The sequence below is a fragment of the Crateriforma conspicua genome, assembly GCF_007752935.1.
Lineage (GTDB): Bacteria > Planctomycetota > Planctomycetia > Pirellulales > Pirellulaceae > Crateriforma > Crateriforma conspicua.
The window spans coordinates 519,041-576,711 of the sequence record NZ_CP036319.1 but is presented as its reverse complement, the minus strand read 5'-3'; the positions used below and the strand labels follow the sequence as shown (position 1 = coordinate 576,711).

At 58.2% G+C, this 57,671-nt stretch carries 37 protein-coding genes (1 of these 37 cut by a window edge); 14 read left to right on the top strand and 23 right to left on the bottom strand.

Features of this window, described 5'->3' with window-relative positions; translation table 11 throughout:
* The 8 genes from Mal65_RS02195 to Mal65_RS02160 form a co-directional block, all read right to left on the bottom strand.
* A protein-coding gene (locus Mal65_RS02195) for a sulfatase (protein ID WP_145293239.1) crosses the window boundary here: on the bottom strand, nucleotides 1-450 show its 5' portion. Its footprint begins 1,188 nt before the window's first position; 450 of the gene's 1,638 nt are visible here — the first part of the coding sequence; it begins with the start codon at nucleotides 448-450; the stop codon falls past the left edge of the window.
* 2 nt (nucleotides 451-452) lie between these two features.
* Nucleotides 453-3,068: a glycoside hydrolase family 27 protein gene (locus tag Mal65_RS02190; protein ID WP_196784504.1), complete on the bottom strand. Its 2,616-nt coding sequence runs from the start codon at nucleotides 3,066-3,068 to the stop codon at nucleotides 453-455.
* Nucleotides 3,069-3,162: 94 nt separating this feature from the next.
* Nucleotides 3,163-4,467, bottom strand: a complete 1,305-nt coding sequence (locus Mal65_RS02185; protein ID WP_196784503.1) for a glycoside hydrolase family 27 protein — start codon at nucleotides 4,465-4,467, stop codon at nucleotides 3,163-3,165.
* Nucleotides 4,468-4,500: 33 nt separating this feature from the next.
* Nucleotides 4,501-6,339: an SLC5 family protein gene (locus tag Mal65_RS02180; protein ID WP_165701010.1), complete on the bottom strand. Its 1,839-nt coding sequence runs from the start codon at nucleotides 6,337-6,339 to the stop codon at nucleotides 4,501-4,503.
* A 6-nt stretch (nucleotides 6,340-6,345) separates the two neighbouring features.
* On the bottom strand, nucleotides 6,346-8,091 hold the full coding sequence (locus Mal65_RS02175) for a sodium:solute symporter (protein ID WP_145293236.1): 1,746 nt from the start codon (nucleotides 8,089-8,091) through the stop codon (nucleotides 6,346-6,348).
* Nucleotides 8,092-8,113: 22 nt separating this feature from the next.
* On the bottom strand, nucleotides 8,114-9,583 hold the full coding sequence (araA, locus tag Mal65_RS02170; RefSeq protein ID WP_145293234.1) for an L-arabinose isomerase: 1,470 nt from the start codon (nucleotides 9,581-9,583) through the stop codon (nucleotides 8,114-8,116).
* An 18-nt stretch (nucleotides 9,584-9,601) separates the two neighbouring features.
* Nucleotides 9,602-10,318 carry an L-ribulose-5-phosphate 4-epimerase AraD gene (gene araD, locus Mal65_RS02165; RefSeq protein WP_145293232.1) on the bottom strand — a complete coding sequence of 239 codons (717 nt, stop codon included), beginning with the start codon at nucleotides 10,316-10,318 and terminating at the stop codon, nucleotides 9,602-9,604.
* A 5-nt stretch (nucleotides 10,319-10,323) separates the two neighbouring features.
* Nucleotides 10,324-12,009: a ribulokinase gene (locus tag Mal65_RS02160; RefSeq protein WP_145304559.1), complete on the bottom strand. Its 1,686-nt coding sequence runs from the start codon at nucleotides 12,007-12,009 to the stop codon at nucleotides 10,324-10,326.
* A gap of 302 nt (nucleotides 12,010-12,311) precedes the next feature.
* On the opposite strand from Mal65_RS02160, the gene Mal65_RS02155 reads away from it, so the two are divergent.
* A complete protein-coding gene (locus Mal65_RS02155) occupies nucleotides 12,312-13,499 on the top strand; it encodes an AraC family transcriptional regulator (RefSeq protein WP_145293230.1) in 1,188 nt (395 codons plus the stop codon).
* Between the two features lie 181 nt (nucleotides 13,500-13,680).
* A complete protein-coding gene (locus tag Mal65_RS02150; protein ID WP_145293228.1) occupies nucleotides 13,681-14,901 on the top strand; it encodes an MFS transporter in 1,221 nt (406 codons plus the stop codon).
* Between the two features lie 156 nt (nucleotides 14,902-15,057).
* On the opposite strand, the gene Mal65_RS02145 is transcribed toward Mal65_RS02150, so the two are convergent.
* Nucleotides 15,058-16,533, bottom strand: a complete 1,476-nt coding sequence (locus Mal65_RS02145) for an ammonium transporter (protein WP_145293226.1) — start codon at nucleotides 16,531-16,533, stop codon at nucleotides 15,058-15,060.
* Nucleotides 16,534-16,909: 376 nt separating this feature from the next.
* Between Mal65_RS02145 and Mal65_RS02140 the strand changes: the two genes are divergently transcribed.
* A complete protein-coding gene (locus tag Mal65_RS02140) occupies nucleotides 16,910-18,439 on the top strand; it encodes a sulfatase family protein (RefSeq protein WP_145293224.1) in 1,530 nt (509 codons plus the stop codon).
* Between the two features lie 27 nt (nucleotides 18,440-18,466).
* Here Mal65_RS02140 and Mal65_RS02135 read toward each other — a convergent pair whose 3' ends face one another.
* The 3 genes from Mal65_RS02135 to Mal65_RS02125 all read right to left on the bottom strand — a co-directional run bounded on the left by Mal65_RS02135 (nucleotide 18,467) and on the right by Mal65_RS02125 (nucleotide 21,437).
* A complete protein-coding gene (locus Mal65_RS02135; protein ID WP_145293222.1) occupies nucleotides 18,467-19,309 on the bottom strand; it encodes a sugar phosphate isomerase/epimerase family protein in 843 nt (280 codons plus the stop codon).
* Nucleotides 19,310-19,567: 258 nt separating this feature from the next.
* Nucleotides 19,568-20,299 (bottom strand): hypothetical protein, encoded by a 732-nt coding sequence (locus tag Mal65_RS26885; RefSeq protein ID WP_196784501.1) that lies wholly within the window; start codon nucleotides 20,297-20,299, stop codon nucleotides 19,568-19,570.
* 517 nt (nucleotides 20,300-20,816) lie between these two features.
* On the bottom strand, nucleotides 20,817-21,437 hold the full coding sequence (locus tag Mal65_RS02125) for a hypothetical protein (RefSeq protein ID WP_145293220.1): 621 nt from the start codon (nucleotides 21,435-21,437) through the stop codon (nucleotides 20,817-20,819).
* A 271-nt stretch (nucleotides 21,438-21,708) separates the two neighbouring features.
* Here Mal65_RS02125 and Mal65_RS02120 point away from each other — a divergent pair, with 271 nt between their 5' ends.
* Both Mal65_RS02120 and nth read left to right on the top strand, forming a co-directional pair.
* Nucleotides 21,709-22,752, top strand: a complete 1,044-nt coding sequence (locus tag Mal65_RS02120) for a hypothetical protein (protein ID WP_145293218.1) — start codon at nucleotides 21,709-21,711, stop codon at nucleotides 22,750-22,752.
* Between the two features lie 66 nt (nucleotides 22,753-22,818).
* The gene (gene nth, locus Mal65_RS02115; protein WP_145293216.1) at nucleotides 22,819-23,472 is read left to right on the top strand and encodes an endonuclease III; all 654 of its coding nucleotides are present in this window, start codon (nucleotides 22,819-22,821) and stop codon (nucleotides 23,470-23,472) included.
* Between the two features lie 25 nt (nucleotides 23,473-23,497).
* Here the strand turns inward: nth and Mal65_RS02110 are convergent, their stop codons facing one another.
* Both Mal65_RS02110 and Mal65_RS02105 read right to left on the bottom strand, forming a co-directional pair.
* Entirely contained in the window at nucleotides 23,498-25,831 is a 2,334-nt protein-coding gene (locus tag Mal65_RS02110) for an AMP-binding protein (RefSeq protein ID WP_196784500.1), read from the bottom strand.
* A 195-nt stretch (nucleotides 25,832-26,026) separates the two neighbouring features.
* The gene (locus Mal65_RS02105) at nucleotides 26,027-27,499 is read right to left on the bottom strand and encodes a cryptochrome/DNA photolyase family protein (RefSeq protein WP_196784499.1); all 1,473 of its coding nucleotides are present in this window, start codon (nucleotides 27,497-27,499) and stop codon (nucleotides 26,027-26,029) included.
* A 203-nt stretch (nucleotides 27,500-27,702) separates the two neighbouring features.
* Here Mal65_RS02105 and Mal65_RS02100 point away from each other — a divergent pair, with 203 nt between their 5' ends.
* Nucleotides 27,703-28,992 carry a prepilin peptidase gene (locus Mal65_RS02100; protein ID WP_196784498.1) on the top strand — a complete coding sequence of 430 codons (1,290 nt, stop codon included), beginning with the start codon at nucleotides 27,703-27,705 and terminating at the stop codon, nucleotides 28,990-28,992.
* Here Mal65_RS02100 and Mal65_RS02095 read toward each other — a convergent pair.
* The 5 genes from Mal65_RS02095 to Mal65_RS02075 form a co-directional block, all read right to left on the bottom strand.
* Nucleotides 28,977-29,804 (bottom strand): CheR family methyltransferase, encoded by an 828-nt coding sequence (locus tag Mal65_RS02095; RefSeq protein ID WP_145293214.1) that lies wholly within the window; start codon nucleotides 29,802-29,804, stop codon nucleotides 28,977-28,979. The genes Mal65_RS02100 and Mal65_RS02095 overlap by 16 nt on opposite strands.
* A gap of 103 nt (nucleotides 29,805-29,907) precedes the next feature.
* A complete protein-coding gene (cheB, locus tag Mal65_RS02090; protein WP_165701009.1) occupies nucleotides 29,908-31,005 on the bottom strand; it encodes a protein-glutamate methylesterase/protein-glutamine glutaminase in 1,098 nt (365 codons plus the stop codon).
* Nucleotides 31,006-31,036: 31 nt separating this feature from the next.
* Nucleotides 31,037-33,442 (bottom strand): methyl-accepting chemotaxis protein, encoded by a 2,406-nt coding sequence (locus Mal65_RS02085; protein ID WP_145293210.1) that lies wholly within the window; start codon nucleotides 33,440-33,442, stop codon nucleotides 31,037-31,039.
* 136 nt (nucleotides 33,443-33,578) lie between these two features.
* A complete protein-coding gene (locus tag Mal65_RS02080; protein ID WP_145293207.1) occupies nucleotides 33,579-34,073 on the bottom strand; it encodes a chemotaxis protein CheW in 495 nt (164 codons plus the stop codon).
* The gene (locus Mal65_RS02075; RefSeq protein WP_145293205.1) at nucleotides 34,070-36,928 is read right to left on the bottom strand and encodes a hybrid sensor histidine kinase/response regulator; all 2,859 of its coding nucleotides are present in this window, start codon (nucleotides 36,926-36,928) and stop codon (nucleotides 34,070-34,072) included. Before Mal65_RS02075 ends, Mal65_RS02080 begins: the two co-directional genes overlap by 4 nt.
* A gap of 642 nt (nucleotides 36,929-37,570) precedes the next feature.
* Here Mal65_RS02075 and Mal65_RS27410 point away from each other — a divergent pair.
* The 3 genes from Mal65_RS27410 (at nucleotide 37,571) to Mal65_RS02060 (ending at nucleotide 39,743) form a co-directional block, all read left to right on the top strand.
* Nucleotides 37,571-37,945 (top strand): response regulator, encoded by a 375-nt coding sequence (locus Mal65_RS27410; protein ID WP_145304550.1) that lies wholly within the window; start codon nucleotides 37,571-37,573, stop codon nucleotides 37,943-37,945.
* 140 nt (nucleotides 37,946-38,085) lie between these two features.
* Nucleotides 38,086-38,589, top strand: coding sequence for a chemotaxis protein CheX (locus tag Mal65_RS02065; RefSeq protein ID WP_145293203.1), 504 nt, complete (start codon nucleotides 38,086-38,088; stop codon nucleotides 38,587-38,589).
* Nucleotides 38,590-38,699: 110 nt separating this feature from the next.
* Nucleotides 38,700-39,743 (top strand): ferrochelatase, encoded by a 1,044-nt coding sequence (locus Mal65_RS02060; RefSeq protein WP_145293201.1) that lies wholly within the window; start codon nucleotides 38,700-38,702, stop codon nucleotides 39,741-39,743.
* Between the two features lie 19 nt (nucleotides 39,744-39,762).
* Here the strand turns inward: Mal65_RS02060 and Mal65_RS02055 are convergent, their stop codons facing one another.
* On the bottom strand, nucleotides 39,763-41,067 hold the full coding sequence (locus tag Mal65_RS02055) for a S1C family serine protease (RefSeq protein ID WP_196784497.1): 1,305 nt from the start codon (nucleotides 41,065-41,067) through the stop codon (nucleotides 39,763-39,765).
* A gap of 516 nt (nucleotides 41,068-41,583) precedes the next feature.
* Nucleotides 41,584-41,997: a TraR/DksA family transcriptional regulator gene (locus Mal65_RS02050; protein WP_145293199.1), complete on the bottom strand. Its 414-nt coding sequence runs from the start codon at nucleotides 41,995-41,997 to the stop codon at nucleotides 41,584-41,586.
* A gap of 650 nt (nucleotides 41,998-42,647) precedes the next feature.
* On the opposite strand from Mal65_RS02050, the gene Mal65_RS02045 reads away from it, so the two are divergent.
* Entirely contained in the window at nucleotides 42,648-46,571 is a 3,924-nt protein-coding gene (locus Mal65_RS02045) for an FHA domain-containing protein (RefSeq protein WP_145293197.1), read from the top strand.
* 16 nt (nucleotides 46,572-46,587) lie between these two features.
* Here Mal65_RS02045 and Mal65_RS02040 read toward each other — a convergent pair whose 3' ends face one another.
* Entirely contained in the window at nucleotides 46,588-47,727 is a 1,140-nt protein-coding gene (locus Mal65_RS02040; protein ID WP_145293195.1) for a fatty acid desaturase family protein, read from the bottom strand.
* Between the two features lie 104 nt (nucleotides 47,728-47,831).
* On the opposite strand from Mal65_RS02040, the gene Mal65_RS02035 reads away from it, so the two are divergent.
* From Mal65_RS02035 to Mal65_RS02020, 4 genes are all read left to right on the top strand, one after another.
* Nucleotides 47,832-49,121 (top strand): BaiN/RdsA family NAD(P)/FAD-dependent oxidoreductase, encoded by a 1,290-nt coding sequence (locus tag Mal65_RS02035; protein WP_145293193.1) that lies wholly within the window; start codon nucleotides 47,832-47,834, stop codon nucleotides 49,119-49,121.
* A 72-nt stretch (nucleotides 49,122-49,193) separates the two neighbouring features.
* Nucleotides 49,194-51,089: an adenylate/guanylate cyclase domain-containing protein gene (locus Mal65_RS02030; RefSeq protein WP_145293191.1), complete on the top strand. Its 1,896-nt coding sequence runs from the start codon at nucleotides 49,194-49,196 to the stop codon at nucleotides 51,087-51,089.
* Between the two features lie 261 nt (nucleotides 51,090-51,350).
* Nucleotides 51,351-53,255 (top strand): hypothetical protein, encoded by a 1,905-nt coding sequence (locus Mal65_RS02025; protein ID WP_145293189.1) that lies wholly within the window; start codon nucleotides 51,351-51,353, stop codon nucleotides 53,253-53,255.
* Between the two features lie 60 nt (nucleotides 53,256-53,315).
* Nucleotides 53,316-54,752, top strand: a complete 1,437-nt coding sequence (locus Mal65_RS02020) for a redoxin family protein (protein ID WP_145293187.1) — start codon at nucleotides 53,316-53,318, stop codon at nucleotides 54,750-54,752.
* 102 nt (nucleotides 54,753-54,854) lie between these two features.
* Here the strand turns inward: Mal65_RS02020 and Mal65_RS02015 are convergent, their stop codons facing one another.
* On the bottom strand, nucleotides 54,855-57,317 hold the full coding sequence (locus Mal65_RS02015; RefSeq protein WP_145293185.1) for a glycogen/starch/alpha-glucan phosphorylase: 2,463 nt from the start codon (nucleotides 57,315-57,317) through the stop codon (nucleotides 54,855-54,857).
* Nucleotides 57,318-57,671: the final 354 nt, after the last annotated feature.

Below are 57,671 nucleotides of genomic sequence, written 5' to 3'. Positions count from 1 at the left end.
GGCGAACCGACCGGCGTCATCCCACTTGTGGACCAGCTTTCCAAACTGTGCGGTGAAGACGTCATCTTGATCCAGGATCCGGGCCATCGATGGCGCATCGACTGGCACCAGAGCATCCATGCTGTCGCTATTGCGAAACACCTGGGTGTAATCGGGGCGCATACCCGTGACGAACGAGGCTCGCGATGGATTACAAACCGTCGCCTGGCAATACGCACGATCGAAAATCACGCCTCGCTTCGCCAGCGAATCCACGCTGGGTGTTTGCGCAACAGGGTTGCCGTAGGCACCGATGGCATTGGCCGCCCAGTCTTCCACCGTGATCATCAAAAGATTCATGTCGCGCGTCGGCGGAAGGTTGGGTTCCGCGATCGACAATGCCGGGGCAAAGAAGGCCGGGACCACCAACGTCAAAACTCCCGCCCAACGCATAATCATTTCAACGGCCATCGCTACCTAACCTCCGATTCAACCGGAACAAAGATCTCACCATCCGCATCCGCTAACTGGAACGTGGTCGCAACGGATTGATCAGAGACCCGACGGTGGGGCGAGTCGAACTGGACGTCGACGGTGCCGTTTTGCCAAGGGTTGTAGACCACCACGCCGCCTTCGAATGGTCGCCAAACCGATCCATCGGGCTTCTCCTGGCCGACGCCGCGGGGACGCCCCAGCGGCACATCCCAGAAGTCATACCAATCGTGAAGGTGGTCGGGCGTCTTCAGTGGATTCGGATCCGCAAACAAAACGCTGCCGTTGGACAACGTCAGCCCCAGCGTTGTGGTCGCCCGCATTCGTCGCAGATCGCCGCGGTCCCCCCATACCTCCAAGCAATTCAGTTGAGGCGAACGCAATTCACGTTCAAAAAACTCCAGCCCATCCCGAAGCTTGGCCCAAGTCGTTCTGAAACTCGCCCCTCCGGTTCCCGGTCCGGCGGGATTGCATTCCATGAACGAACCATTGATAAGCTTTCCGTATCGTCGCCCGTCTTCGATATCATCATGAATATTGACGATGATCACGCCGTCATCGCCGATTGCTTCACGCACCAATCGAACAATGTCGATTTGCCCGCTCCAATCCAACATGATTCCGTCATACACGCCGGATTCGATACAGGCTTTGCATTGTCGAGCGATATTGGATTGAAACTTTCGATTCTGGTAGTCCAGCATGTAATAGGGCTCTGGACCGCCATCCCAACCGGCCTCTCGCGTCCCGTCAGGATTTCGCTTCCAAAAACTACTGTCTTCGGGGAGATAGCTGCCCGGAGCGTCGCGCCATCGCACTTCCATCAGAAAGACCATGTCCGGGTTCTTCTGTAGCATCTTGGCTCGATTTTCTAACGCCCGCTTTCGAGACTGTGCCGTAAAGCCTTCGGCCAAACCGGCGTGCTGCCCGTCCCAAATTGCCCCCAAGGCAAGCTGGACTCCATAACCAAGTTGACTGACCGGTTCTTCCCAAATCACATCGTGCTTGGCGGCCGCAATTAGACGCCCTTCCAACGTGTCGGTCGGATACCGGGATGGCATATCAATCGGATTCCAGGCTTGGAACACCGACGGATAGGAACGAGTCTTGATCCGACGATTCAATGAATCGGAAACCGAAGCGTTCGGCCCGGCGACCGGTCCCGCAGGCGGCGGTAACAATACAGGTTGGACCACCACGTCACTTTCTGGGGCCAAGCGAAGCATGGCCGATGCGTGCGGACGCAAGCGTCGGTTAATTTGACCGGTGACGTTCTGCTGCGTGCCACCGGTCCAAAGATCAGTCGTCTTGAAACGACCGCGCAATCCGATGTCTTCGAACCGGACAGCCACGTCGCGAATCTGATCCGACAGATTGAACAAAGCGACAAATCGATCCTTTGATTTTGGATCCATCGCCACCCAACAGGCAGCATCATCACTGCGATAAACCTGCTGATTCTGCTGACTGGTTTGATTGACGGCCAGCACTGCACGGTTTTGCAGCAACGCCATCGTTTCAGGCGGTGATGTCAACAGATCGGCACCAATCATCAGTGGCGATTTCGCGATGCACCACAGATTCATCATCGTGACTTGTTCATCGTCCGTTAGCATCGACATGCGATCGGGCCCGTGCGGCCGACCGCCAAGCGAAAGGTGTCCGATCGGTAACATGTCGGCGTCGGGCCAATGCCCGGGTCCGATGAACGGCGACCAAGCTTCAAGCAATTGAAAATTCCGCTTGATCGATGGCCATTCGTCCCACAGGTCCCCCGACACTCGCCACATGTTGGCGTTGGCCACCAAATGCTTGGCTTGTGACAACGGTGCGTCACCTGGCGACAAGCTCAAAACCATCGGACGTCCACAGCGATCGATCGCTGTACGCATCATCTCGATCTCCGCGGCGTGATAGGGATAGTGAATCACGTCATCGGCTTTGACGAAATCAACACCCCACTGCGCGTACTGCCGGAACAGCGAATCGTAATAGGCTTGGGCACCAGGCTTCGTCGCATCCACACCCAACATGTTGTTGTTCCACGGACACACGTCCCAAGGTTCTGCGATCGCACTTGCGGTTTGCTCCGAACCCTGAATCGGCAGATCGTCGTAGTATGCCTGCCTGGGGATCCCACGCATGATGTGGATCCCAAACTTCAATCCTTTGGAGTGCACATAGTCTGCCAGCGGCTTGAATCCAGCACCGGCCGCGGACGACGGGAACCGATTCACTGCGGGCTGGGGTCTGCCGAATTCATCCAATGTCAGTCGATCGACGGGGCGTCCATCTGGATCCAGCCGCAAGTCGGATTGCCCGAAACGGCGCTGTGGATTGTTGTGATCACCCGGATGCGGATTGAACCAGATGTAGTCGACAACCGCGTACTGCCAACCATGCGGCTTCAGATGTTCCGCCATGAAGTCAACAGTATCGCGAAACTGTTGCTCATTGATGGTCGAATCGTACGCATCAAAACTGTTCCAGCCCATCGGCGGGCGTTGGGCAACAGGATCTTGAGCGAACGAGACAACCGATCCCATCAGAACGAGAATCGATAACGACAACGAGGCATTCTGCAGACGACGATTCATGGACGAACACCGATACTGACCGGGACGAAGAAGAGCGAAAGTGAACCCAAACTTTGACGATCCGCCGGGCTCTTGGCGAAAAAAGTCACTGACACTACGAGGCAACCGGTGACAATCGATACATTGCGGCACCATGTCCCTGGACACTGGCAACCAAATTCTGCGACACATCACCAAGCGAATGACGTTTCCACAGATCTCGCACCGTCCAGTTTCCGGACAGTCTCAGCGATGACAGGTCGACCTCGATCTCAGCATCCGTATCGGACACGTTGAACACCGCTACGTAAGGGTCGCCGCTTTTCAAACACTCGGCCATCCACACCACCGAAGTCTCATCACGCGACACTTGACGATTGTTCGAACTGGCTTGATTGACGGCAATCACTTCCGGGTTGGTGATCAGCCGCAATGACAATTCATCCGATTCGGGAAGATGCCCGCCAAACATCAAGGGTGACCGGAAGATGCACCAAAGCGTCATCAACGTGAACTGCTCCGGCTCGGAAAAATTCGTGAACCTGGCGTCACCGACTTCTCCACGAATCCCGATCCGCCCCAGCGGCAGCATATCCGCATCCGGCCAGTGCCCTTGCTTAATGTAGGGTGCCCACAAAGCGCATCGATCAAACTGCTTCTGCAACGATTCCCATTCATCCCAAAAGTCGAATGATATCCGCCACATATTGGCGTGCCGCCGCAAATGAGCCGCGTTGCACACACGGGCGGCACCCGGCGAAAGACTCAACGTGACAGGACGTCCTGCCTTGTCGATGGCTTTGGCCAAAGCTTCAATCTCATCCGTGTGATAAGGCTCATGATTCCCTTCACCGTCCCAGGAATTCATGTCATCCGCTTTGATCAGGTCGACGTCCCAGGAAGCGTAAAGCTCCGCCAGTGAATCATAATAGTGCTGCCCCCCGTCGCGGGTCAGATTCACCCCATACATATTGGCATACCACAGACACACATCGACGGGCTGTGCAATCTGTCCAGCCGTGGCATCACATCCCTTGATCGGCAGATCGTTTTCTGCCGCCTGCCATGGAATCCCGCGCATGATGTGAATCCCGAACTTCAGCCCCAGGTCGTGGACGTAGTCGGCCAACGGTTTGAAACCGGCACCACCCGCCGACGACGGGAATTTCACCGGGTCGGGGATCAGGCGACCGTATTCATCGGTCAACTGATGAAGACCAAATTTTTTGTAGTTGTCGGTGTTCGCATCAGGCGCAAACCAACACAAATCCACGACGATGTATTCCCAGCCATATTGCTTGAGATGCTTTGCAACATAATCCGCGTTGGCTTTGATGTCATCTTCGGTCACGCTGACGCCGAAGCAGTCCCAACTATTCCAGCCCATGGGAGGTGTGGGCGCATTTTCAGAGATATTCAACAGACTTCTTTCCAAGATCAAAGCGATCGCCCGCTACAGGACGATGCTAAAGGTCAAGACCAGGCCAATCATCAACACGACACAGACGGCCCACCAAAGCGTGACACTGGAATACCAGTGACCACCTAAACCACCACTCAGTTTCAGATTTTTCCATCGAAATGTTAGATCATCATCGATGTTGTCGGGATTCGGAGTCACCAACGCGAGCGCCGCACACAGGATCATGCAAAACGCCCAACAAATCATGCCTTGATTGGCAAAGGGAATCATCCACGATGGCAGGGCCACCCAATCCGGAAGATGGGCCCACCCCAACAACGAATCCTTAAACTCCAACAACTTCAACACCAACGCAAATAGGAATGTGCAAATGCTGGCGATCAGAGCATCCGTGCCGCTGACCCGCCGCCAAAGCGACCCCAAAAGAAACGTTGCCGAAAACGGAGGCGCGAAAAACACGTACAACGCCTGAATCCAAATGAATAGGTTCACCTTCGTCACCGTCGCCAGCAAAATACCGACGATGATCGAGATCCCCAGGATCACGGCGCCCGCGACCCGTCCGACGATGACTTCTTCGCGTTCAGTCGCATCCTTGCGGAAGAACATCTTGTAAAAATCGAGCGTGAAAATCGTCGATGTCGAATTCAAGACCGAACAGACCGTCGACTGAATGGCGCCGAACAGAGCAGCCAATAAAACGCCGGTCAAAAACGTTGGCACTAATTGCTTGATCATCAAGATGTAGGTCGCGTTAGCCGCGTCACTTTGGTCTCCGAACGAACCTTCCTGCAAAAAATCCGGCTTCATTGCGAAAAAGATCAGCCCCGGAATCACGACGATGAACGGCAGCAACAGCTTCAGATAACTTGCAAACACCATTCCCATACGGGCGTGATACATATCCTTTGCCGCCAGCACCTTTTGGATCATGTGCTGGTTGATCACGGTGTACCAGAGCCCGATGTAAAAGAAGCTGAACACCCAGTGGGTCCAGGGGTTGGAATAGTGGTTGAGCGGTTGCAATACCAACAGCCGATCGTAGGTGGTGTCCGCGTCCGCCCCCTGCAGAATGTTCGGGGTGGCGTCTTGAATCCATTGATGAGCCCAGGGCACATTGCCCGCGTTGACCTCAATCATCTTGCGGGCTCCGGCAAGAACGCCCTGGCCATCCCCCAAATGCGATAGGCCAAGAAAGGTGACGCTCAGCCCGCCCAACACCATCACGGTGATGGTCAAAAGATCCATCAAGGCGACCGATCGCAACCCACCCCAGATCGCCCAGACCCCTGACGCAATTCCGATCACGATCACCGCGGTGACTTTGTCGAACCCGAACAATTCCACCAAAACCAGAGCACCGCCGTAAATCACGGGGCCCATGAAGGCGACAATGTTCACCAGCAACGTGACCGCGGCAAAGATGAACCGCATCTGCTTGTTGAATCGCTTCTCCAGAAATTCCGGGGCGGTATAAACTTTGGATGTCAGCAGATAAGGGATGAACAGCCAAATCAAGAACGTGAACGCGATCACGGTGCTCCATTCACCGGTAGCCACACAAATGCCATAAATCACCGCCGCACCGATCAGGCCGATGAAATGCTCGGTGGAAATATTGGCTGCGATGTACGATGCACCCACGACGTACCAGGGCAGGGAACGTCCCGCCAAGAAATAGTCGGCGGACGTTTCCCCCTGCTTTCGGCCGGCAAAGAAGCCGATCAGGCACAAACCAAGGAAATAGCCAAAGAACGCGACGTAGTCCAAAGTCGACAGTTGAAAATCAATCTGTTCGATCGGACCGGTACTGAGAACGAGCGTCATGAAAATGCTTTCGTTCGGTACCGCAACGTCGATGGCGTTCACGGCACCCTAACCTTGGAAATACAAGTACGCGGCAAGAATTGCCACCAAAACCATCCCCGACGCGACGATATCGATCATGTTCCAACTGGCGCGTGACTCTGCCTTGTCTTGGTCGGTCAGCGTGCCAAACGTCAGCCCTTGAATCTTTTCGTAGTCGGGCGCGGCGGTGACCAAACTGACGGCCACCATAACGATGACACATACGGCCAAGATCAGCATGCTGTAGTACTGAAAGAACATATTGTTCAGAATCCAAAGCAGTGACCCTTCCTGATACTGGTAGCCGTCGATCAGCTTCACCGGTGTGTCAATTGCAAGCCGCACCAAGCCCATCACGAAACCAACCAACAATGCAGCCAAACATCCAGCACCGTTGGCACGTTTCCATAGGATTCCCAGAAAGAAGACCACAAAGATTGGTGGTGCCAGATACGCTTGGACGCCTTGCAAATAGTCGTACAAGCCACGGCCACCCTGAATCACGGGGATCCATGCAAGGCCGATCAAAACCATGACACCGGTGGCCACACGTCCGATCCAGACCAAGCGTCCCTGTGAAACCGTTGGATGTAACTTGGAATAGAAGTCCATCGTGAACAGTGTCGCTGATGCGTTGAATACGCCAGCCAGCGAGCTCATCAATGCTGCCAACAATCCCGCGACCACCAGGCCACGCACACCGGGCGGCAAGATGGTTGCAACCAACATGGGGAAGGCTTTCTGGGCCTCTTCGCGGATCAGGTTTCCATCGGCGTCGACCATTGCTTCCTGAAGCGGAACGGACGCCCCCGTGGTCGACAACGCGAAACAGATCATTCCCGGAATGATGAAGATGAATACCGGCAGCAGCTTCAACATGGATGCAAAGATCGATCCGCGTCGTGCTTCGGTTTCGTTCGGTGCCCCCAATGCACGCTGGACGATGTACTGATCGGTACACCAGTACCACAACCCGATCACGGGCGCGCAGAACAGCATGCTTAGCCAGGGATAGTTGTCATTGAAATACCACGCCATCCGCCCGGGTTCTTTGACCGGTTCCCATGTCGATTCGACACCAGCGGGAACCATCGGTTTCCACAGGTTGAACATTTCGGATCCACAGATTTCACGAAGGCGACTCCATCCGCCCAACGCATCCAATCCATAGATGGTGACCAAGATGGATCCCAGTATCAGAATCAATGTCTGCAGTGCTTCGGTATAGGCGACGGCGCGAAGACCACCCAGAATCGTATAAGCACCCGTCAAAACGATGACCAGGATCGACCCGATCCAGAAACTGTCCAGCGGTCCCAAACGCATGTCGGGTAACAGCACTGAAAACACGATCCCGCCGGCGAAGATGCCCACCGCGATCTTGGTCACGACATAAGCGACGAGCGAAATCAGTGACAACACCCAGCGGCTGGACGAATTGAATCTTCGTTCCAGGAATTCGGGCATCGTGAACACGCGCGAACGCATGTAGAACGGGATCAGGCCCCACCCCAAAACCAATAGACACCAAGCGTGCAGTTCATAGTGTGCCATCGCAACGCCGTCGGTCGCACCGGAACCGGCCAGCCCGACCAAGTGTTCCGATCCGATATTGGATGCAAAGATCGACGCGCCGATGACCCACCAACTGAGGTTGCGTCCGGCCAGGAAATAGTCATCCGCGGTTTCGCTGCCCTTGTTGATCACCCACCAAGCGACACCCAACAGAATTGCGAAATAACCCGCAATGACGACCCAATCGATGAACACCATGACCTGAACTTCCCGGCTTTGCCTACAGCGTCTGTTTGAAACTTCGTAGCGACGTGTCGGCATCAATGAACCGACACTCGACGCCTATCATATCGGCGAAGTCCTCGATCATTTCGCTTCCCACCGCTTGGCTGAAAACGGTGTGGTGGGGGCCACCGGCATAGATCCATGCGGCGGCCGCGGTCCGCAAATCGGGCAAAGGCTTCCACAAAGCCCGGGCGACGGGCAGGTTCGGCAGATCGTGCGGCGGTGTTACCGTTTCGACCTCATTGACCAACAACCGAAAACGATCGCCCATGTCGGTCAAAGCCACATTGATCGCGGGCCCCGCCGGTGCGGTGAAGACCAGTCGCACGGGGTCGGATTTTCCGCCGATACCCAGCGGATGAATTTCACATCGGGGTTGATCCGCGGCGATGCTGGGACAGATTTCCAGCATGTGCGCGCCCAAACACAACGAATCGTCGCCTTGGAAGTGATACGTGTAGTCTTCCATGAACGACGTTCCGCCGTCCAAACCGTCGGCCATGACCTTGATCGCCCGCAGCAGGGCGGAGGTCTTCCAGTCGCCTTCGGCACCGAATCCATAACCGTCAGCCATCAAACGTTGGATGGCCAAGCCGGGCAGTTGCTGCAAACCGTGCAAGTCTTCGAACGTATCGGTCAGTGCCATCGCACCGACGGATTGCAGGAAGCTTCGAAGCCCCAGTTCCTGCTTCGCTGCATCCAGTAAGGATTGACGTTGCTGACGGTCACGCTGAAGCGATGGATCCAACTGATAGACTTGTTCGTAATCGGCCGCCAATGCATCGGCGTCGGAATCGGTGACTTGATTGACACAGTCCACCAAGTCGCCAATGCCATAGCCGTTGATTTCGGTTCCAAAGACCCGCTGGGCTTCCACCTTATCGCCTTCGGTCACCGCGACTTGACGCATGTTGTCGCCGATCCGTGCGACACGAAGGTTTCGCATTTCGTCGCGTCCACTGGCGGCTCGCATCCAGATGGCCAATCGTTCTTGGACGCTGGGATCTTGCCAGTGACCGACGATGACTTTGCGTGGAACGTTCAATCGTGCGCAAATGTGACCGAATTCGCGTCCGCCGTGCGCCGACTGGTTCAAGTTCATGAAATCCATGTCGATGGTCGACCAGGGCAACTCCGCATTGAACTGGGTGTGCAAATGCGCGATCGGCTTGGTCAGCCCCGACAGCCCCGCGATCCACATCTTGGCAGGCGAAAACGTGTGCATCCAGCAAACCAAACCGATGCACCGGGGATCCGCATCGGCATCCCGACACAATCGGGTGATGGCATCGGGGGTGGTGACAATCGGCTTGAAAACCAACGACACGGGCAGACGGCCGTCGCCGACCAATCCGTCGACAACGCTTTGCCCATTGGCGGCGACTTGCCGCAACGCTTCGTCGCCATACAAGTGCTGGCTGCCGGTGACGAACCAGACTTCGCGTCTGGATGATTCGGATGACATGATTTGGGATTCTCCGCGTTAGGACGATGATTTGGCTTGGCCGTAATAAGCGTCGGGGCCGTGTTTGCGTTGGTAGTGTTTTTCCAACACATAGGCCTCCAAACGTGGCACGGCGTTATCTTGTTGTCCGGCCATGATTTGCTGGCAGCCGAGCGTCATTTGGGCGACGGCTTCGAGTGCGACCGCATTCTCGACGGACTTTTTCGCACTCGGCCCCCAAGCAAACGGTGCATGACCGGCGACCAGAACGGCCGGCATGGCGATGGGATCCAGATCGGCGAATCGTTCGGTGATGACTTTGCCCGTGTTGGCTTCATAGGCCTGGGCAACCTCCGATTCGGTCAGCGGTCGCGTGACGGGTACCGGGCCATGAAAGTGATCGGCGTGGGTCGTTCCCAAGCACGGAATCTCGCGACGACATTGCGAATACATCGTCGCGTATCGACTGTGGGTATGCGTCACGCCGCCGATGGCCGAAAAGTTGCGATACAACCACACGTGGGTGGCGGTATCGCTGGACGGATTCAGTTCACCTTCGATTCGGTTGCCATCCAGATCGACGACGACCATGTGTTCGGGCATCAGATCGTGGTAGTCGACACCGCTGGGTTTGATAACGACCCGTCCGGATTGTCGATCAATCCCACTGACGTTGCCCCAAGTCAGTGTGACCAAGTCATGATCCACCAGACTGCGGTTGGCGGCGCAGACCTCGATTTTCAGTTGATCCAGCACGGCGTTTACCCCTTTCGCACACGGTTGCGGATGGCGATCAAGTCCTTCATCACTTGATCCACGGCGACACCGGAACCCTTCACACCGAATGCGTCATGCAATTGGTGGTACAGCTTGTAAAGTTCCGCATACACAGCCTTGGCTTTTTTGCGGGGACGGTACACGGTGTCTTTGGTGCCGGTCATTTTTCGCTGGGCCGCGGCAACACTGGAATACCCGCCGCCGGCGACCGCACCGAAGATGGCGGCGCCCAAAGCGCACGTTTGTGCGGACCGACTGACTTTCATCGGACGACCACAAACGTCGGCATAGATTTGCATCGCCATCGGATTCTTTTCGGCAATGCCACCACAGTTAACGACTTGCTTGACCTGCACCCCGTATTCTTCGAACCGGTTGATGATCGTCAGGGCACCAAACGCCGTGGCTTCGATCAATGCGCGATAGATCTCCGCTGCAGTGGTGTGTAACGTTTGCCCGACCAGCAATCCGGTCAAATAGGGATCCACCAACACGGTCCGGTTACCGTTGTTCCAATCCAGTGCCAACAAACCGCTTTCACCCGGCTGCAACTGATCCGCTTGCTCGGTCAGCCAGACATGGGGATCCCGACCGCTGGGGATGGTAGACGGGGCCAGATTGCGGACGAACCAATTAAAAATGTCACCGACCGCGGACTGTCCGGCTTCCAATCCGTACATGCCCGGCGTGACCGAACCGGGAACGATGCCGCACAATCCGGGGATGTCGGCAAGCGGTTGATCGGCCGGCCAGACGGTGACATCACAGGTGCTGGTCCCGATGATTTTGACCAGGGTTCCCGGTTTGACGCCTGACCCGATTGCACCGTGGTGTGCATCAAAGGCACCGACGGCGACGGGGATTCCGACGGGCAATCCCATCGGTTCGGCGAACTCCTTGATCAAGTGGCCGGCGACTTGATCGGATGTTGCCGTATCGCTGTTGTAGTTCTCGGCGACCTTGACCAGTTCCGGATCCAAACGCTTCAAGAACGACTTCTTCGGCAACCCTCCCCAGTCGGTGTGGAACATTGCTTTGTGTCCGGCTGCGCAGATACCACGACGAATGGTTTCCGGTGCCGTGTTGCCCGTCAGAAATCCGGGAACGAAGTCGGCCAGTTCCACCCAGCCGGCCGCCGCTTCAAAGACGTCTGGTGCAATACGACGACAGTGCAAGATCTTGGACCAAAACCATTCGCTGGAATAAGTTCCGCCGCACTTGGCCAAGTAGTTTTCCTTGGTCCGTGAAGCTTTGGCGGTGATCTCCGCGGCTTCCTCGGCCGACGTGTGATCCTTCCACAACCAAGCGTGCGCGGCCAAGTTCTTTTTGAACTTTGAATGCAATGCCAGGGCGCGACCTTTGGCATCGACCGGCAACGGCGTGGACCCGGTGGTATCGACACCGATGCCGACGACGCGATCGGGCGAAAAGTCACGGTTTCGTGACGCTTGCTTGACCGCATTGGCGACCGAGGTTTTGCAACCTTGGATATAGTCGGCGGGGTTTTGGCGAGCCAAGTTGGGATCTTTAGGATCCAACAAGATGCCATGATCCCCGCTGGGATACTCGTACACATCGCTGGCGATCTCTTGGCCGTCAGCCAAGTCGACGATGATTGCGCGAACGCTGTTGGTCCCGTAATCCAAACCGATTGAAAACTTTGCAGCCACCTTGGTGTCCTTCTGCGAACCTGACGGACGAAAACGAATGGTACCGGCCACCTTTGTATCGTCCGGAAAGCTTGGCGGGGGCGACAGCGTGGACCGTTGTCGATCCCGTTGCGTCGGAGCGATCGCGAATCGTCTGCGATTCGTTTCGCGTTCCGTTCTAGCTGCGACGTGGGAGTGCCACCACAGGACAGTTGCGCAAAAAAATGTCGTCTTTGCGCAGATGGTTTCTGGGCGGGACCGGCGGTAAGACTAGGCTGAAGACACAACGTCGCACGCCACCGCATGCCCGAAGGCTGTTGATCATGGACCAAGTCCCCAAAGTCGCCCTGCTGATCGAAACCGCACGCGGTTACGGACGGCAGATGTTGCGCGGCATCGTCAAATACGCGCGACTGCACGGCCCTTGGGGCTTCTATGTGACGCCCGGCGACTTTGAACAAGCCGTCCCCAAGATGCGTCAGTGGGGCGGTACCGGCATCATTGCTCGGATCGCCACGCCGCGAATCGCTGATGCGATCTTGGAATCGAAACTGCCGACCATCGCGTTGGATTTGACGGAAGAACAGTTGCGCCCCGATCATCCGCTGTCACAGTTAAGCGAGGTTGCGTCCGATTCGGCCAGCGCGGCTCGAATGGCGGCCGCCCATTTGATGCAGCGTGGGTTTCGTCAGTTTGCGTTTGTCGGAATCGCCGAACGCGTCTGGAGCGACCGGCGTGAAACGGCCTTTGTCCAGGCGATCAAAACCGCCGGCTTTGACGTCACGGTCTACCGGTCGCCACGGCAAGCGGCGGCCCGTCGATGGGAACGCGAACACCCGCGGCTGATTCGCTGGTTGGAAGGTTTGCCCAAACCGATCGGCGTGATGACATGCAACGACGACCGGGGCCGCGAAGTCTTGGAGGCCTGTCAGTCGGCGGGCATTCGCGTTCCGGAGGAGTTGGCGGTCGTCGGCGTGGACAACGACGAACTGATCTGCGAATTGGCCGACCCACCGTTGTCCAGCGTTGCGTTGAACGCCGAAGGCGTGGGCTATCGAGCGGCGCAGCTATTGGATCGGATGATGCGTCGGCGTTGGCGAAAACCACGTCGATTGGTGGCAGAGCCTTTGCATGTGGTGACCCGGCGATCGAGCGACATCATTTCGCTGGATGATGCGGAAGTGGCGATGGCCTTGCGTTACATCCACGATCACGCGATCGATCCCATCCAGGTGGATAATGTCGTCAGGCACGTCGACCTGTCACGACGCAATCTGGAGATCCGATTCCAGGATTCGGTGGGACGCACCATGCATCAAGAACTGCAACGGGTGCGGCTGGAACGAGCCAAACAGTTCTTGACCGAAACCAACATCGCCATCCCCGAGGTGGCCGAAGCGGTGGGGTACCGCACCGCGTCCTACTTTATCCAGGTGTTTCGGGCGTCCTGTGGCATGACGCCTGCACAGTATCGCCGCAGCTTGCGTGAGGGCCCGTCGCAGACGGCGTGAGGGGCCATCGCAGACGGCGTGAGGGCGTTTGAATTGCCGTTGGCGACGACGACGGCGGACGGCGAACCCGAATCCACATTCACGGGTCCCAACGGGGTGTCAAAGCGCTAACATGACGGCGGCGCGACCGGCGAAAGTTTCGCCCCCTAACACTTGAACCACTAGCCCAACCAGGAACCTTTTGTCCACCAGCACGATTGCACCGGCGGTTCGCATCAGCCCGTGGGCGCCGCTGCGCATTCGGTTGTTTCGTGCGTTTTGGTTCGCGTCGATCGCATCCAACTTGGGCACTTGGATTCACGAAGTCGGGGCAGGGTGGCTGATGACGCACTTGGCCCCCGAACCTCAGATGGTTGCCGCGGTCCGAACGGCGATGTCATTACCGATCGTCTTTTTGGCGTTTCCCGCCGGTGCATTGGCCGACCGAATCGATCGCCGACGACTGTTGTTAGTGACCCAGATCAGTTTGCTGTTGATCGCCACGACGTTGTCGATGTTGACCGCAGCGGATCTGATTTCCGCCTGGGGATTGTTGGCGCTGACGTTCTTGATCGGGCTGGGCATGGTGTTGCACATCCCCACCTGGCAAGCGTCGGTCCCGGAACTGGTACCACGCAACCAATTGTCGCGTGCGGTCGCGCTGGGAAGTATCAGTTTCAATTTGGCGCGGGCCGTCGGTCCGGCGGTGGGCGGATTGCTGATCGCCAGCCTGGGCGTTTGGATCGCGTTTGCCATGAATGCCGCTTCGTTTGCCGGCGTGATCGTCGTGCTGTTGCTTTGGCAACGTCGCGGGACCGAGTCGTCGCGTGGCCAGTCGTTCGCATTGTCGGTGCGTCACGGCATCCGGTACATCATGCGCAAGGTTCGGATGCGAAACGTGCTGGCCAGCGTCTTTCTGTTCGTCTTGCCGGCCAGCGTGATGTGGTCGCTATTGCCGCTGGTGGTCAGCCAGCAATTGGGCTGGGATGCCGGCGGGTTCGGCATGTTGTACGGGCTGATCGGTGCCGGCGCAGTTGCCGCCGCGGGCGTGCTGCCGCGAATCGATCATCGCTTGGGACGTGACAAGACCGTTGCCGTGGCGATGACCGGGTTTGCGGTCGGTTTGTGGTGTCTTTCGCAGGTCCGCTCGGTGACCACGGTGGTCCCAGTGATGCTGTTGTTGGGCAGTTGTTGGATGATGACACTGACGTCGCTGAACACCACGGCACAGATCACTTTGCCGCAACGGATGCGGGCCCGCGGGATGGGCAGCTATCTGACGATGCTGGCGCTATCGATGACACTGGGTTCCATCCTGTGGGGTTTCGTCGCCGAACAGACGGATGTCGCGTTTGCCCTTCGTACCGCGGCGGTGTTGATGATCGTCACCACGGCGGCCGGCCTGCGATTCCGATTGGACTGACCGCCGCGTGTCATCATGCCATGCGGCATGTCGAACGTGCCAACGGCCTGGCCCCAAATGCAACGACGCCGAACGAAAGTAACCTTCGTTCGGCGTCGATATTTGCAACGGGTGTTCGACGCCCCCGAACGACACACGAGGGCGTCATCGCACGATTTAGGCGAACGTGTAGCCTTCTTCACCGTGGTCGATGATGTCCAGGCCGCGTTGTTCGCTTTCGGCAGACACACGCAATCCGATGACCGCATCGATCAGCTTCAACAGAATCAAACTGCCAACGCCGGCGAAGACAAACGTGATCAGCACGGCCACGATTTGGCCGATCAACAATGTGAAGTCGCCGCCGGATTCGATCAGGCCGATCGCTTCACCCTCGGCCACGTCCCAGCATGCACGACTGGCAAAGACGCCCGTCAAGACGGCGCCCAGCGTTCCGCCGACACCGTGCACGCCGAACGCGTCCAACGCATCGTCATAGCCGATCATGTGCTTCAGTTTGGAACAGGCCCAGTAGCAGACCAATCCGGCACAGGCCCCCATGAGCAGCGCCGGCATGGGCTGGACAAAGCCGGCCGCTGGCGTGATGCAGACCAAGCCCGCGACGGCGCCACTGCTGGCCCCCAGCACGGTCGGCTTACCCAAAACCGACCATTCGGCAACAGCCCAAGCGACGGCACCGGCGGCAGCCGAAAAGTGAGTCACGGCGAACGCACTGCTGGTCAATTCATCGGACAACAATTCGCTGCCCGCGTTGAAGCCGAACCATCCGAACCACAGCATCGCCGCGCCCAGGGCGGTGTAGGTCAGGTTGTGTGGCTGCAGCGGTTCGCGGGGATAACCCATCCGCGGTCCGATCAACATTGCGGCCACCAATGCACTGACGCCGCTGGAAATGTGAACGACCGTCCCGCCGGCAAAGTCCAACGCACCGCCGGCGATTCCCACGTCCGAACCGAACGCCAAAATGCCACCGTCCCAAACCCAGTGGCAAAGCGGGCAATAGATCAACAGCCCCCACACGATCGAGTACACCACCATCGCACCGAACTTCATCCGTTCGGCGAACGCACCACAAATCAGTGCCGGTGTGATGATGAAGAACATGCCCTGGAACAACATGTGTGTCAGCAACGGCAACTCCGGCGAAAACATCGGCGTTTCCGGTGCACCGGTCTCGGGATTCCAGAACCGCTGGACGCCGTTCATGAAAACGTGATCCAGGTTTCCAATCCACGCACCATCGCCGCCGAACGCCAGCGAATAGCCGACCAAGGCCCACAGCACGGTCATCATGCCCATCAAGAAAATGCACTGCATGATCACGCTCAGCACGTTCTTGCGACGGACCAACCCGCCGTAGAACATCGCCAGCCCGGGGGCGGTCATGAACAGGACCAGCGCGCAACTGGTCAACATCCATGCGTTGTGACCGGCCAATGCGGCGGATTCGACTTGGGCCTGCAAATCCTGCAGATCAACCGCGGTTTCGGCCGCTGCGGTTTCCGGAGTTTCGCCCGTCTCGGCGGCCTGGGCCGTAGCTTCCTGGGCGACGGCGTCGCGCACCGGCAGGCCCGCCAAACTAAGCGACCCGACAAAAACGATCCCCAACAGGATCCTGACTAGCTGATTCATTCCAACACGCCTTGTGGTTACCAATTCGACCCCTCATTCGGCCCGTCTCAGTCCTCGGTCGTCGATCACGCTCGCGGGTTCTCAGGGAACCGCCCAAGCTGCCATCGCTCCGCAGGACTGCCGCCACGACAGACACCCGGCGTCGAAGTTTCGAAGTTGCATTGCGGGCCAAGATACTGGTTGAACGTCGACTCGTGTACGGTGCGAGAAACGAAGCGCCGTTGCCCGATCCATCGAACACGGCCCATTTGGCCGCGCCGGCTCGCCTCGCCCGAATTTCGCGTGCTCTCGGGACAGCGGATACACTGACGACTTCCCGCCCGCCTCGGATGGCCTTCGCCCTCCCGCATCTCTCCGCTGAGGTAACTTTCCCACCATGACCGCTTCCATTTTCGCCCGTCCCCCATTCGGAATTGCCCGGTCGGTTTGTCTGGCCGCCTGGATTTTGACCTGCACGTTTGTCGCAGCCCCGCCATCGACCGCGGCTGATGCCCCGACCAACGTGGTGGTGATCTTTATCGACGACATGGGCTATGGCGACATCGGACCGTTTGGTGCCACCGATTACCCGACACCGAACTTGGATCGGATGGCCGCCGAGGGTCGCCGCTTCACCGATTTCGTCGTCTCATCGGCGGTCTGTTCGGCATCGCGTTCGGCCATCATGACCGGGTGCCTGCACCGTCGGATCGGCATTGCGGGGGCACTCGGGCCGGCGTCCAAAATCGGCATCAACGCCGACGAAGTCACGTTGGCGGAAATCTGCAAGTCGCAAGGCTACGACACCGCCTGCTTTGGGAAATGGCACTTGGGACATCACCACAAGTTCCTGCCGGTCCAACACGGGTTCGACGAATACTTTGGAATTCCCTACAGCAACGACATGTGGCCGCTGCACCCGGCCGTTGTTGAAAAGCGAAAGAAAAACCCCAACGCCAAAAGCAATTGGCCACCGCTGCCACTGCTAGAAGGTACCGCCGAATCGGGCGTCCGCGTTGTCAACGCCGACGTCCAGCCGGCCGACCAAGAAACATTCACCCAAGCCTTCACGCAACGTGCCGTCGAATTCATCCGGCGTGAACGCGACAACGGATTCTTTGTTTACCTGCCGCACCCGATGGTGCACGTGCCGCTGTATGTTTCCGACGACTTCAAAGGCAAAAGCGGCGCCGGCCTGTTCGGCGACGTGGTGATGGAAGTCGACTGGTCGGTCGGCCAGATCATGGAAGCCGTCGAATCCATCGGCCAGACCGAAAACACGCTGATTGTGTTCACGTCCGACAACGGCCCCTGGTTGTCCTATGGCGATCACGCCGGCACCGCCGGTCCGCTGCGTGAAGGCAAGGGCACGATGTGGGAAGGCGGCTATCGCGAACCCACTGTGATGCGGATGCCCGGTACGATTCCCGGTGGCACCACGTGCGAACAATTGGCCGCCACCGTCGACTTGTTGCCAACCGTGGCCGCGATGATTGGTGCCGAATTGCCCGACCACAAAATCGACGGCAAAGACATCCAGGGCTTGATGACGGGAACCAGCGATCAGTCACCGCACCAGTATTACCCCTGCTATTACAAGGGCGGCGAACTGCAAGCGATCCGCAACGAACGATTCAAGTTGGTGTTCCCCCACAACTATCGCACGATGGCGGGAAAGCCCGGCGGAACCGGCGGTTTCCCGAACGCTTATTCGTCGCGCAAAAGCGGGTTGGAATTGTACGACTTGGATTCCGATGTCGGCGAAACCAACAACGTGATCGAAGACCATCCGGATGTCGTCGCCCAGTTGCAGCGGGCCGCCCAGGCCGTTCGCGATGACCTTGGCGACAAACTGACCGGTCACAAAGGCAGCGGGATTCGTCCGGCCGGTCGCATGACCGAATCCGACCAGCCGCTGGTCTGGTAACGGTCAACCCGCCGGCCGCGTGGACGGCTACAGAATTTCCTGGCGCAACTTTGTCAGCAGGTCGATCGCCGCGCCGATTTCGGCCCGCTGACGTTCGGGGTCTTCGGGAATCTCACGTTCGATCGTCAGCGGACCGTCGTATCCGATTTCCTTCAGCGTGATCAAATACTGCCGCACGTCGACATCGCCTTGCCCAAGCGGCACTTCGGCACCAAACGTTTCCCCCGGCTGGTCGCTCCAGGTGCCGTCTTTGCAGTGGACACTGCGCACGTGGCCGCCGACCTGACGCAACGCATCCAGTGGCTTTCCCGTGCCATAGAGAATCATGTTGGCCGGATCGAAATTGATTTTCAGGTTCTCGCGCCCCACCTGATCGATGAATGTCAGCAAGCCTTCGGCGGTCTCCTGGCCGGTTTCCAAGTGCAGGTACTGGGCGTTGCCCGCACAGTGATCACACAACCGACGCGTCACATCGACGATCGCGTCGTAGCCATCGGCGCTGGGCTCGTGCGGCACGAACCCCAAGTGCAAGGCGACCGCGTCGCAGTTCAGGGCCTTGGCGAAATCGGCGATCTCCAGCATTTCCGCCAAGCGGCTTTCACGGCTCGACGGCGGAACCAGACCGACCGTGCGGCTGACCGTCGGAATGTCGGCATAACTTTCGCCTTCGAATCCACCGAACACCGCGGTGCACTTCACGTCGATCGATGACAGCTTGTCGGCCAAGCGTTTGGCGGCATCGGCATCACGGTTACCGGGATGCGGTGCGTGCAGCTGGATCGTCGGCACGCCCAATTGTTCGATCACTTCCCAGGCGACGCCCAGTCCGGCATCCACCGATGCAAATACTCCGATCGGCCATTGGGTCATCGATATCATTCCTTCCATCGTAGGCGGGTTTGGAAATGGGTGATCTTGGAAAAGTCACCGGCGGGCAAATTTGTGTTGCCGCCCTTTATGACGGCCCGAGCGTCAGCTTGCCACCGTGCTGGTCGCAAAGCCCCCGACAACCGATCGCCACCCTCCAGCCCCGGCGAAGTTGTTGTGACAAACAAAAAACCCTCGCCACGAAATGAATCGTCGCGAGGGTTTGCGATGTTTGAATCCGGCAAGCGGATGCGCAACCGATCAGATGTCGGTGTTGGCATCGGGTTGCGGAGCGGGCGGTGCATCGCCGGTCACAGCTTCGGCAGCCGCATCGCTGGCGCTTTCGACGGCTTCTTCAGCAGCGTCGACGGCTTCTTCGGCAGCTTCGGTGGCTTCCTCAGCAGCCTCTTCGGCGGCGGGTGCCGGGGGGACTTCGCCTTCGTCAGCAGCAGCTTCGTCAGCAGCAGCTTCGTCAGCAGCGGCTTCTTCGGCCGGAGCTTCAGCAGCTTCTTCCGTTGCGGCTTCGTTGATCACGACGCTGCCGGGGACCAAAGTTTCGCCGGGAGCCAGATCGAAACCTTCCGCGGAAACGGGAGCTTCAACAACGGTGCCTTCGACGGCAACCGGGGCGGCTTCGACCACAGCGCCGCCACAGCAATCGCTGACGACGGGTGCGGCTTCGACAACGGGAGCGGCGCCACAGCAATCGCTGACGACGGGCTCGACGACCGGGGCGGCTTCGCAGCAGCTCGGTGCCGGTGCGGGCTCACAGCAAACGGGCTCCGGCGCAGGTTCGCAGCAAACCGGCTCTGGGGCGGGTTCGCAGCAAACGGGTTCCGGCGCGGGTTCGCAGCAGCTCGGTGCCGGTGCACAGCAGCCGCTCTTCTTGGCCATCAACTTCTTGAACAAGCCGAACGCATCGGCGGAACCGGTAAAGGCGGGCGATGCAGCAATCATGGCTGCCATCGCGATCATCACGTAACTACGACGCATTAACTGTCTCCCAAATTGGATCGGACTTTCTCGTGGCGAACTCGTGTCGCACGAACGGGGAAATGAGGGCCTGCCTCCTGGACCCGACTTCATTCAGGGCAATGCGAGTGTTTCATCGCGACCCACCATCGTTGCAAACAGGCAAAACAGGCGAAATGCACAGCTTTTTCGGATTGCGCAATGTTGCCTGTACGATAATGCTGGCGAAGGGAAAGTCAATCGCCGCCAGCCCATCGTCCGCCGCCACCATGGGGGGCAATCGCGGAAAACGATCGACGCGGGGACATGGCCCGATCCGAATCACCGGCAAAGGGCCGACGCACCACCGACCGCTGGCCCCCGTTTTGACGACGATCATGACGTAGGGAAACTTAGCAAGGTTGCCCACGACCCCGCAAACAGACCCCCAAGGAGCACTTGGCCGCACTTAGGGCAGTGCGCACGAAAAAAAGCGGCGTATCGATCGACCGACCGATACGCCGCCTGATGTGGTTCTTGGTGGCTCCGGAAGTCGGGGTCAGCGGGAGACCGATTCCGAGGTCGCTTCGGCAACTTCATCGGTGCTGGTGCCACCGCCAAAAAGTGTCGCGATTTGCTGTTCATTCTCGAAATCAATGACCGTCGGGGCTTCGCCCGGGACCAATTCGATCACCATGCCGGAAATCCGCCACTGGCCGGCTTCTTGCTGAACCGCCCAGACGACCTGTGTTTTTTCAACGCTTTCGGCACCGTCTTCCGCTGTGACGGGCTCGGCCCAGACGGTGTGGACCAACAGCGATTGTCCGGCCGGTTCTCCTTCGACGCTGGGCGCCGGTTGGCTGCGGGTGACCACGAACTGAGCGTCCGGAGCCCCCAGGCTTTGCACGCCGCCGAAACGGCTGATGACGCTGCGAGCCTGATTGGTCAGCAATTCTTCGGCTGACGCTTGTCCGGCCCCACGACGAATGCGGTCCAGAAATTGGCTGACGACCGCTTCGGCTTGTTGGGATTCGGCGGCGGACTGCGTACCGGAGCCGTTATTCGCGGCGTTCGCCGGTGCGGCGGCTTGGGCCACCGATGCGGCAGGTTCGTCCGAGCCACATCCGACCAACAGCAGGGTGGCCGGAACCAGAGAAAGGCAAAGCAAGGTCTTCAACATGGAAACGGTGTCCTGCCGTACGCGGAGATGGGTAGGTGATTTAGCGATGATCTTGCCGCGTCCGGCACAATCAAGCGTGCCGGAAAGCCGAATCGATTCGGCTCGTTGCGGGTGTTCGGTGTTTCACTACGGGTCGGTCGGAGTCGGGGTCAAGACGGATTCGGCACGACCGCACCTGCGAACAGGTACAATCGGGAGTTGCCGTGCACGTTTCGCCCGATCCGCTAGCGGCACCGGCCGAATCGGCTAGCGGTACCGACCGGAGGGTCCGATGTCTGAATCGCCCAATCCCCAACGAGCCGCCGTGATGCGGCAATGCCGCGAAGACCGCCGGGCCATGCTGAAACGTTGGGACGAATCCGGCGAGGCGGTGATCGACCGTTACGAAACCGAAACCCTGGCCCTACGCGGGCAATTGGCCAAACTGGCCGGTTCGGTCAAACGACAGGTTCAACAAAAATGTGAACCGCTGATTCGTCAGGCCGAAGAAAGACGAATCGAAGTTCTGTCGCGATTTGATCAAGAAAAAAACACCCCCAGCAGCGCACGCCAAAAGGACGACCAAGCGATTCGCCAGGCGCACCACCGGGCCGCGGCCGCCATCGAACCGCTGCGATCCTGGATGCACCAGCACGGGACCGATTTCGGCGAAGTCCGCGAAGACGCCGCCGCCTACGGTCGCTTGGAACTGCGCCCCCCTGATTCCATCCGCCAGTCGGTCGAATCCATGCACGACCTGACGGCGCGCATCGAGCAGTTGAACCAAGAACTGCACGGTCTGCGAATCACGCGAATCCACGATCACTTTTGGTTCCCGATCGGCGGCATCGTCATCGGTCTTTTGTTGGCGATGCTACTTCTGTTCACCGCGGACGCTTCGCCAATTGCCGCGGGCAGCACGTTCGTGGCCGCCCTGGTCATCGGCATCGCCGCCCACTTTGCGACCATCGGCCCCCTTCAAAAAAAGATGGCTTCGCATCAAAACCATGCCTGTGACCTGATCGCGGCGGTGGAACACGCCAAAGCCAAAGCGATGCGTGTTTCCGCTTCGATTCACCAGTTGGAAGCCAGTGACCTGGCCAAGAAACGAGACAAAGACTTGGCGGTCATCGATCGATGGCTGGAAGAACAAAAACAAGCCGTCGCAGCGGAGATCGAAGCGTCGACAAAGGACAAGCAGGAAACGCTTAAGCAAAAACTGGCCGAACTGGACCAGACGTTTCAGCAACAATTCGAATCCAACGAAGACAGAATGCGACAACAGGCCGACGAACTGGCCATGGATATTCAAAAGCGTCTAGAAAACGTTTCTTAGATGCATTGCCGCCAGCCATTGCCAGACATCGCCGATGGCCGCCTACCCCCAGACGATTTAACGACCTTGCTGAAACGAGAACGGGCCGAACACATCGATCGCCGGTTGGCGGATCTGTACCCGAACCCACCCATCCCACTGGATCATCACGACGAATTCACGCTGTTGGTTGCGGTGGTATTGAGCGCGCAGTGCACGGACAAAAAAGTCAACGAAGTCACCCCGGAATTGTTCCGCGTGGCGGGCAATCCGATGGCCATGCGTGATCTAGGCGAAGCGGAAATCTTGGAGATCATCCGGCCGCTGGGGCTGTCAAAATCAAAGGCAAAAAATCTGGCCGCCTTGTCACAGATCTTGATCGACAGGCACGACGGCCAGGTCCCCGGTTCGATTGATGCGTTGGAATCGCTGCCCGGCGTGGGGCACAAGACCGCCAGCGTCGTCATGGCACAGGCCTTCGGCGAACCCGCATTTCCGGTCGACACGCATATCCATCGCTTGGCTCAGCGTTGGGGTTTGACCAACGGCAAGAACGTCACACAAACCGAATCAGACCTGAAGAAACTGTTCCCACGTGACCGCTGGAACGAACTGCATTTACAAATCATTTATTACGGTCGGGAACACTGCACCGCTCGTGGTTGTGACGGTACGGTTTGCCCGATTTGTCGCGAAGTCTATCCGCGTCGACGTAAACCGGTGATCCACCAAAAGGCATGACACGGCTTGCCCGACCGATGCATCGCTATGACACGGGACTGCCGGACAGTTCCACCGCTTTGTCTTTGACGCCTTTCAGATCCAATTTCCCCGTGCCCAGCAGCGGAATGTGATCGACTTCCACAAATGCGTCACGGGCCGGAACAAACAAATTGGGCAACCCCGCGTCGGTCAAAGCCTTGCGCATCGAATCGGGATGAATTGTTTCATTCATCACACCGGGGGCAAGTAGCACCAACAAGCGTTCGCCCTTCTTTTCATCGGGCACCGAAGTCACACACAGCGGGACATCGGGATGCCCATCGCTGGGCTCCGGTGCATCGGCCTGATTCGACTCCAAAAAATCCAGCAAGACTTCTTCGACCCGAACGTGCGGAACCATTTCGCCGCCGATCTTGGAAAACCGGCTGAGCCGTCCGGTGATGTGCAAAAAGCCTTCGGCATCCACATGCGCAATGTCGCCGGTGGTGTACCATCCCGACGTGATTGCTTCGGCGGTCAAATCGTCTTGTCCGGCGTAGCCCCGCATCACATTGGGTCCCGACACGATCAGCATGCCGTCTTCGCCCGCGGGCAATTCGTGACCGTCATCGGGTGAAACGATTTTGATGCCCAGCCCGGGAAATGGTCGTCCGACGGAACCTTCCAGTCGGTCGCGTTGGTGCTTGGCGGCGGATCGACTGGGCGGAATGTTGACCGCAACCAGGGGACTCAGTTCGGTGGCCCCATAGCCTTCGATCGGCCGGACACCGAATCGCTGTTCGAACGCATCGAACAAGTCCGGCGGCATCTTTTCGGCGCCCACGACGACGACGTCCAGATCGGCAAACTGATCTGGGGTGACGCGACGCAGGTAACCACGCATGAACGTCGGTGTGCCCAGCAAGACTGTCGCGTGATATCGCTTGGCCAGCTTGCCGACCTGTTTGGAATCCAACGGGTTGAAGTGATAAACGCCGGCGGGGCCCAAGGTGTTGACGGCCCACAACGTCACGCTGTAGCCGAACGAATGGAAGAACGGCAGGACGCCCAACACGTTGTCTTCGGAATCCAAGCGGACCAACCGTTCGATCCCGTCGACGTTGTGGCTGATGTTGGCGTGGCTCAGCATGACGCCCTTGGGCATTCCGGTCGATCCGCTGGTGAAGATGACCGTCAACAGATCATCCGAATCGATGCGATTCAGCCCCAGCATTCGATCCAGCAGCACCGCGGGGATCAAATTGGCTTGGATGAATGCGACCACCTTGTCCATCGTGGTGATCTTGTCACGCAAGTCTTCCAGCATCACCGTTTCGGCGGACAGTTCAAAATCGAACTTGTCCATGAACTTACGACTGGTCAGCACATGCCGGACGCCCAGTGATTCGGTGCAATGATTCAACACATCGCTGGTCACGGTGTAGTTCAGGTTGGAACTGATCCGCCGGTCCATCGCCAAAGCCACGTTGACCGCGACCCCGGCAACGCTGGGCGGCAACAGGATGCCGACGAACTTTTCATCGCGATCGAAAATCTCGCGACGCAGTGCACGACGCAGTGCAAACACACGTGTCAGCAACGCACGACCGCCGACTTCCACGCCGGTGGAATCGGCTGCCTGCATACGCCGGCCGCGTCGACGCCAAACGCGGATCACTCGACTGGGCAAAACGGGGTACCGGCGACGCGTTTCGACGCTGGCCCGCGCCCCCAGATCTTGGACCCGCGACCGCATCACATCCAACGGCGTATCGGCTGCCAACGGTTCGCCGATGTACAGGGTGATCTGGCGACGAAACTGGCGTGGCCATTTCCAAAAGAACTTGCCGCCCGAAAAACTGAACACGCTGCCCCACATCCCCTCGTGCCACATCGGGATCACGGGGGCGTCGGTGCCCTTGAGAATTTTCTTGATGCCCGGTTTGAATCCATGAAGCTGGCCGGTCCGGCTGAGCGAGCCTTCGGGAAACACACCAACGACGTCGCCGTCGTGCAATCCGTCACGTGCCGATTTCAGCGCCCGCGCGATCGACTTAGGGCTGGCCGACATCAAAATCGTATCGAACGCCCCCGCAATCCACTGCATGACGCCGCCGTTGAAGTTTTCGGCGGCCACGACGAAACGCACATTTCGCGGCAGCATCCACAGAATCAGAATGCCATCGATCCAGCTGATGTGGTTGCTGATCACCACACACCCGCCGTCGCGGGGCAGATTCTCTAGTCCGACAACACGTTTGCGGTACAGCAGTGACAGCACCGGACGAAAAATCGCCCGCATGAATGTCCGCCGGGAAACCACCGCCAGAACGGCCATTGCCAACACCAACAGCACCACGGCCACAGCAATCGCTTTGAATATCACCCAATCACCCACATCACAGTCTTCGATCGATTCGTCGGCCGACGGGGCGGTGGCGAATCCGTCTTGTTACGCCGGATTATGCCGCACATGGCGTTTGTCAGGCGAACAATCGGAACGTTTTACGTCATCGTCACTCCGGCTCGAAGGCCAATTCACCGGAGCCCACATCGGTTCAAACACTGCGCCGCGTCCAGCCCGACGGCCGATTCAATCACCAAATCGTTGTAAATACTTTCCCAACCGCAATTTTCGCCGGGTGCTGTCGCTGGTCATGTACCGAATGCTTCCGAACACCGGACGCTTGGGGCCCCACGCCCGATCGGTTCGTCCCAGCACCCACAGGATCCCGCAATAGCTGTTGGGGTCCCGCCCGTCCAAGCCGTACTTGTTGTTCAGGTGGATCATGAAATCCAAGGCCTGCTGGGCGTTTTCGGTCCAGTGCAAAATCTTCTTGCCCCACAACATTCGCATGTAGTTGTGCATCAAACCGGTTTCCACCAGTTCACGCTGGGCGGCGTTCCAAAGTTCGTCGTGCGTTTGGGCGTTTTCAAATTGCTTCAACGTGTACAAGTAGGGTCGCGGATCCGATCGAGTTTCAGCAATCGTCTTCTGCGCCCAATCGGGTAACGATTCCAGTCGATCGTAGGTCTGCGGACGCTGATAAGCTTGATTGAACCCGATTTCACGCCAGGTCAAGATTTGATCCAGCAAGGCTTCCGCCGGCGGACTGGTGTTCCAGAACCCGTGGTTCTTGCCGTTGGCCGCCCCGGCCTGATCGGGAGTCCAAGATTCATGATCCAAGATCGCTTGGACCACCTGGTGGGCGGCGATGTGACCAAAGTGCAGATGCGCGCTTAGCCCCGTCGTTGCATGTTCGTCGGGATGGTTCCGCAGTTCGTCATAGTCCGACAACCGCTGCTTGAGGAACGTGTCCAATCGCCGGTTCGCTTCGACACTTCCACCCCGAACCGTGGGGCTGGGCCGAACGTCGTGGTCGATCGGGATTTCGGCCAGCCCGCCGTCGCCCAGCAACGCCGTAAGATCGGCAGCCTTCCAGCGGCGTTTCACCCCCGCAGGCAACAACGAATCCGCATCCGCCTGTTTGTTTTGCAGGTCAGTTAGCGGCTGTTCCCGGGGCATCGCCAATAACGAATCGATGACGTTCTTTTGCATCCAACGTCGATAGCTGTGGGCGACCGTGAAGAACCGATCCGGTTGGGCCAAAGGAATCACCCCGTTGGAATCGACCTGTTCCAACCGTGCGGGAATACGATCTTTGACCGCGCGGATCATGTCGGGCAGAAAGAAACACGGGTACTGGTCGGTCACCACCGTACAAGCCCGCTTGGCCAATCGATGCAGCAAGGGTGTCCCGCGGCCCGGCGCCGGTTCGACATACGGAAAATAGGCCACACCCTGACGCTGACAATTCGCCGCATTATCCGCCATGCCCTCGATCACAAACCGATGCAACCGGTCGCTGGCCCAGCGATACCGGGTCCGCAACGGTTCAAAGATCAACAGCGGCTTGCCCAGTTGATTCGCCCGATCCACGGCATGCTGAAGCGAAAAATTCCAGCCGGTTCGGCGAAACGCGATCATCCAATACAGCACATAATCACCGTCCTTGCGAACCGGATGCTCATTGACGTGACGGTGGCGAATCGGCGGAATCGACATGGGCGGTTCAGTGGCGACCGGGTTGGCATACAATCAGTTTCCACCTGAGCTTATCGGCTGGTCAAATTCACACCACCAGCATCCGGGCCGTCAAAGTTCACTTGATTCCGCCCGTTCCTGTTCCATTTCGCACCATTCTTCATTCGGTTCAGACAGGCTTGGCCGCACGACACAGACGATTCCGATGGTCCCGCGTCCCCTGGATGTTCTGGGCAACGATCTTTGCCCTGCTGGCAATCGCCACGGTTTACGTGTGGGGCGGTGCGTGGTGGATTCAACGCGCGCATCCGCACTTTCGCATCGGCGAATTGATCCTTCCGCGCATGGTCGAAGTGGTCATCGTCGGTTGGATGCTGTGGGTGGCATCGGCGATCGGAAGTTTCTTGAACGTCGTCGCCTGGCGAATGCCGCTGGGACGTGGCTTGGGCGGGCGATCGCATTGCCCACGTTGCGGCACCCAGTTGTTGGCCCGCGACAATTTCCCGGTGCTGGGCTGGATGGCGGTCCAAGGTCGATGCCGGACGTGCCGATTGCCCATTTCGCCGCGATACCCGATTGTCGAAGCGGCGGTGGGATTGTCGCTGACGTCGATCGGCATCGCGGTGATCCACGGATTCAGCCCGCCCGGCCAGGCCATCGACGCGGCCCGCAGCGTTCTTCACAGCCGTGTGGTCGATCCCGACGTTTGGTACTTGTTGGCGTTTCAAGTCGTCGGCCTTTCCATCGGCTGGGCGTTCGGTCTGATCCGTTTCGACGGCAACCGCTTGCCCTCGCGGTTGGTCACATTCGCTGCGATCACACTGTTGGTGATCCCATTGATGTTCCCCAGCTTGCTGGTCGTCGACTGGCGTTTCTATCGCATCGACCAAATCAACGATGCGGCATCGCTGGTGTCACAGAATTGGCAGAACAATGCGGGCATCCTGGATGCCGCCGCACGGTTGTTGACGGCATTGGCGGCCGCGGGTTTCGCGGGACGTTCGCTGGCACGAGGTTTGTGCAACCAAGCAGATTTGAAACTCAGCCCGCTAGCCGACAGTAGCCGACGCTTGGTCGACTTGATCTTGATGATCGCCGTGCCCGCTGTGATCGTCGGATGGCAGGCGTTGCCGTCGGTATTGGTGGCGGCATCGCTGCTGGCGTTGCTGATTCCCAGGCGTTGGGCTGACGCACTGGGTCGGTTCGCCGTCACACTGCCAATTGCCACGTCGATTCAAATCACCGTTTGGGCCGCCACCGAAAATGCTACGTGGTGGCCGGGCAGCGTGGGGCATCCCTGGGTGATGATTGTGGCGGCCGCATGCGTTTTGGCCATCCCGTGGTGGTTGCACGAACCGGCACGCGACGAAGACCGCCCCCGCGATGACGATTCGGACCATGTTGATGCGTTCGACCGTGATGTGGCATCCGACGTGCGGGACACACCGCCGGACGATCAATCGATGGTCCAGCGTGTCACCGATCCAGATCCAAACGATCAGCCGATCCGCTGATAACTGGTGGCGCGTCCAAGCGGGACCGTCTTGAAAAGGTCGCTGACGTTGGTGGGCACCTCGCTACACCCCAAAAACAAAGAGCCCTGGGGCCGAAGCGCCGAGGCCATCTTTTGATAAATCCGACGTCGGTCGGCCGGCGTGAAGTAGATCGCGACGTTGCGACACATGATCACGTCATAGTCATGACCGGGCGGCGTGGATGTCAGCAGATTGTTGACTTGGAAGTTCACCATTCCTCGGACTTCGTCAACGATTCGATAATCATTGCCTTCGCGACGAAAGTACCGGCTTTGCTGCTGTGGGCTTAAACCACGCGAAAGTTCGAAATTCTGGAACCTTCCACGCTTGGCGGCTTCCACGGTACCAACCGAGACGTCCGAGGCGTCGATGCGGATATCCCACCGGGACCGTTCGGGCAACGATTCCAGGCACGCGATCGCAAGACTGTAGGGTTCTTGACCGGTGCTGCAGGCCGCGGACCAGATCCGCAATCTTGGTCGACCGACGGCTTCGCGGTACAGCTTCGGAATGATGTGCTGCGTCAGCGCGTCGAACGGTGACTTGTCACGAAAGAACAGCGTTTCGTGTGTGGTCAGCGCATCCACCATCCGCTCGCGGATCTTGCGGTTGTACGGGGCTTCGGCCAACGCCAGCAAGTCTTGCAGATTGTCGATTTTTTCATCCACCATCAACTCATTCAGGCGACGTCGAATGAGATAGTCCTTGGATCCATCCAAATGGATGCCACACAATTGTTTCGCCAATCCGCGAACGCGATCCAATTGATGCCGTTCCACAGTTGCTTGCATGGTGTTGGTACGAAGTGTCAAGGAAATGGATGAGTTGATTTCGATGCGTGATGCTGTCGTCGAAATGGCCGGCGGTTGACCGTTGTGCGATGTCCGCTGCGGATCAGTGACAAACTGCCAACCGTTTCTGTCCGGTCTGAATTAAAGCATCCGCGAACTGGTTCAGCGGCAAGATGCGGTCGGCCAATCCCGCTTCGATGATCTGGCGCGGCATTCCGAAAACGGTGCACGACGCTTCGTCTTGGGCCCAGACGGTTCCACCGGCATTTCGCAGGTGTTGACATCCCGCCAAACCGTCATCGCCCATGCCGGTCATGATGGCCCCCAATACTCTTCCACCGGTGGCATCACTGGCGGATCGGAACATCACGTTGACGCTGGGTTTGCAGTTGCGTTCCGGTGGCGCGTCGGTGACACGTGCCCGCAGCGAACCGGCCACACGGTGCACTTCCAAGTGTTTGCCACCGGGCGCGATGTAGGCGGTCCCACCGACCAATGGCATTTCGTCGGCGGCTTCAACCACGTCCAACTTGGCATGACGATCAATGTCGCGGGCCATCGACGCGGTAAACATCGGAGGCATGTGTTGGACAATGATGATCGGCACCGAATAATCGGCGGGCAGTTGCGTCAACAACGCTCGCAGGGCCTTGGGACCTCCGGTGGAAATGCCAATCAGAACCGCTTCGATCAAACCGGCGGCACGCCGCGATGGATTGGCAACGGCACGTTTGGTGACCATGGCCGTTCGCGGTGAACGCGGAATGGCAGGCTTGATCGTTTTGGATGCCGATGTCGGACGCCGACGAACCGCGGAAATCCGCTGGGATAGCTGTTCTTTCAGGTCGGCCAGGTTTTTTTCCGGGCTGCCGTGACTGGGCTTCAAGATGAAATCGAATGCCCCCAACGACAACGCTTCGGTCGTAGCGTCGGCGCCCCGTTCGGTCAGAGCGCTCAGCATGATGATCTTGGTCGGCAGACGATCGCGTTTGATCTGTCGCAAGACCGCCAAGCCGTCCATGCCGGGCATTTCGACATCCAGCGTGACAACATCCGGTCGGAATCGCCGAATCTTTTCGACCGCCGCTTTGCCGTCCCCCGCGACGCCGATGACTTCGACGTCACCGATTTGGGCCAGACAGTCACGAACGACTTTGCGAAACAGAAGCGAATCGTCAACAACAAGTGCAGAAATGGACATGGATTGATCTTTCATCGATAAGCCAAACGCACTAGGCGTTGGCCGCAAACTTTTTCGGCTGCGAAGACTCGGACAACTTGAACTGCGACACCAAACGTTGCATGTCGTCGGCCAGTTGCAACAACTGTTCGCCGCTGTCCGCATTGGCGGACGCGTTGGTCACCGTATCGTTCAGCACGCCTTCGACGTGGCTAATGTTTTCAGTGATTTCGCGGCTGGCGTTTGCCGATTCGGCAACACCACGGGCGACGGTGCTGGCCAATTCGGCCGTTCCGCCGATGTGTTCGGCAATCTGTTCGGTGGTGATGCTTTGCTCTTCGACAGCGGATGCGATCAAACGACTGAGTTGGTTGACTCGGTCGATCACTTCGCTGATCGCCTGGATGGACTGCACCGCGTCATCGGTGCTGCGTTGCATCGTTTCGATCCGGTGACGAATGTCATCGGTGGCCGTGGCGGTTTGCATCGCCAACTGTTTGACTTCGTGGGCAACGACCGCGAACCCTTGTCCGGCTTCACCCGCACGGGCCGCTTCGATCGTCGCATTCAGTGCCAACAGGTTGGTCTGTTCGGCGATGTCTTGGATGACGTCAATGACCTTGCCGATTTCTTGGGCGGCGATTCCCATGCCACCGACTTTTTCATTGGACTGCTGCGCGGCATCGGCGGCTTGACCGGCCACATCCGCGGACTGCTCCGCATTGCTGGCGATCTCGCGAATGGTCTGACGCATTTCTTCGACCGCTCGGGAAACGCCTTCGATTCCACTGGAAATTTCGCCGGTGCTATCGGCCATGCCCTGCATGTTGATCGACAGTTCTTCCGCGGCGCTTCCCATGGCCGACGATTGCGTCTTGCTTTGCTGCGCGCCGGCACTCAGATCGCGTGCCGATTGGCTCAGGTGTTCGCTGGTATCGTTCAGCGTGCTGGCGTTTTGTGCCAGCGATGTGATCATGCCGTGCAAACGGTCGGCAAAGCGATTGAAGCTGCGTGCGATTTCACCGAATTCGCCAAAGCGGGTTTCGTCCAATCGGCGGGTCAGGTCTCCATCGCCTTCGGCAATTTGCTGCAGGCTTTCGACCGTTGCGTGCATCGGATCCGTCAGGGTTCGCGTGAACCAAACCGAAAAGCCACCGATTGCGATTGATGCCAACACGAATGCCAGAATCGAATTCCAGACACCCGCACTTTGGATGTCGTTGGTCATGGCCAATGTGCTGTTGATCGATGCATAGGCTTCATCACGGCCGACATCGGTGATGATCGCCCAGTCCAACCCACCCAACTTCAGCGGTGCATAAGCACTGACGACGTCGGTCCCCAGATAGTTGGCCGTATCACACACGCCACTTTGGCCGGTCAACGCTCGCTGAACCAGGGACGTATGGATCGGCTGTTGTTTGCCGCGAAAAGCATTCACCAGGTTGTGTTGTTGGGGTGAAACCCGCGAATCACAACGTTGGCGACCGTCCGCCGCCACCATCAACGTTTCGCAAGTTTGGCCCAGTCCCGAATCACGGGCCATCAACTGGTTAATACGGTCGACCGGCATTTGAAAAATCAAGACACCGATCGTTTCGTCGTTGTTTCGAATGGGGCTGGCAATAAAGCTGGCGGGTGCCTCATAGCTGGGCCAATAACACTCGAAATCGACCAGCAGACTTTGGCTGGTGTCATTCAACTTCACCGTTTGCTGAAACACGCGTCCAAAATTGGTATCGGCGAACGCGCCATCACTAAGGCTGGTGCCATAGTCCAGTTCCTTGAACACGCTGTAGACGATGTTGCCCGTCTTGGCATCGACCAGAAAGATGTCGTAGTAGCCAAATCGTTCCAGGAAATCACGAATGCTGGGGTGATACTTTTCGTGCAGACGATCGTACTCGGTGCCCGTTTCCGCATTGTCCAGATTCGACTTTTCACCCAGCGGATGTGGGTTCGCACCAATGTAGGCGTGCTGCATGGCCAGGGCGTAGCCCGGCAAACGATTCAAGCGTGCCATTGCATCGGCATCGCGCTGATCGTTTTCCAGATGGTACTTTTGCGAAAAGTCGACTTGATAGTACTGGGCCAGATCGCGTTGCATCGCCACCAAGTCATCATCGGACAAGTCGCGTTCCACCGCGTTGCGATGAAAAGCATCGGTGAATTCGACCATCGCGTCGACGATCGCGGGACTTTGGCTCATCGTCACCACTTGGTTTTCGATGGTGCCAAAGTAGTCCTCGATCTCTTGTTTCTTCAGATCGCGAATCGCTGACAGTTGGGCTTCCAACTTGTCACGCAGGTCGTCATTCGCCTGCTCAGCAAGGCGTGCGTTCCCGCTGCGCGATGACATCGCGTTCCAAACAGAAACGGCCAACATTGGTGCCAGTCCGCAAACAAGAAATGCGGACATTAGACGCCCGCGAAGGGCGAACGATCGAAAGACTTTCATCAGAAGTTCCTGCGTTGTGGGGAGACGCAAAATTCCAAAACGCGATGTTCGACAACGTCAGCCGAATGACCATCGCAAGTTTGTTTTCATTCGAAAGATCGCCCCGTCGATGACCGGACGATCAGAGTGTTGTTGTTCAGGCCAAAGCCGGTTCTGCCTTGTCCGATTGGTCAATCGCATTGACCAGACTGCTCGCGTCCAGGACGACGACGATGCTGCCGCTGGTCAGGAAGACCGAATCAATGAAACGTCGGTCGACCGAGCGAAGGTTGGACGGACGTGGCGACAAATCGCATTGCCGGATCGTCAGGATGTCGGCGATTTCGTCGACCAGGATGCCGATCTGTTCGCCATCGACCCGCAGAACCAAGTTCCGTTGATTCTCGGGGTTGGTCTGTGACCGAACGCCGAACAACTGATGGGCATCAATCACGGTGACGACTTCGCCACGCAGATTGACCACGCCATGAATCAGACGGCTGGCACCGGGCACGGCCGTGACATCCAGCAAACGATTGATCTCTTGAACACAGTCGATCGAGATCCCCAGCAGGATGTCATTCACGCGAAACGTGACCAATTGAATCTTGGACTCGCTATCCGCTGCATCGGTTGTTAATTGGTCAGTCATTTTGCGAACACCTTTGACAGTTGGGTTTGAATGCTGCTTTTCAATTCGGGCTTGTTCATCTTGACTTGGTAGTCGCTAACCCCCGCTTCAAAGCCACGCTTGGTGGATGCTTCATCCGCCAAGCTGGTCAACGCGATGACGGGCAGGTGGCTCAGGTTTTCGGACCCGCGAATTCGACGTGTCAGTTCGATGCCATCCAGTTCGGGCATTTCCACATCGGTGACCAACAAGTCATACTTCTGTGGGTTTTCGTTCAGGGCGACCCACCCTTCTTCGCCGTCCTCGCAAGAGGTCACGTTGTGGCCTTCGTCTTCCAAAAATCGGACCAAGAAGTTTCGGAAGAACGCGCTGTCTTCACAGACCAGCAATTCGGCCGGACGATCGGCATCCAGTTCGTTGTTTCCTTCGAACCATTCGGGGCGTGCCAGTTCGGTCAGACCGTACAGATCCAACAGACGAGTCGACTGTTCTTCGATCACGGTGATCCCGGCCACCCCCGGTTCACGCCCCCGGTCACTGTCCAGGCTGATCGAGCATTCGCAGATGTCGTTCAAGTGGGGCGCGACCAATCCCGCTTCGTGGCCGTACACCTTGAAGACAATGACATGCACCGTGTCGGTCTGGTCGACCTCGGTCACCGAAACGACACTGTCGATCGTTACCAATGGCAACGTTCCGCCGCGGTACTTCAGCACCATTTGGCTGCCCAGATTGTCGATATCGGTCACCGCCACCCGTTCGATGCGGCTGACGATGTCCATCGGCAATGCAAAGTGATCGTCCTTGCTGACCGACAACAGGACCATCCGGTGCTTGTCGATCAGGGATTCACCATCGGTGTGTGAATCACCGCGGTCATCCTGACTTTCGGCATCCAGCGACAACTGGACCGATCCAGCGATCCCGGCCGCATCCAGGATCATGGCAACACGACCATCGCCCAGGATGGTGGAACCGGCCAGCAGCGGCAGATTGGCAAGGTGGCGTCCCAGAGGTTTGACGACGATTTCTTCGCTGTCCAACACACGATCAACCGCCAAAGCAAAACGGACACGTCCCGATTCGACGACCACAATCTGGTCATCTTGCTGGACGGATGATTTCGGTTCTTCGGATTCGTCCGCGGGTGGCAGTGACAAGATGTCGGCCAGACGAACCAACGGGATCAGGGCGCCACGCAGGTGCAGGACCTCCGCGTTGCCGACGTGATCAATGCGTTTTTCTTTCCCATCGGTTTGAACCAATTCGACGATATTTGTTTGGGGCAGGGCATAACGTCGTTCGCCCAACGAAACGATCATCGATGGCACAATGGCCAATGTCAGCGGCAAGGTGATTCGGATCACGCTGCCACGACCGAGTTCGGATTCGACTTCGACGTTGCCGCCGATGTTTTCGATGTTCGTTCGCACGACATCCATACCGACGCCGCGACCGCTGACGTCGGTCACCTGACCGGCGGTGGAAAAGCCCGGTGCAAAAATCAAATTCACCGCATCGCGATCGCTCATTCGTGATGCCGCATCCGCAGAAATGACCCCCTTTTCGACGGCCTTGTTTCGCAAGACGTCCGGGTCCATTCCCGCACCGTCATCGCGAATTTCGATCATTACCTTGCCGGCTTGGTGATAGGCCCGCAACAACACGGTTCCGGTGGACGGCTTGCCCGCCGCTTCACGGACCTGAGGGGTTTCGATGCCGTGGTCACAGGAATTGCGTACCAGGTGAGTCAACGGATCCGCAATGGCTTCGACAATCGTCTTGTCGGTTTCGACCTCGGTGCCTTCCATCTGCAGGTCGATCGACTTGTTCAGCGACGATGCCAAGTCACGAACGACCCGCGGGAATTTGTTGAACACGTTGCCGATCGGTTGCATCCGCGTCTGCATGATGGTTTCTTGCAGTTCGGTGGTCACCTGATCCAGACCACTGGCGATCGAATCCAAGGCAACGGTGTCGGTCCCCTGTTGTGCCAACACTCGCAACAGTTGGTTGCGGCTGAGGACCAATTCGCCGGCAAGGTTCATCAGCCGGTCCAGGACGCGAACACCGACGCGAATGCTTGCTTCCGGGCTGCTGGAACCGGCCGGCTTTCCGTCGGCGGCGCGGGCGGCCTTTGCCCCGCGTTTAGATCCCGCGCTGGCGGCTGCCGCGACACCGGTCGATGCCGTTTCCAACATGGTTTCGGCACCCTTGGCCGCATCACGATCTTTTTCGTCCGTATCGGCCTTGGACGCATCGGCGTCAACCGATTCGTTCGCTGGCTGATCCGCCTTGGCGGCACTGGCGGTCTTTTTCCGTGGCGTCGCCTTCTTTCGTGTGCTCGTCTTGCGTCGTGTGGATTTCCGACGTCCTGATGCCGGTTTGACTTCGGCGTCCGCTTGAGCTTCGGCTTCGATTTCGGCGGCGTCGTCTTGAACCACGACGTCGTCGGGCGACGAGTGCTGATCGGCTTCGACGGGAGTTTCCGTTGGGGCGTCGGCCAGCAGTTGGTCCAGCTTTTCACACAGTTCCGCGTTGTCGGTTGCATTGCTTTGGTCGATGTCTTCGATCATGGTCGAAAGACGATCGGCAGCTTTCAGCATCACGTCGACATTGAAGGGGTCGGGAACCAGTTGATGGTCACGAACGCGTCCCAGCACGTTCTCCAACCGGTGGGCAACTTGATTGATCTGGTTCAGACCAAGGAAACCGGCGGCCCCCTTCACACTGTGGATGGATCGGAACACCGTATTGACCAAGTCGTCGTTGATGTCGGCACCCAATGCCTCGATCTGCAGTAGTTGCATCTCAACGCACCCGAGATGTTCTCGAGCCTCTTCGACAAACTCTGCAACCAAATCACCGTCGTTCATTTCTTCTGCTTCCCCAGACGTTGGTGGCCGTCACCTGAGCGATGACTTGCCTGACTAACCCCACGTGCACGTGCGACCCTGCGTTTGTCGCTCGGCTTGCGATCGATCGATGTCACGTCACGACCCGATCGCGTTGCCCGTGCTGATTTGTCCCCTGTGCAGGCAAGCCCGTGCGTCAAAGCTCCGCGGTCTTGGTGCGACCGTCGAACTGCCAGTGCCTGCCTACAGTCCTATAGGTGCAGAAAAGGGCGGACCCCTGCGATTGCGTGCCGGAACCACAACGGATTCTTTCGCTTGGAAAGTCTGACCACGGCACATCCCGAACGATTCGCCCAGTCGTTGTGTTCCCACCCCCTGGCGAACGATATTTCTGAGCACAGGCCTGCGACAATTTTGCAACCCAGGATTTTCGCAGTAGGTTCCAAACAGTCCCCTGCGATCCCCGCCTCATCAACGACAGCGAATTGCACCGGAGATCCATCCAATGATCTTCGCAGCGGAATTCGAGAATTCGTCGTTTTCTTTCGGCTCATCGCCAAATATCCCGAGCTAGGTTTGTCTGGCTTCGCGAACGCACCGCTGCGCGTCGAACGCGAAGTACCGCTGGACGCATCACATAGAACTGCTCGCAGGATTTCATCGATGAAAGTTTTGGTAGTGGATGATTCGGGGGTCATGCGCAAGATCATTGCACGTGGACTCCACTCACTTTGGATTGACGAGGTGGTCGAGGCGGCCGACGGCGTCGAAGGCTTGGCCATGTTCGGTGACGGATCGGATATCGACTTGGTACTGACCGACTGGAACATGCCCAACATGAATGGGTTGGAACTGGTCCAGAAAATTCGTGCTGCCGGACACAAGCACCCGATCGTCATGGTGACCACCGAGACGGAGAAGTCTCAGGTGGTCAAGGCGATCCAAGCGGGTGTCAACGATTACTTGGTCAAGCCTTTTGACCAGGAAATGTTGCAACTGAAATTGCAACGTGTTCTGCCGAATCCGCAAACGGCCTGAGGCCGTCGTTGCGTTTCTCCGTTCGTTGATTCGATCCCCGTCCATGCTCACCAAATGCAGATCGGGGATCGGTCAAACTCGGTATTCGCCCAACCTTGGCGATCCATACCGTGGCACCTTTCAACCCCACCGGATTGTGAATGTCTGTTGCGATTGATGTACAGCGATCGGCTGCGATTTCCGAGGCCGCCGATGAATCCTTGCGCGATGTCATCGAAACCATGACCGGCGGAACGGTTCGTCAAGTTTCCAGCGACGTCCCGCACGTCGAAGAAGCCGCGACGACCGTCGACCGGTCTCCATTGACAATCACCGTCAGTTTGAGCGGTGAATTGAACGGGTGCATCGGACTGTGCCTCAGTCGTAGCGCGGCGCTTCAGTGGACCGAAGCGATCAGCGGCGAATCGACCGAGGAAATTGACCAGCTGGTCATCGACGCCTGTGGCGAACTTGGCAACATGGTCGTCGGCGGAGTGAAACGCCGGCTGGACGATGTTGAACTGAAGATGGGGCTTCCCACGGCGTTTCGCGCCGGACGCGATGGTGTGGTTTTCTGCAGCAGCATGCAGCCGATCTTCTTGGCCTATGAATACGGCGACACCACGCTGGACGTCTTCGTCGCATTGGCGGCGACACCATCCTGAGCGGGCGTGGCGGTGACGTTCTGCGCCGCGACCGCTTGATCGATGACTTGCTTCAAGAGGATAGTAGGAACAGACACCTGTCGTCCCACTTCCTCTGTTGACCGGTCCCGATGCGCGACAATCTTCCGCCCTACGACTCGTTCCTGCTGGTTTCTTTCGGCGGCCCAGAAGGGCCCGACGATGTGATGCCGTATCTGGAAAATGTGCTTCGTGGAAAACGCGTGCCAAGGGAACGAATGCTGGAGGTCGCCCAGCATTACCAGAGTTTCGGCGGCGTCAGCCCGATCAACGAACAGAATCGCCAGCTGATGGCGGCGATCCAATCGGAATTTCGTCAGCACGACGTTGATTTGCCGGTGTACTGGGGCAACCGCAACTGGAAGCCTTACTTCGCAGAAACCCTGCAGCAAATGAAGGACGACGGGTGCCGCCGCGCGATCGCCTTCTTCACCAGCATGTTCAGCTGCTATAGCGGATGTCGACAGTACCGCGAAAACATCGCCGAAGCGCAGGCTCAGGTCGGCCCTGACGCGCCGATCGTGGAAAAGGTTCGCATGGGGTTCAACCATCCCCACTTCATCGACACCTTGGCCGATTCGGTCCAGCAAGCGGCAAAATCACTTGCGTCCGAACATGTTGCCGACACGTTGATGTTCACCGCACACAGCATTCCCAATTCCATGGCGGATAACTGTGACTATGTCTTGCAACTAAATGAGACATGTCGGTTGGTGGCAGAAGCGGCCGGGTTTGAAACTTGGGAATTGGTGTTCCAAAGCCGCAGCGGACCTCCCCAGCAACCTTGGCTGGAACCGGATGTGTGCGATCGTATCGAACAGAAACACAGCGAATCGCCGATCGGCGGATTGGTGCTGATGCCCGTCGGGTTCGTCAGCGATCACATGGAAGTGTTGTACGACCTGGATGACGAAGCGGCCACCCTTTGCAAAAAGCTGGGCATCCCACTGGCGCGTGCGGCCACCCCTGGCACCGCGCCGAAGTTTGTGCAGATGATTCGCGAATTGGTACAGGAACGAATCGCGAATTCCGACCAGCGATCCGCGGTCGGAACCTTGGGTCCATGGCACGATGTGTGTCCCCAAGACTGCTGCCTTTACACACCGGCACGCCGCCCCGCATCCGCGGGACGATAGACGCTTGGACCGCGGCCGATCATTGCAAGTCGGTCAACACCACACTGGTGCGATACCGTTTGCCGTTGCGATAGATGATCATCGGCACCGAATCGCCGGCGGGCGTCAGGCCCACGCAGGCAACCAAGTGATCGTCACTTTCCACCTGGCGACCGTTGAATTCGACGATGATATCGCCACGTTGCAAGTTGGCGGTCGCCGCCGGTGATCCCGGACGAACGTTCTTGACCCGAGCACCGCTGTCGTACTGATAGCCGGCTGAAAGCATGTCGGCGGACGTGAACTCGGGATCCAACACGACGCCCAAGTATCCGCGACGCAATTCGCCGAATCGAATCAACTGGTCGGCCACTTGGACAGCCATGTTGATGGGAATGGCAAAACCAATGCCTTCGCTGCCGCCGCTGCTGCTGGCGATTGCCGTGTTGATGGCGACGACTTCGCCACGCAAGTTCAACAGCGGACCGCCGCTGTTGCCGGGGTTGATGGCCGCATCGGTTTGAAAGAAGTCTTGCAAGTCGATCTTCTGTTCGCCCAACGACAGGTCGCGTCGTCCCATGGCACTCATGATGCCGAAGGTGACCGAATGGTTCAAACCGAACGGGCTGCCGATGGCGATCACAAAGTCACCGATTTGACAGTCATCACTGTTGCCCAGCTTGGCGGCGGGCAGATCCGATGCGGCGATCTGCATCACGGCGATGTCCGTGTTCTTGTCGGCCAAGACTTTCAGCGGTGACATTTCGCGACCGTTGTCGGCACGCAACAGGATCTGTTGTGGCGATGCACCGGCGATCACATGGCGATTGGTCAGGACCCAGGTTTCCCCACCGGCGCTGATCAAAACGCCGGCACCCGCCTCGTCATAAGATTCAATCTGGCCGCCCTTGTTTTCGGTCTTGTGGGCTTCGATATGAATCACACTGGGCTTGACCAACTGGGCGACACGCCGAACCAAGTTGCCCAGCCGATCAAAGGCATTGAATTCCTCAGCCAATTCATTGAACAACCGCTCGCGTTGTTGGTCGATCTGTCGCGCCGATGGAACTTCGCCCCCACGTTCGGCAAAGTGATCGTCGTCGGCGCCGCGCAAGGCTTGAGGGCCGACCGGTGGCACCGGGGATTCCAAGCTGGGCCGGGCCATCGTGATCGGATGTCCGGTTTGGGGACTGACATAGCGGGTCTGCTGTGCCGTGGCCGTGACGGACCCCATCCACATCAATGCCGCTGTAGCGATTGGCGTGGCCCATGCGATCACGCGTCGATGCGACTGTCCGTTGGAAACAGCAGTTCGCAGACTCGCTTCGTCACCAAGTTTCATCATCGGCATGTCTTGTCGGAGCGATCTTGGGAAAGGGATGGGGGAACGACAGGCGGGACCGCGCGGCGGAACGTCTTGATCTTACGCATCGTCCACCCGATGGGGCCAGCTTCCACCATGTTCGCCGGGGCGCACCTTGACGCTGTCACTGTCAGAACCGAAACAAACGGCGCATTAAAAAACGGCCGCACCAATGGTGCGGCCGGTACGCTTGGTTTTTCATGCCGTCGTCGGCAATGCGAACGCACGGCGTGTCAAACAGAGATGATTGTCCTAGTGATCCGGTGACCGGTATCTCAATCAAGCGAGATTTTGGTTCAACGGCATCACATCGGCGAACAGAGCGGATCGAACCGAAAAAATAGCTTGGGCAATCCCGATGCATTGTTGCGTCGGACGGCTTGCGCATGGAACGGTGTGTTTCACAGCAGCGGGACTTTGCAACCGCATCGTGATTACCTCCGCTTGGTCAATGCCGTCTGGACTTCGTCGCCCGACGGTTCATCCCGTCTGTCGCAATCAAACGGGGTCCACCTCGGAGACATCGAAAACACGATTCCAGGCCACCACATTGCCACCGTCTTGGCCGTCTTCTTCGCGGCGACGACAGTCGATGCAGTCGGTCGCGTAAGGAACCGCACGCAGCCGGGTGATCGGAATCGGCTTGCCACAGGATTCGCAATTGCCATACGTCCCCGCTTCGAACCGCGCGATCGCGTCTTCCATTGCACCTAATTCGCGAGACTCATTTTCGACCAACTGGCTGTTCAGTTCGTCCTGAATGGTGTCGGCCGCGGCATCCAACGGGTCGCCCGTTTTTTGACCGTGCAGTTCCTGAAGCAAACTGAGATCACCATCCAAGGCGCGTCGCAACGCGTCACGACGGCGGACTAGCGTCACACGCAGTTTGTTGAGGGATTCTTTGCGAGACATGGGTCACCCCCTTCTATCCTCGGTTGGTCGCTGATCTGGATCGTCGAAGTGCCGTGTGCGTCACCGCGCGCCGACGACGGGTGTGTCCTACGTGACCAGTGTCACCCTGGTTTGGTTCCCCGCAAAAGTCAGGGAAACGGGTCCCTTTCAACAAGAGGACCGAATTTCCGACCATCGCGAAACCGCAACCCGGGGCCGTTATCGCAACGCGCCGGCGGAGAACTTCCAAACATAGCGTCATTTGTTCACCGTCCAGCGACGAAGGACGACGTCACCAGTAGCGCAGGCGTCGTAATCCTACGAGCCTGACGACGGAAGTCCCGTCATCAGTTGCTCGGGAAGTAAGCAATCTCCGGGCCATTCGTTGGGAAATACCGCCTGATCCGGTTCTAACGGGCAATCAGCCCCCATTAGAAATCCAACCACCGATAGCGGACAGTTCACGAAACCTGCACAACGGACACCCTCCGCAGGGCTATCCATGCCCCTCTCCGATTTTTCCGATTTCATTGCCTGATCGTTCCAGGTTCACTCATCGACAGTCGCGGCGGCGTCGATAACGGAAGAGTATCGAAACGCGCCGCGACCGAATCGGTCGATCATCGGGATCCAGTCGGTTGGGGCGAACATCGAGGCAAGGGATTGCACAGGTGAGCTTGAATCAAGACACAACGACCGGATCGTTTCAAATCGAAGCGATCATCGGCGCACCAACGAACCACACCAACGTCTCCGAGGGGGCGAAGGATCCGGGCGGAGTGGCTCCCATGGCAATCGACCCGGGGCCGCCGGAATCAGCCGTCGCCACGGCCCAAGCGGCGATCGAGTTTCGCGTCTCCCGCCAAGACGCGCCGACCCGACGCCTGCGTCTGGCCGGTGCTCGATACACCTTCGGCAGCGGTTCGTCGTGCTCGATCTGCCTGGACGATCCATCGCTGCAGCCTCTGCACGCGATCCTGATCCGCGAAGGCGATCGTGTCCAAATGCGTGCCCATTCGATCCCGATCGAAATCAACGGATCGCGAACGACCGAGGCGGTGTTGTCGGTCGGCGACCAAGTTCGTTTGGGCAGCTATCGATTTGAATTGTTGTCGATCGCCGCCTCCGTTTCCGTGCCGGTTGTCGATCCGGTGCTCGCCACCGGGACACAGTCGCCGGACAGTTCGTCGGCACCACAACACCAGCGGGACGACGAACAGGACATGGGACGTTTATCGTTTGACGATGCTGGCATGTTTGGGGAACCTTCGCTGGACCTAGCATCCTTTGAAAAGCCCACCGCACGTCCGCCACAGGATGCCGCCGCGTCTTCGGAAACCGTCTTACAACAATCACCGCCGCTGCCCGATTTGTCGGGCGTGTTGACCAGTGAAGTGATCGATCATCAAGTTTGGCAAGACCGACTTCGCCGTGAAGTTCAGTTGTGGCGCCAGCGTCAAGAAGAATGCGAACGACTGGTCCAACGATGCACCGACCGCGAATCGGAATTGCGTCAACGCGAATCGGAGTTGTGGAGCAGGGCAGAGCGACTGCAGGCTCGCGAAGCCAATCTAAAGGCACAAGAATCGGCCGCTTACGAAATCCAACGCGAATACCTGGTCCAGCAAGAAGAACTGCAACAGTTGCGTAAGCAACATCAACAGCAGTCCGACGACTGGAACCGCCGCAACGAAGAATACCGACGCCGGGAAAACGAGTACCAAGCTCAGGTCGAACAAGCATCTCGGCAACTGGAACAGTCGCGCAGCCAGACCGAAACCGCGACCCAATCGGTTGCACGAATGCGCCAGCAGCTTTCGGCTCTAAACCACCAGCTGGCCAGTCTGTCCCAAAACCAGGAAGAACTGGAACAGCGCGAGCGGAACTATCGCGCCGAACTGCAGCAACAGACCGAGCATTGGAAAGCCACACTTGCCGACGCGGAATCCAAACAACAAGCGTCACAACGTGAATTGGCGGAACTAAAGGAAGCGAAGGACGACAGCGACACACGGCGTCAGGAAGCCGAGGCACGTGTCCGCGAAATGACGGACAGTTTGCAGCTGGCGCAGTCCCAGGCCGAAGAACAATCCGCCAAGCTGGCCGCAAGCGAATCGATCGCCGAAGAATTGCGTGTCCAAATCGCGGAAATGCAACAGGAACTGCAGGAAGCCCAATCCGACACGGCACAGCTGCGCGACGAGTGTGAACAAGCCCAACAACAGATCCAGAATCTGGAACACGAAGGCGTCCAGATCCGATCGGATTCTGACCAACAACGCAGCCAATGGGAATCCGAAACGGTCCAACTGCGTGAATCGGTCCAGCAACTGAGTGATGAACTTGCCGTCGCCAACGAGCAACTGACGAAGCTGCAGCAGAACAACGACGAACTGTCCGACAAACTGCAACAGATTCGCCAGCAACGCGACGAAGCCATCGCCGAGTCGGAAAGCCGCCCGTCGGCCGACGACCTGCAACGCGTCCGCGATGAACTACAAGACGCCACCCAGCGTCTGAGCGACTTGCAAAACCATCACGAGGACGTTCTGCAAGAACTGGAACAGGCACGTCACGCCGTCGACGTTCAACAGGTCGCCACATCAAGCGAACCCGATGTTTCGACCGTCGCCGAAACGCCGGCGGCCGAGTTACCGCCGGCGGAGCTATCGGAACCCGAATCAGCGGATCCCGAACCATCCGCGCCAGGGTTACAGATTGCTGAACAAGCGGCTGCACCGGAGATTCCGGCACAGGAAGAACCGTTGTGCGACGAACAAGCCGCACCACAGTGGCAGGACGAACATGACGCGGCCATTGGGCAAGCGGAACCGCCCCTGTCGGTCGTCGACGCCGATGTGTGGCCGACCTACGACCATGTCGAATCACAACCGGCCGACGATGCATCCGCAACAGCGGACGATCACAGCGTCACGATCGCCGAAGACGCCTCCGCGTCGGCCGACGCGTCCGTCGCCGAGGAAGCGTCGGAATCGTTGCCGATGACGCCGCCGAATTTGGCATCGGATGTCGATCACGAATCTCAGGTCGAATCATCCCCGATCGGTGAATCCGATCCATCCGTCGGCATGACCGATACGACCGACGATGCGGCATGGGACACACCGGTTGCAACACAACACGATGCATCAGAGCCCGAACCATCCGCGGCAGTGACGCAGGACGATTCCGGCTCGATCGCTGAAGATGCTTCGGAAGATCCCTGGGCTTCGGTGTCAACGGACTGGGACGACCAAGAAGCATCGATCCACGACGGTGGAACACCCGCGATCACGGAACAAACGGAAACTTCAACGGACTCCGCCGAAGATTCGTCCGATTTCGACCCGTGGGCTCAAGCCAGTGAACCCGCCCAATTGAGCCGAGAAGAAATCGAAGCGGCGAAGGCGAGTTGCCAAGAGGATGACGAAGCAGAAAGCAAACCTGCTGACGCGGGTGTCGACATGACATCGATCTGGAGCGAACCGGAAGCGACCGACTCCGATTCATCGAACATCTTTCATGAACCCACGGTTCTGACCGAAGGCGACCTTGCGTCGGATACATCTTGGACGCCGCCCGCGACCGACGAAGACTTGTCGGCATCGGATGACGCTGAATCATCGCTCGCGGCTGAATCCGACCAAGGCCTGGAATTGGTGGCCGATCCGAGTGAGACCTTCGAACCGGAACAAGCCACCGATTCGGACTCGGAAGACGCGACACGCTTCATCGCCGAAGGCTCGTTGGCCCAACAACTGTTAAGCGACATTGCCGCGGACCAATCCCAACCGATCGAAGCGGTGGATCCGCCTGAGCCCGTCACCGAAGATGTCGATCCGCAAGAGAGCGAATCCACGTTTGCCGGCACGTTCAACCTGGCCGACTGGCAGGATGAAAACCAAGACATCGCGGACCAACCGTCGATCAGCGATAACACCGGTGCCGATGACTTAGCCCCCGCACCCGTCCAAGAAGTCGCCAGCGAGGTTGCCACCGATCCCCAGCCGACACCGGAGCCGACCGCCGCGAATACCGTCGCCGCGGAGGAACCCGAAGACGATTCGATCGAAGCCTACATGAATCGCCTGCTGCAACGTGTCCAAAACGGGCCAAACGCAACCAGCGCAGCCGTTGGCGGATCGGCCCCCGCGCCTCAGAAGGATGCAGCAGCGGCAGTCGAGGAAGCACCGGCGGCGGAAATCCCGGTCGAACCCGAACCGGTCATCGATCCCAACGCGCCGCTGATCGCTCGTTCCGAGGCCCCCGAAAAGCACACCAACTTGTCGGCCATGCGAGAGCTGGCCAATGATTCGGCCCGCAGCGCGATCAGCCGCAGCACCAAACAACAAATCCGTGACACCCAATTGCGTGGAATGTCTCGTCTGTTGGTCGCCGCCGTGTTTGCCATCAGCGGGCTGGGCGTTTTCGTCGCGTCACCCATCATGTGGGTCAGCCTGCTGGGCTTGCTTGCCGGGATCATCGCCGCGGGGCTTTACGGACGCGAAGGCTGGATGCTGATCCGCGATTCACGCCGCCGTCTGATGATGGCTCAAACCGCCCAGGGCACTCAGCCGAACCAGGATGAATCCTAAGGCCACGACGCGTTGATCACGTGGTTTGCGTATGCCCGTGTCTCAACGGATCGGAATGCGTTTCCGATCCGCCCGCACGTTGCCACAACGCTACGATCTGTTCGGTCAAACTGTGTGCGTTGGTTCGATGATAAATCGAATCCGCAGGCAGTCCTTCGGTCAAACGCCGATGGGCCAGCCCCAGGTTATGATAGGGAATCCTGGGGAATAGGTGGTGAAGGGCATGAAAACGCGTGCCCACCGGTCCCCACAGTTCGGTGATCCAAGCGTTGTCCGGATAATTGACCGAGTCCAACAGTTGGTCTTCAAACGACATTTCGCCTTCGTCATTGGTCCACCGGTGTGCCCCAAGGGTCCGAAATTCATTCAGGACCAGAACGCCAAGACCGACGGCATAGGCGACCAACCAAAACGGGTCCAACCACTCACCACGCATCAGTCCGCCGCGGATCAGAAACCAAACCGCCCAAGCAAAACAGCAGACTTCTTGCAGTAACACGATACGCATCAATCGGGGCGACGCATCGGGACGTTCGTAAAACGGGTCCACCACCATCGTCGAAGCGTGACGATGAACCCATTTGCGTGCCGGCGGAAACACCCAACAGATCGGGCTGATGATCAGAAACCGGGCCAAGCCCAAAATGGGAATCACCAAAGCCTGGAAAATGAAGCCGACGATCATCCATCGGCCATGATGACTTAGCGGAAGATACTCGCCGTCGTGCTCGGTGCCGTAGTGTTTGCGACGATGATGATCGACATGCGGGTAATACAAGAACGACGGCACGAAGAAAAAGATCCCGCACAGGGCATTCCACGCGATTCGGAACCCGCGAAACCCCTCCTGCGGCAGATGCACCAATTCGTGGATGAACATCAACGCCCGCATGTATAACAGCACCGTCACGACGTATAACGCGACCACCGCCGGCGGCATCCAGGCGGCATCGGGATACCAACGTGGCAAGAAAAAGATGCCGTGAAGTGCGATGTGCCCCAGGACGATCGAGACCAAAAAATCGGTCCAGTAGATCAACGGATTGGGGCGGGTCAGATCACCGATCAGTGTCCGGGCTTGTGCGAACGAGAAACGTTGGTCCGATGATGGACGCGGTTTTTCATCGCCAAGCGGTCGCGTTGCAGCTGATTCCATGGTGTCACAAAACAATTCGTTGGATGACGTGATGTTTCATCGGCCGGCCCGATCGCTGTCATCGCAACGATCGTTCCTTTCACACTAGTTCCCCCCGCCTGGTCATGGCAGCAGATTCCGATACTGAAGCTGAAATCATTGTCATCGGTGCCGGTGCCGCTGGTTTGATCGCTTCGGCGGTTGCCGCCCAGCGATCCACGGGCAGTGTATGTCTGCTGGAAAAAAATCGCAAAACGGGCGTCAAGATCCTGATGTCCGGCGGAACCCGATGCAATTTGACGCACGACACCGATGCCCGCGGTATCACCACCGCGTTCGGGCACGCGCGACGATTTCTGCAGCCCAGCGTCGGTAGTTTCGATCCATCCGACGTGGTGGCGATGTTCAATGACTTGGGCGTGCGAACCAAACGCGAAGCAACGGGTAAGATTTTTCCCGTCAATGATCGTGCGGTGGAAGTTCGCGACGCGTTGCATCGACAGGCCGAAAATGCGGGTGTCCAGATCCGACGTCCCTGTGCCGTCGTCGACGTCCGGCCCGACGCCGGCGACTGGGTGGTCGATACCGACCAGGGACGGCTCCGGTGCAAGCAGCTGATCGTCACGGCGGGCGGCCGCAGCTATCCGGGATGCGGCACCACCGGTGACGCCTACGCATGGCTGCAGCGTCTGGGCCATACGATCGTGCCCACACATCCGGCGCTGGTGCCGCTGGTCGGCGGGCCGTCTTGGATGCACGATTTGTCCGGCGTCACGGTCGACGACGTCGCTGTTTCGGTGCGTCAAATGCGTGGCCAACGCCCGGTAAAGAAACCCTTGCTGGTGCGTCGTGCATCATGGCTGTTCACGCATTTCGGTTACAGCGGGCCCGGTGCGATGGACGTCAGCCGGTACCTGACCGGTCCGACCGATGATGACGACCGACGATTCTTGACGATCGATTTGACGCCTGAGGTTTCCGCCACACAGTGGGAAGAGATCCTGCGTGGCGGGGACGGCCAATCCGGGCGAACCCACGTTCGTTCGTTGCTGGCGCGCCACCTGCCATCACGTCTTGCCGACGCGGTCACCCTGCACGCGGACGCCGACCATACACTGGCATCGTTGCCGGCGGTCGGGCGCCGACGCCTGATCGATCGGCTAAAACGACTGGACGTGCCGGTTGCCGACAGTCGTGGTTTCACCAAAGCGGAAGTCACCGCCGGTGGAGTGGATCTAAGCCAGGTCGATCCGCGTTCGATGGCCAGCCGAATTCAAAACGGTCTGTACATTGCAGGGGAGGTGCTGGATGTGGACGGCTGGATCGGCGGATACAACTTCCAGGCGGCCTTTAGCACCGGACGCGCCGCGGGAATCGCTGCGGCCCGTTCACTGGAAACCTCCTCGGAAGCTTGACCCGCGGCCAAACGTTCCCGACGGCCGAATTTCTGTCTATCCGTTTTTCTCGACGAATCATCGACGGTTGCCATGCCTGAATTGATCGCCCAAGGACGCAACAGCGGGCAACGATGGTGCCGCGAAGTGCCCGATGCCACCAACCATCGCGGTATCACGATTGGTCGCAGCGGTGCGGATTGGGACGTGCCTTGGGATTCGATGATCTCCCGAGCCCACATTCGCCTAACGGCGATGCCCGACGACCGCGTGGAAATCCAACGGTTGCCGACGGCCCGCAACCCGGTTTTTCACGGCGGACGTCAAGTCGATCAATTCACGTTGGTCCCCGGCGAACACTTTGTGATCGGGCACACCACGTTCACCCTGGCCAGTCGCGCCGGTTCATCTCACACGCCCAACGTGGGTGATGTGACCGAGCACGCGTTTGATTTGGGATCCCTGCGGCGTCAAAAATTCCGTGATGCCAATCAACGAATCGATGCACTGACCAAATTGCCGGACTTGATCACCGGCAGTTCGACCGAACAAGAATTACTGGTTCGTCTGACCGGCGTGCTGCTGACAAGCACGCCCGCAGCCACCGATGTCGCCATCGTGTGTTATCGGGATACCGCGGACGAAGCGAAAAGCGGATTGCGCATCTTGCACCGCGACAGTCGTGTCCCGGGTCGCGAACAACCACCGATCAGTTCCCGGTTGGTTCGCGCCGCGGTCTCGTCACGTGAAAGCCGGTTGCACCTTTGGTCGTCAACCCGTCGGGACGCGGTCGCTTTTACGGCCAGCGAAGAAGTGGACTGGGCATTTTGTGTTCCCATTCGCAGCGATGCGTGTGCCGGCTGGGCCTTCTATGTGGCCGGCCAGACGATGGCCCCGCTGTCGGCTGATCCTGACGAACAGGCCGAATATTCCGCGCCGCAAGACTTGGGCGACGACGTCAAGTTCGCCGAACTGGTCGGCACCATGCTGGGGAATCTTCGCAAATCGCTGCGTCTGGAACGACGTCAATCCGCGATGCGGAGCTTCTTCGCGCCGGTCGTGATGGACGCCTTGGCCAATCGCGAAGTCAGCGAGGTCTTGGCACCGCGTGAAACGGAATTGGCCGTCATGTTTTGTGACCTGAGGGGCTTCAGCCGACAAAGCGAACAAGCGTCCGACCGGCTGTTGGAATTGCTGGATCGCGTCAGCAATGCGCTGGGCGTGATGACTCACCATATCCTGCGACAACGAGGTGTGATCGGTGATTTCCACGGCGACGCGGCCATGGGGTTCTGGGGTTGGCCGCTGGATCAACCCGATCGTCAAGTCCGCGCGGCGCTGGCGGCTCTGTTGATTTGGCGACACTACGCGGCCGACACCAATCAGTCCGGATTCCGTTGTGGCATCGGCATTGCCAGCGGCCGCGCGGTGGCCGGACGCATCGGAACGACCGACCAAGTGAAAGTGACCGCGTTTGGCCCGGTGGTGAACCTGGCAAGTCGTCTCGAAGGCATGACCAAGGTCTTCGGTGCCGAAGTCTTGCTGGATCAAACCACTGCCGAAGCATTGTCGACGGCGACGCCCGGATCGTTCGGAACCTTTCGGCTGCGGCGTTTGGCCACGGTGCGTCCGGCGGGCATGAACGAACCGTTGCAGATCAGCCAACTGCTGGGCACCAGCGACGACGGATCCTTACAAGAAAGCGTCGAATTGGGCGTCGATTCGGCAGTCACCCCGATCGATTCCCCCGGCCAACAGGACGGTTCCGACTCGCCCTCGTCGGCCCCTAGGACGCTGACCGACGACGACATCCGAAACTACGAACAAGCCCTCGACCGATTCGTCGCGGGGGATTGGGACGAAACCTACCAGTTGCTGCATGCGTTGCCGGCATGGGACCGCCCCAAGGATGTTTTGTTGTCGGTGATCCTGCGACACAATCGGGTCCCGCCGGCGGATTGGGACGGCGTGATCGATCTGCCCAAATGATTTTGCTGGATTTCCCACCATTTGCCCCGACGACGCGGTGGGTTCCGACACGGTTAGAATCCGATCGATCCGTCCAAACGGACCATTGCGGTCGTTTGCCCAGCCTACCTAGACTTTCACCCGTCGAAATCGGTCGGGCCAGCGGAAAATGAACGCCGGGCTCTTTGACGCGTTCACCGCGGGGCATCGGATCCAGTGCGTCCGCCATCCGATTCCGGCAGATCAAGGACAGCAAGGCGCGAACCAGCAAGGCGAAACCTCATGACAAAGCAATCCATCACCGGGCTCACTTTGGCGACCTTCCTTGCGTTCGGCCTCGTTTCGCAGTCCGTCGTCACCGGCCAAGGCACAACCGTCGTCAGCACAACATCGATGCCATCACCGCCGGCCAGCCGATGGAACCGACTGGCCGATCAGATCGAAAGCAATCTGGACGCCATTCGCGGTGATCGGCTGCCCAACTTGGATGTCGCAAAGTCAGGATTCATTGCTTCTCTGACGCAGTTACAGCAGTATCTGGACACCCACACCAGCCGTCGAAACCGTGCCGCATGGATGCGTTACATCGATGCCCAACCGTTGGCCGATGCGATCGAAAACGACGAATCCGTGTCGACGATCGGTCGCCTGGCAACCGAACTGCATCTACGCATGGTGGGGCTTCACGACGGCCTGGAACTGGCGAACTTTCGTCAATTGCGAACGTCCACCGAAGGGCTGATTGCCGCGGCAAAGTTTGCCGATTCCGAGCGTTCGGTCCCGCTTCTGCAGCGACAATTGGAACTGTTATCAAAAACCTTGCGCGAGATTGATTCGGCACCTTCGACCGATGACGCCGCGGCGATCGGTACGATCCTGGGAACGCTGAGCGAATCGCGTCAGGTCCCCGATTTGATCGCGAACGTTCGATCCTCCTTCGCCAGCCCTAACTTTCGCATCGACATCCCCGAACGCACGGTTCAGTCGGCCGTGATACGCGACGTCAACAAATTGCAGCCGGTTCGCGATTGCATCCTGGGGACGGCATTGCGAGGCACCAGCAATTTGCGCGGCATCGTTCAAGCGGACCTGCAACCGTCCATCGGCGACGTGCATATGGTGTTGCATTTGACCGGTCGATTCCACAGCGACAACGTGGGTTACAACAAACCGGTCCGCTTGACGACCGTGTCCGATGGAAACGTGCACGTCACACGAAGCCTGTTTTTCGGCCCCAACGGTTCACGATTGTCCGCGGCATCCGCACAAGTGTCTCTGCAAAGCAAAGTCACGTCGATCCAACATCGATGGCGACTGGTGCGTCGGATCGCCAGCAAACGCGCCGCGGAGCAAAAGCCGTTGGCCGATTCTATCGCTCGCGAAAAGTTGCGACGACGAGTGACATCCGAATTCGTCCGCGAAACGGACCAGGCGGCATCGTTGCCCAGCCCGAACATGATGTCCCGTGCGGAACCCTATCTACTGCGATTGGACTTGGAAAAGCCGCAGCGGACCTGGGGCAGCACGGACACATCCATGTTCATCGAAGGCGTCATGGCCGATACCCACCAGTTGTCCGCCGATCGCCCGGCGCCGCTGTCTGATGCAGGCAGTGACGCATCGATCCAGATCCATGAATCCGTGGTGGAGAACACTCTGGCACCGCTGCTGTCGGGGCGATCCTTCGAACAACATGAACTGGACGATCTGCTAGAACAGATCGGGTTGCCCACACGGAAAGCGACGGACGATCCAGACGATGAACCGGAGGAACCGTTCCAACTGCGATTCACGCGATTCCGACCGATCATTTTTGAAAGTCGTGGTCAAAAGGTACGCCTGGGTCTGCGTGGATCCGAGTTCGCACAAGGCGACCGAGAGTTGCGGCGGACCAACTTGGAGATCGCAGCAACGTATGTCCCCGCGCGACTGGACGACGGGTCGATGTGGCTGATCCGCGATGGGGAAGTCGACATTCGATTCCCCGGTCGCCAGCGTTTGGGGCTTCGCGAATCCGCGATCCGCAGCACGCTGCGAAAGTCGTTTCAGAATGTGTTCCCCGAAACACTATTGTCCAAGACTTGGACGACGCCGGACGATTTTGCCATCCAATCAGTCGCCGGTCGCCAGTTTCGGTCCAACCACATCGACGCCCGTGACGGTTGGCTGACGATCGGCGTTCGATAGACTGGTCGTGTCGGTATCACGAGCCTTCACGCTGTTTCCCGCTTTTCCCCAATCGACGTCATGGCCAACTTTTCTTTCTACCAACGTGCCCGGTCTGTTGCCGTCCCGTCGCATCGCACGCGTCGTGTGGGGTGCCGACTTGGGATGGTCCCGATCGTCGCCGTATTATTGGCTGTTCTGCCGCATATGATCGCGATCGCCGACGACCCAAAGACGCAGACTTCATCGGAAACCGCCGAATCAGACGTCGATTTGTTTGAACTGGATCAAGAGGTTCAATCGGCACTGTTTCCGCTGTTCGAAGCCATCTCGCAAAGCCGCGTTTCAAGGTCAACGATTCAACTGACCACGGAAACCACCGTGGGCGGCCGCGTGGTCGATGCCCAAGTATCGACCTACCAGATCGCATCCAAAACGCCCGATCAATTCACGATCTATTTGAAGGAGACCGATCAGCGAACTCGGATCTTCAATAACGCGAAAAAGCTGACCGTCGCATTGTCGTCCGACGCCTATGTGGAATTGGATGAACCGATTTCGATTCGCCAGGCCGTCGATGGTTTGCCGATTCCCATGGGTCCGTATCCCGAACCGGTCCTGGCGATGACGTTGGCCGGTTACGATCCCGCCATCGCGTTGGTCGGCGGAATGAAGTCGATCCAGCTGGTCGACCGGGCACCGTTTCGCGGCGAAACCCCAGCGGTGCACCTCAAAGGCGTCCAAGACGACTTGGTTCAGTGGGACTTGTGGCTGCTGGATCGCGACAACGAACTACAGCGTCCGCTGCGAATGATTGTCGACTTGACCGACATGCTGCGGTCCAACCAGCAAATGAAGATGCCGGCCGGATACCGATACCAGTTGCGTTTCGACTTTTTGTCCTGGCGAATCTCCGGGGATGTGGACGAAAAGCTATTCACGTATCAGCCACCGACCGGCGCAAAGAAGTACCCGTCGGTCGACACGTATTATCAATCGCTTGCCGGCGTCTCCAAGGATCATCCACTGCTGGGCAAAGACATGCCGGAATTTGCCAGCGTCACGCTTGATGGCAAAGGCGTCCGGTCGCAGGACCTGATGAACAAGGTCGTCGTTTTGTCTTTCTGGGCGACTTGGTGCACGCCGTGCCTGGAATCAATGCCAACGCTGCAATCGGTCACTGAACGCTATCAAGACAAAGACGTTGTTTTCTATGCCGTGAACGTGGGCGAATCGGCCGACAAGGTGGCCGGATTCCTTAGCGAGCAACCGTGGCAGGTTCCCGTGATGCTGGATTCCGAAGGGGAAATTGCCGACGCGTTCAAGGCCGACGCGATCCCCCAGCGGATCCTGATCGGCAAATCCGGCAAAGTGGAATCTGTGCAACTGGGTTACCAGGGTGCCGAGGCCTTGGAACACCAACTGACCGATGAATTGGACGTGTTGCACATCGGCGGCCGAATCGCAACGTCAAAGACGAACACGCCAAAAGACAAAGCGAAATCAGACAGCCCCTGATACCAGTCACGGCCCAAAGAAAAAACGCGGTGTCGCCCGATCGGGCGACACCGCGATGGTGTATCAATGGTTTGTCGGCCGACGTTTCGCCGTCGCGGCTCGTTAGGCCATCGGCCCGACGTTCCAGATTTCGTCAGCGTATTGCTGGATCGTACGATCGCTGCTGAACCAACCGCTGCCGGCGGTGTTCAGAATGCTCATGCGGTCCCAAGTTTCGGGATCCGCATACGTCTCGGAAACCTTCTGTTGGGCATCGATGTAACCGCGAAGATCGGCGATCGTCAGCCACGGGTCGTGGGGGTTTCGCAGACCCGATGACAAGACATCAAAGATGCCCGGTTCGCTGCGGTTAAAGTGACCGCTTTCCAGCAACTGCATGATCCGCTGGATATCAGGGTCGGCGGCGATGATTTCGTTCGGTCGATAATCCAATCGAGTCTTTTGGACGCCATCGGCATCCAGACCGAACAGGAAGAAATTCTCTTCACCCGCGTTTTCACGGATCTCGATGTTCGCACCATCCAGTGTCCCGATCGTCAACGCACCGTTCATCATGAACTTCATATTGCCGGTGCCGCTGGCTTCTTTACCGGCGGTGGAAATTTGCTCGGACAACTCCGTCGCCGGGCAGATGATTTCCATCGATGACACACGATAGTTCGGATAGAAAACGAATTTCAGCAGTTCGTCGGCGCGGCGATCACCCTTGATCGTGCTGGACACGTCGTTGATCAGCTTGACGATCAATTTAGCCAAGTGATATCCAGGTGCCGCTTTGCCACCGATCAGGACACAGCGGGGCACCATGCCTTCGGTATCGCCACGCATGATGCGATCGTACAGGTGGATCACGTGCAGCGTATTCAACAACTGACGCTTGTATTCGTGGATCCGTTTGACTTGAACATCGAACATGGCGGACGTGTCAAAGGCGATGCCGGTGCGTTGCATCACGGCTTCGGCCAAACGTTCTTTGTTCGCCTTCTTGATCTCACGCCAACGCTCGCGGAACGAAGCATCACTGGCATAGGGATGCAGATTCTTGATCAGGCTGAGATCGTTTTCCCATCCGCTGCCGATCGTTTCGTCCAAAAGCTGACGCAGGCCTGGGTTGCAGTGAGCCAGCCATCGACGTTGAGTCACGCCATTGGTCTTGTTGTTAAATTTCTTGGGCCACAGCGTGTAAAAATCGTGGAACAAACCGTTCTTCAGCAACTGGGTGTGCAATCCGGCAACACCATTGACGCTGAAGCTGCCGACGATGGCCAAATACGCCATGCGGATGTGTGGGTGATCGCCTTCTTCGATCAAAGACATCTTGCGACGCATTTCCGTGTCGCCGGGCCACTTCTTTTCAACATCCGCCAGGAATCGGGCGTTGATTTCGTAAACGATTTCCATCAAGCGTGGTAACAGGTGACTGAACAGCGACACTGACCAACGTTCCAGCGCTTCGGGCAACAGGGTGTGGTTGGTGTAGGCCATGCACTGCGTGGTGATCTTCCAGGCCTGATCCCATTCCAAACCATGCTCGTCGATCAACAGACGCATCAGTTCGGGAACGGCACACGCGGGGTGTGTGTCGTTCAATTGGAAGCAGTGTTTGGCGCCGAATTCCGAAAAATCTTCGCCATGCTGTTCGACCCACTGGGCGATGACATCCTGCAGGCTTGCCGAAACCAAAAAGTACTGTTGCTTCAGACGCAGTTCTTTACCGTTTTCGCTGGCATCGTTGGGATACAACACCATGGAAATGTTCTCGGCCAAGTTCTTCTCGGCAACCGCCTCGGTGTAACTGCCGGCGTTGAATTCGGTCAGATTGAACGCGTCCGACGCGGTGGCTTTCCACAATCGCAACGTGTTGACCGTGTCATTGCGATAACCGGGGATCGGCATATCGAACGGGACCGCGGTGATGTCGTGACAGTCGGCCCATCGGGTCCGTGCTTTGCCGTTGGCGTCGTGATAATGTTCCACGCGACCATAGAAATGGATCTGACGCGCGTCTTCGTGTCGCTCGATTTCCCAGGGATTGCCGTCCCGCAACCAGTGATCGGGTTCTTCGATCTGACGACCATCGCTGATGCGTTGGTTGAACATGCCGTATTCGTATCGGATGCCATATCCGACCACGGGCAGTTTCAGGTTGGCACAACTGTCCAAGAAACAGGCAGCCAAGCGTCCAAGACCGCCGTTCCCCAGTCCGGCGTCATATTCCTGCTCGGCCACTTCCTCCAGACGCAAACCGTACTGGTGAATCGCCGCATGTGCTTCTTCATCGACGTCCAGATTCTGGATCGCGTTGCACAGCGATCGTCCGATCAAGAATTCCAGCGACAGGTAAAACACCTTGCGTTGGTCGCTGTGGTGCATCTTGGCCTGGGTTCGACGCCACGAATCCACCAAACGATCACGAACGGCCAGAGCGGTCGCGCGGTAAACGTAGGAAGGGTCCACCGGTTCGGATTCGCAGCCCAACGTGATGTTCAGATGGCGACGCAGTTCAAGAGGAAAGTCAGCCAGCAGTTCTTCGGAAGGATTGGAATCAAGAACAGGCGTGGACATGCGGAACTCCGCTTGGCAAAAGGATCAACGAATATCACGGTTCCGATAGTCGACCAGAAAACCGAAACCGATTGTGCGGTGCAAGTCGAATCGTCCGATTCGACCGTTAGGAAAAGCTAAGTCATCGGAAGTGTTGGAGTCTGAGAACGGCCCGATGTCAACGCAGTTTTTGTCGGTGCGAGCGATGCAGTCCTGACAATCCCTTCGACCGCGTCGACGGGCGTACCAGTTTCCATTGGAACAAACCGAACCGTCGGGGTGCGTTGGTGCCATAAGCCTTCGTTTAGGGGAACCAGAGTCGACCCTGGCTTGCCGGCCCCGACGCTTGACCGGCCAAATCCGGCCCGAACGGGC

Bases quoted from the DNA above. Each gene is read 5' to 3' on its own strand.
- Mal65_RS02190 (WP_196784504.1), bottom strand. From the start codon at position 3,068: ATGAATCGTCGTCTGCAGAATGCCTCGTTGTCGTTATCGATTCTCGTT.
- Mal65_RS02175 (WP_145293236.1), bottom strand. From the start codon at position 8,091: ATGGTGTTCATCGATTGGGTCGTCATTGCGGGTTATTTCGCAATTCTG.
- araA (WP_145293234.1), bottom strand. From the start codon at position 9,583: ATGTCATCCGAATCATCCAGACGCGAAGTCTGGTTCGTCACCGGCAGC.
- Mal65_RS02155 (WP_145293230.1), top strand. From the start codon at position 12,312: ATGGACCAAGTCCCCAAAGTCGCCCTGCTGATCGAAACCGCACGCGGT.
- Mal65_RS02145 (WP_145293226.1), bottom strand. From the start codon at position 16,533: ATGAATCAGCTAGTCAGGATCCTGTTGGGGATCGTTTTTGTCGGGTCG.
- Mal65_RS02140 (WP_145293224.1), top strand. From the start codon at position 16,910: ATGACCGCTTCCATTTTCGCCCGTCCCCCATTCGGAATTGCCCGGTCG.
- Mal65_RS02135 (WP_145293222.1), bottom strand. From the start codon at position 19,309: ATGACCCAATGGCCGATCGGAGTATTTGCATCGGTGGATGCCGGACTG.
- Mal65_RS26885 (WP_196784501.1), bottom strand. From the start codon at position 20,299: ATGCGTCGTAGTTACGTGATGATCGCGATGGCAGCCATGATTGCTGCA.
- Mal65_RS02125 (WP_145293220.1), bottom strand. From the start codon at position 21,437: ATGTTGAAGACCTTGCTTTGCCTTTCTCTGGTTCCGGCCACCCTGCTG.
- Mal65_RS02120 (WP_145293218.1), top strand. From the start codon at position 21,709: ATGTCTGAATCGCCCAATCCCCAACGAGCCGCCGTGATGCGGCAATGC.
- Mal65_RS02105 (WP_196784499.1), bottom strand. From the start codon at position 27,499: ATGTCGATTCCGCCGATTCGCCACCGTCACGTCAATGAGCATCCGGTT.
- Mal65_RS02100 (WP_196784498.1), top strand. From the start codon at position 27,703: ATGTTCTGGGCAACGATCTTTGCCCTGCTGGCAATCGCCACGGTTTAC.
- Mal65_RS02095 (WP_145293214.1), bottom strand. From the start codon at position 29,804: ATGCAAGCAACTGTGGAACGGCATCAATTGGATCGCGTTCGCGGATTG.
- cheB (WP_165701009.1), bottom strand. From the start codon at position 31,005: ATGTCCATTTCTGCACTTGTTGTTGACGATTCGCTTCTGTTTCGCAAA.
- Mal65_RS02085 (WP_145293210.1), bottom strand. From the start codon at position 33,442: ATGAAAGTCTTTCGATCGTTCGCCCTTCGCGGGCGTCTAATGTCCGCA.
- Mal65_RS02080 (WP_145293207.1), bottom strand. From the start codon at position 34,073: ATGACTGACCAATTAACAACCGATGCAGCGGATAGCGAGTCCAAGATT.
- Mal65_RS02075 (WP_145293205.1), bottom strand. From the start codon at position 36,928: ATGAACGACGGTGATTTGGTTGCAGAGTTTGTCGAAGAGGCTCGAGAA.
- Mal65_RS27410 (WP_145304550.1), top strand. From the start codon at position 37,571: ATGAAAGTTTTGGTAGTGGATGATTCGGGGGTCATGCGCAAGATCATT.
- Mal65_RS02065 (WP_145293203.1), top strand. From the start codon at position 38,086: ATGTCTGTTGCGATTGATGTACAGCGATCGGCTGCGATTTCCGAGGCC.
- Mal65_RS02060 (WP_145293201.1), top strand. From the start codon at position 38,700: ATGCGCGACAATCTTCCGCCCTACGACTCGTTCCTGCTGGTTTCTTTC.
- Mal65_RS02055 (WP_196784497.1), bottom strand. From the start codon at position 41,067: ATGATGAAACTTGGTGACGAAGCGAGTCTGCGAACTGCTGTTTCCAAC.
- Mal65_RS02050 (WP_145293199.1), bottom strand. From the start codon at position 41,997: ATGTCTCGCAAAGAATCCCTCAACAAACTGCGTGTGACGCTAGTCCGC.
- Mal65_RS02040 (WP_145293195.1), bottom strand. From the start codon at position 47,727: ATGGAATCAGCTGCAACGCGACCGCTTGGCGATGAAAAACCGCGTCCA.
- Mal65_RS02035 (WP_145293193.1), top strand. From the start codon at position 47,832: ATGGCAGCAGATTCCGATACTGAAGCTGAAATCATTGTCATCGGTGCC.
- Mal65_RS02030 (WP_145293191.1), top strand. From the start codon at position 49,194: ATGCCTGAATTGATCGCCCAAGGACGCAACAGCGGGCAACGATGGTGC.
- Mal65_RS02025 (WP_145293189.1), top strand. From the start codon at position 51,351: ATGACAAAGCAATCCATCACCGGGCTCACTTTGGCGACCTTCCTTGCG.
- Mal65_RS02020 (WP_145293187.1), top strand. From the start codon at position 53,316: ATGGCCAACTTTTCTTTCTACCAACGTGCCCGGTCTGTTGCCGTCCCG.
- Mal65_RS02015 (WP_145293185.1), bottom strand. From the start codon at position 57,317: ATGTCCACGCCTGTTCTTGATTCCAATCCTTCCGAAGAACTGCTGGCT.